The following is a 57,671-nucleotide window of genomic DNA, read 5'->3' on the forward strand; positions in this document are numbered from 1 at the left end:
GATTGACGCAGGAGGCAGCGGTGAAGGCTGGCAGAAATACGAGAGCTCTTTTGCCGTAACGGAGAGTGATATTGCAGGGCTGTTTACTATAAAACTGACCTCGGAAAACGGCAGTTTTGTCGTAGGCGATCTTCTGCTCAACGAAGGAAGCCAGACCACCTGGTCGGCTTATCCGGGAGAAGTGGATTCCACAACCCTGACCATGTCTCAGTTCGGCATCACCATCAGACAGGAGAATGCCCAGACCAAGACAGTCATCGATTCTGCTGGAACCAGAGTGATCAACATTGAAAATGAGGATACCGATCAGACAGAGGATGTGGCTGCAGAGTATACCAAGGACGGGGTAGAGGCCAAGTCCCTGATCGCCAGAGAACAGATTGCGGCGGGGAGAGTGAGAATGATTTCATTAAGTGACAAGCAGATGGCTGCTTGGATTATCAATAGCGATTCGGAGGTGGATTTATAATGGCAAGTGGAACAATTACACTGGATACGCCCAAATCAACGGTGGCAGGTTACATCAAATGGTCCAGTGAAGCCAGTTCGGCGACAAACAACTATTCCCTGGTCAGCGCATACGTTTATCTGAAAAAAACTGATGGATATACGTCCTGGGGGGATTTTTCGGGAAAGCTGACCATAAACGGAACCAGCTACAGTTTCAGTAAAAATGCGACCTTAGGTTCCTCTTATGTGCTGATGACTTCGAAGACGGGGATCAAAGTGAATCACGACAGTGATGGAACGAAAAAAATCACCATCAGCACATCTTTTAAAAACACAGGAACTACCATTGCTGGTACGTATTCGGCCAGCAAGACGGTGACTCTGGACACCATAAAAAGGCTGTCTTACATATCCGGTTCTGTGGACATCACGGCGGGTCTTCCTTTTACAGTAAATATCAATAGGTATTCTACGGGGTATGTCCACGATATCGCCATCAAAGTGGGAGGTAATGTAATCAGAGAGGCGAAAGGCTATGGAGAGAAGGTGACCTTCTCTTCGGAGAGCTATCAGAGCAGTATCTTTACTGCTCTGGACGGCAGTCTGTCTAAGGCCTGCACCATCGTTCTGACTACCAGGTCGGGGGATACGGTAATCGGGAGTAATTCTTATTCCGGTACCATTACGGCGGCATCTCCCGGGCAGCTGATGCTGTCCCAGTCGTCAGTTTTCATCGGCGGGAGCCAGGGCGTTGCTGTAGAAAAGCCGTCAGACCTCTATACTTATTCGGCAGCGTACCAATTTGCCGAACTGACAGGTTCTGTTTCATTGATTTCGTCTGCGGGCGTGCTGCCTGTAGGGGAAAACTTTGCCGCGAACATGCCTGGTCATGTCAATGAAGCGTCCTGCCTGGTGACTATGACGGCAAGCTACGCGGGCATTGCAGTGGGACAGCCTATGGTGATGGAATTTACGGTCAGACTGCCGGACAGCTACAGAGTGGTCTCTTTTGATGGAAATAATGTCGTATGCTCTTTCCTGGACACAGCGCTTACGGGAAGCCGCGCAAAGTTCATCAATGGGGCGGGTACGCTGCGTCTTACTATTCCAGCGGCGTCAAAGGCTGCGGCCCTGTATCAGGCGTCCATCGTAAAATATCAGGTGACCATGGGGGAACAATCTAATGAGTTGACTGAAATCCCCGTTTCTGGCGATTTGGTACTAGAATTGACCGGCGGTACGGGAAAGACTATCGAGCTGCTGATTATGGACAGCCGCGGAAATACGAAACTGTGTACCTATACCATCAGCGATGAGAACTATATCGACTACACATCTTTAAAGGTGGCGGAGTGTCGCATTTACCGTGAAAATGGTTTTGACACTGCAGTGAAGCTGCATGTGAAGGGCTCAGCCTGGAATGGGAATTTTGGCGTGCAGTCCAACTCACTGAAAATTACTTACACAGTAAAAAAATCCGGCTCCAGTACCGTATACGGTCCTTTTACTTTGAGCAATATTCCCATCGCTTCTGATGGAACCTTTGAACGAGCTGCAGATTTGGACTCGGGTACTGCAGGTGGTTTTGACACCGATGCGGCTTATGAAATCCACGCCCAGGTCAGTGACTGTGTGAAATCTTATATGACGGACGTAGTGGTCAACTCTGGCATGATTGGCATGTACCTGAAACGAAATCATGATAACTATCACGTGGGCATCAATTGCAAACCCGACGCGTCGGAGCTTGATATCGCCAGCGAGAAAGCGGGCCTGTCGGTGAAAGGAGGGCTGGAGCTGATCAGCGCAGGGGATCAAGTTTCTGGAATCTACACCGACACTTCCGGCAGACTTTGCGTGGAGCCGGCTCTGAGCAGTCTGATTTTGTCGGGAAGTCTGCAGATGCCTGACGGCAGCCCCATCACTGTAGGCGCAGGCAGGGTGCCGGTAGTAACGCAGCAGGGCAGCAACTTTGTGGAGATGAGCCTGGGAACCTATATACTGCGGATGAACTGGGGAACCATCACCATCAAAGTGACAGAAACTGGTACGCCTGTGGCTACAGCCCTGTCTTACAAATCCAATTTCTTTACGGAAGCGCCATTCGTCACGGTAACGCCGAGAACCGGCGTCATCGGTTCTGTCGTAAAAGGGGTTTCTTTCAACAACAATACAGCGGACGGCTGTGACATTTTTGTCAACCGTACCAACACAACGGCTTTCTCCGTCATATGGAAAGCCATCAGTATCACAACAAATTAAGACTTATGGAGGTATGAAGATGTATTATAAATTAGACGATAACAACTACCTCTGTGCATTTTCCTTTGATACAGTGCTCCCTGGAGGAGTGCTGTATCGGGGTCGAGTGCCAGAGGATTTTAATGAGGAGAATTTTGACTGCTGGAAAATCGAAGAGGACACATTGACCTTTGATGGGGGCAGACAGCGCGCGCTGAGCGAAGAGGCTGCTGACAGGGAAGAGCTGGCAGGATTGTTGACATGGTTCAGCTGGTATGACAGGCAGGTCATGGAATACCAGCGCTGCAGCCGTTTAGGCCAGGCTTACGACAGAGAAATCAACAAGCTGGATCAAGAGGCGATAGAAAAGCAGCTGCGTATCAGAGCCCTGAGAGAAAGGAGTGGAATCGATGCTGACCAATAAACAGATGCAGAAAAATTTAAAATATTATAAAAGCTATTACACAGGAGAAATTGACGGCATCGTAGGACCTCTGACGAAGACAGCGGTAAGGAAGTTTCAGAAGGAGTACGGACTGACGCAGGACGGCATTTACGGCACAAAGACCGATGGGAAGCTGGTATCTGTAGTAAAGCAGTGTCAGAAAGCGGCGGGTACGACAGCGGACGGCATCATCGGCCCCAATACCATCAGTGCAGTCAAGCGTTTTCAAAAGAAAAAGGGGCTGACGGCGGACGGCATCATCGGTACGCAGACTCTGCAGAAGATGAACTTATCCGCAGTGCCGCAGCCTGACGCTGAAGTGAACTGGAATAAAGTGCAATATTTCAAGAAGGCGGAGTTCAAATGCGACTGCAACGGCAAATATTGCGATGGCTATCCAGCCCGAATAGATGCGGACCTGGTTGCGCTTTTAGAGAAAACCAGGGCGCATTATGGAAAAGCGATGCAGATTACCTCGGGTCTCCGCTGTAAAAAACGAAACGCCGAGCTTGCAGGCTCTTCACCTGTTTCGAAGCATCTGGAAGGGAAGGCCGCTGATGTGTGGATTGTGGGCACGTCAGCAAATAACAATGAGCTGGTCCATTGGTTCCAGACGCAATCGGAAGTCAATTACTCCTATACGGGTTTTGGCGCAGTTCACGTGGATGTAAAATAAGCATGGGTGAGACAAAGCTGATTGTGGATTGAAGCAGGCGTCCAGCGATTTCAGGGAGAGAGTCCGCAACCGACCAGGTTCGCAATAAATGTCCCGTACATTTTTTCTGCCGTGCCCAGTTGCGGACTGTTTGACAGCTGAACCCGCCTTAGGCAGTCCGCAATCGACCAGGTTCGCAATAAATGTCCCGTACATTTTTTCTAAAATGTCGATCTGCGGACTGTCTGACAGCTGACCCCGCCTTAGGGAGTCCGCAACCGACCAGGTTCGCAATAAATGTCCCGTACATTTTTTCTAGAGTGTCGATTTGCGGACTGTCTGACAGCTGACCCCGCCTTAGAGAGTCCGCAACCGACCAGGTTCACAATAAATGTCCCGAACATTTTTTCTAAAGTGTCGATTTGCGGACTGCCTGACAGCTGATCCCGCCTTAGGGAGTCCGCAACCGACCAGGTTCACAATAAATGTCCCGTACATTTTTTCGAAAGTGTCAATCTGCGGACTGTCTGACAGCTGACCCCGCCTTAGGCAGTCCGCAACCGACCAGGTTCGCAATAAATGTCGCGTACATTTTTTCTAGAGTGTCGATCTGCGGACTGCCTGACAGCTGCCCCCGCCTTAGGGAGTCCGCAACCGATCAGGTTCGCAATAAATGTCCCGTACATTTTTTCTAAAGTGTCGATCTGCGGACTGCCTGACAGCTGCCCCCGCCTTAGGGAGTCCGCAACCGACCAGGTTCGCAATAAATGTCGCGTACATTTTTTCTAAAGTGTCGATCTGCGGACTACAATACCCCTCGAGCGGGGAAACAGTCCGCGCATGGATGCGTCGCAAAAAGTCTGGGATAAAAGCATACATCTTTTCAGCATGAAATATTCAATAAATAACTTGAAACCGACTGCATTTTATCGCATAATAGTAATATTAGGCCACGTATCGAACGAATCCTAAAATCCAAAGGAATAGGAGATTTTACATATGCCAATTAAAGTACCAAATAATTTGCCGGCAGTGAAAACGCTGACAGAAGAGAACGTATTCGTGATGACGGATACCCGGGCCATGACCCAGGATATCAGACCCCTTCAGATTTTGATTTTGAACCTGATGCCCACCAAAATTGACACAGAAACCCAGCTGACCAGACTGTTGGGAAATACACCCCTGCAGGTGGAGCTGGAGTTGCTGCAAGTCAGCAGCCACAAATCGAAAAACACTTCAGAAGAGCATATGATTGCTTTTTATAAGACCTTCGATCAAATTAAACACAAATTCTATGACGGCTTGATCATCACCGGTGCACCAGTAGAGCTGATGGAGTTTGAAGAGGTGGAATACTGGGATGAACTATGTGAAATTATGGAATGGTCCAAGCGTCACGTTCACAGCACCTTTCATATCTGCTGGGGCGCTCAGGCAGGACTGTACTATCATTACGGCATTCAGAAAAGAACACTAGCGAAGAAGCTTTCCGGTGTATATAAGCATACTTTGGATTACAAGAAGGGCATGCTGTTTCGCGGTTTTGATGATGAATTCTATGTGCCTCATTCGAGAAATACCACAGTCGACCGCGAAGACGTAGAAGCGGTGACAGAACTGAAGATTATCGCCAGTTCAGAAGCCGCGGGCATCTACGCCATCAAAAGTGAGAACGACCGACAGATTTTTATCATGGGACATTCCGAATACGATGCAGATACACTGCAGAAAGAGTATCTGCGCGACAAGAATGCAGGGTTAAATCCTGAAATTCCCTGCAACTATTTCCCTGATGATGACGACAGCCAGGAACCTGTAGTCAAGTGGAGATCATCGGCTAATTTGCTGTACTGCAATTGGCTCAACTACTTTGTATACCAGACGACGACTTACGACATCAACCAGATTGCGGAGGAAAGTCATGCAGATATATTCCAAGACGATATCAACATCAAAGTAGCCAAATTCGGCGGCACTTCTCTGGCAGATGCGGAACAATTTAAGAAATGTGCCGACATCATCAAAGCGGAACCGGAACGGAAGTACATCGTTGTCTCTGCGCCTGGAAAAAGGACCAAGGATGATGACAAGGTGACCGACCTTCTGATTGCTTGTGCCGAGAGGGTCGAAGCGGAAGCAGAGGAACTGCTGCTGAAGATTCAAGCCAGGTACAAGGCTATGGTGCGCCGTCTCAATGTAGCAGTAGATATTGACGCGGAGTTTGCGCAGATCATGGATGCCTTGACTGATTCATCAAAAAAAGACTATGTCATCAGCCGCGGTGAGTATCTCAATGCCAAAATTTTGGCTGCCTACGTGGGATTTGACTTTATAGATGCTTTTGGATCCATCTACTTGGATAAAGAAGGCAAGTTTGACGAGGCTACGACCAGGGAAGTCCTAGGCGGGTTGATGGCTGAGCACCCGTATGCCGTCATTCCGGGTTTTTATGGGACGACGCCAGAGGGCAGTATCAAAACCTTTTCCAGAGGGGGCTCTGATATTACCGGCGCCATCGTTGCAGCTGTTGCAGGCGCGGATATCTACGAAAATTGGACAGACGTATCGGGACTGCTCATGGCCGATCCGAGAATTGTAGATCATCCTCTCAGCGTACCGGTCATCACATACAAGGAACTCAGAGAACTAGCCTACATGGGCGCGGCAGTTCTGCATGAGGATACGATTTTCCCTGTCATCAAGCTGGAAATTCCAATCAACATCAGAAATACTAACGAGCCTGAGAATAACGGGACTCTGATTGTAAAAAATGCAGACTACTATCAATCGAATCTCTCGATTTCCGGCATTTCTGGAAAGACAGGCTATACCACTATCGTTGTAGAAAAAGATAAGCTGAATGAGAACCCACAGATCAGGGCTGACCTTCTGGATATTTTTGCAACGAGGGGCATTACCATCAAAAACATCCTTTCCGGCATCGATTCCCTGAACATTATCGTGCACGAGTCTGATGTGAAAAAATGTGAAAAAGAATTAACGGCAGAAATAGAATTAAAGATAAAACCGAATCGGTTAGCTGTTACCCATGACATCGCTATGATTGCTATCGTGGGAAGAGAACTGGGCACTTCACCAGCCATCGCCGTAAAGGTATTGGGCGCACTGGCCAATAGGAAAATCAATATTAACCTGATCGACCACGGTTCAGAAAAAATCAACATGCTCATCGGCGTTGACGGTGCCGACTATATCCCGGCGATCCAAGCCATCTATACTGAGTTTACAAGCATGTAAGTGCGAAATCTGCCCGAAATGTCTGTTTTTTGGTTACTTTTGGGCATTTTTATCAAAATAGGAAAGTTTTTTTTCTGTTTTTGATTACAAAAAGGAACATTTCATAAAAAGGAAAACTATATAATAAGTTGCTATTGCATAAAAAGACGGTTTTTTAGCGCAAATTTGAGTGCTTGCCTCAGCAGATTTCCCCGAAAAAGACCTTTTAGAAGCAAAATCTGCCCGAAACGCCTGATTTTTGGTCACTTTCGGGCACTTTTTATGATTTGAAGAATAAGGAGAAAAAATGATTATCAAAAAAGCAATTTTACATATTTTAGATTTTAACTCCGACGTCTGTGTTTTCTCACAAAAGGAACTTGACATCGCAGATTATGGAACGGGGGAATTTATAGAAAAGCATCTGACAAAGATTGTAGAGGATTCAGCTAAGAAAGAGGGAGAATTTCTGGAATACAGCGTCTTTAGACAGAGCTTGGAAAGGTACGCCAGCGGCGGTATTGACTTTACCGAGTTTTCTACTGCGGCAGCTACTTTGCTCTACGACCAGATTTCGCAGTCTGACGAACCGGAGTCCATGGATTTCCTGGTCTGTCAGTTCACCGATGAGAATGACGAATACATCGGTCTGCTGCTGCTTCCTAATAAGACCGCCTACACCCATCAGGTGGAAAGCGGGGACGAGGGCGTAGCCAACAAGATTATCAGATACTTTACGCTTCTGCCAAACACCAGCCAGAAGATTTCCTGTTATGCAATCGTCAGTATGAAAGACTACAAGGTCTCTCTCTGTGACAAGAAGAGAGAAATCAACGGCGAAGCCATACAGGTCCTGCCTGATAAGGTGCTGCAGTGTACTTTCCAGCCCTCTGCCAGGGAGACTGTACAGATGATCAAGAAAATTACCAGCGAGGTGGCAGATGAATACGGCGCCAACTCCGCCATCGCGGTATCTCGCGCAAAGAACTGCATCATCGAGAATTCGGAGCAAAGCGTACCCTTTACGCCCTCCGATCTCTGTGAAGAGGTTTTCTATGATAACGAGGTCATGAAAAAAACATTTAAACAGAAGGCCATGGAGGTGGACATCCCCGCCAAAATCAGTGTGGAAAACCCCAAGGTGGTCAAAAGCATCCGAAGCCACAAGATTAAAACCGACACAGGCATCGAGATCAAAATCCCCACTGACTATCTGGAAAACAGCAAGTATGTGGAGTTTATCAACAACCCCGATGGAACCATCTCCATCCAACTGAAAAATATAGGAAAGATTGTGAACAGATAAATGATTTTGAACACAGGAAACAGAACAGACATACCAGCTTACTACAGTAAGTGGTTTTACAACAGAATCAGAGAAGGCTTTGTCTTTGCGCGCAACCCTTATAACCAGCAGCAGGTGACCAGATATCTGCTGGATCCGGAGGTGATCGACTGCATCAGTTTTTGTACGAAAAATCCAGCGCCTATGCTGCCGGGACTGGCGCATCTTTCTGCTTTCAGGCAGTTTTGGGCAGTGACCATCACCCCTTATGGACGGGATATCGAACCTCACGTACCGGCCAAGGAAGTGGTGATGGAAAGCTTTTGCCGTTTGTCAGAGAAGGTGGGACCGAGCCGAATCAGTTGGCGTTATGATCCGATTTTTATTACGGAAAAATACTCCCTGGAGTTTCATCTGAAGACCTTTGCGGAGATGACGGCAGCACTGGCAGGCTATACGGACCACTGCGTCATCAGCTTTCTCGATCTCTATGATAAGACAAAGCGGAATTTCCCAGAAGGACGCAGTGTCAATCGTCAGGAGCGCCTTGCCATCGGACAAGGTTTTGCTGAAATTGCGGCAGCCCACGGGATGAGGGTTAAAACCTGTGCAGAGGGCAGGGAGCTGGAGGTCTTCGGCGTAGATGCTGGCGGCTGCCAGTCCCAGGAGGTGTTGGAGCGTGCCATCGGCCTGCCTTTGATCGTGCCGGGCGCTGCCATGACCCGCGGCGAGTGCAGCTGCGTGCTGGGCAGCGACATCGGAGCGTACAATACCTGTGGCCACGGCTGCTTGTATTGCTATGCTAATTATGATCAGGATACAGTGGAATCTAACATGAACAAGCATGATCCCTTTTCGCCGTTTTTGATTGGAGACTTTATGGACGGCGACATCATCAAAGCTGCAGAACAGGAAAGCTGGATACAGAGACAGGTGACTTTTGATTTTCTATAGAGCCCTGAGGATATATCACCAAATATTCTAAAAATTTCAAAAAAATACTTGATTTTTGTGGAGAATATGCTATACTCTACTTAAAGAAAGCGATAAAGCAAACGTAGCAAAGAGAAAGCGACGAAGCAGGTTCGCTGGATTAGAAGTTATTGCAAATCGTAATGGAAGGGGTGAGACCACCAGAAGTGTTTGAACAGCAGAATAGATAGTACCAATTGCGTATTGTAGGGCTTATGGTTATCCGAATGGAAAGCAAGAGCCAGGGAAATAATAATAAGCAATTGGTACTATCTTTTTTTGTGTCCGTAATACCTTGACAAATTCTTAAGATTTTCTTAGGTTTTCGTCATATAGTTGCAAAGAGCGCTCTCCTGCTATATAATGTTTAAAGAAATTAGCGATATTTGGGTAGGGGCATTATGCAGATTAGGACTGATAAATTTAGCGAGTGGTATCGAGCGCATATGGAGAAGTTTATTCCAAGCTATGCGTTCTTTTCTTTGATTGCATGCTTTGCAGTCAATTGTCTGGTTTACTGGGCAACGCAGCTTTTGGCATCAGGAATGTATCATTATGATTTGACGACGACTTTTGACCAAATGGTTCCATTTGTACCGCAGTGGGTTTCCATCTATATTCTCAGTTACCCCTTTTGGGTCTTCAGTTACGCCTTGACGTCAAAACATAATTCAAAAGAATTTTGGTACCGCTTTGTTTTTGCCGATATCTTGGCAAGAGTTGTCTGCGGCGTGATCTTTGTAGCGTTTCCGACTACCAATCTCAGACCGGAAACTGCAGGAGATGGGCTTTTGGACCTGGCGATGGACTTCATTTATTTTATGGATGAACCCTACAACCTGTTTCCTTCGATTCACTGTCTTGCCAGCCTGATGTGTTATCTCGGAATCAGAAAATGTGATGATATCCCCAGGTGGTATAAAGCGGCGACGCTGTTATTTGCAATCTTGATCTTTGCTTCTACGCAATTCACGAAACAGCATTATATCGTAGATGTTGTCGGTGGTGTCGCAATTGCACTGATTTGTTTTGCAATCAGTCTGCACACCAATGGGTATCTGAGATTGATGGCTTGCTTTGAGCGGCTGAATCAAAAGGTGTTTGGAGAAGTAGTAGATGAAGAATAAGAAAAAAACATTGATAAATATCGTATTCTTGATTATTTGTTTTAGTGCGACCATGTATTATGTGTTTCACGATCAGGATTTTTCTGATATTATGATATATATGAAAGAGGCTGATTCCAGGTATTGGATCGGCGGTATCGCTTTGGTTATCCTGTTCATACTCAGTGAATCTGTCATTATCTATTATCTGATGCGTTCACTGAGCCAGAAACCGAAATTGAATCACTGCTTCCTTTATTCATTTGTAGGCTTCTTCTTCAGCTTGGTGACACCGTCGGCCAGTGGGGGACAACCGGCGCAGATTCTCTTCATGAAAAAGGATAAGCTGCCCATTCACCTGTCTACCATGGTGCTTTTGATTGTGACGATTACTTACAAATTGGTGCTGGTACTTTTTGGACTTATAATCATGATCCTGCGTCCCCCTGTGGAGATGCAGTTTCTGAAGCCTGCAATGCCATGGGTTTACCTGGGAGTTGCTCTCAACGTACTCTGCGTAGGCGGCATGCTGGCCTTAGTATTCTGCCCGCAGATGACAAAACGTCTGGTCATGGCGATTTTCCGCTGGATTAAAAAAATCTGCAAGTCATCGAGAATTGATGCGCTGGAAGGAAGACTGGAGCACGCTATGGATGGATACCATGAGGCGTCCCTATATTTTCAGAATCACAAGAGGGTGATGGTAAATGTCCTCCTGATCACCATCGTACAGAGATGCTGTTTGTTTTATATCACGTATTTGGTTCTGCGGTCCTTCGGCATCAATCACGTCGGTATGGTGGAAATCGTAGTACTGCAGGCAATGATTTCTGTGGCTGTAGATATGCTCCCGCTGCCAGGTGGTATGGGTATCAGCGAGCATTTGTTCCAAATTATCTTTTTACCGGTCTGCGGCGTTCTGCTCACCACGCCGGCAATGATCGTGAGCCGCGGCATCAGCTATTATACACAGTTAATTATAAGCGCAGTCTTTACTGCAATTGCATATTTAATGATATTTAGAGGAAAAGAAGAATGATAGGATTTTATAATTACACGGTGATACTCACCTATATGAGCTTGATTTCTGCCATATTGGGCATGACCTTCGCCACGAACGGACATTTTAAGCTTGCTATTTTCTGCCTGGCACTTTCGGGATTCTTTGATATGTTCGATGGCAAAGTGGCCAGACGGAAAAAGGACCGCACGGATAATGAGAAACTGTTCGGCATTCAGTTGGATTCCCTATGTGATGTGGTCGCTTTTGGGGCGTTTCCTTCCTTGCTCTGCTACTGTATGGGTGTAAAGGGGAGTTTGGGCATGCTGGCAATCGGCTTTTACTGCATTTGCGGTGTTATCAGGCTGGCTTATTTTAACGTAGTGGAGACAAACAATTTCTTTTCAGAAGAAGAACACGAAAAAGTGTATCACGGATTGCCAATCACTTCTATTGCGGTCATTCTGCCAGTGTTGTATCTGCTGCATTTCGTCCTGCCTTACACCTTCCCGGTGCTTTTAATGGTAATGCTCTTTGCAGTCGGGACACTGTTTATCGCAGACTTTAAGATGAAAAAACCGAGCAATAAGGTGCTGGCGCTGATTGTAGCAGTCGTGGCAATTGCAATCATCATAACTTTCGTGTATTCGAGATACAGGCTGATGAACGGTTTTGTACTATAACCCAGGAGGTCTTCATGAGATGTAAAGATAGAGAAGGCAATTTTATAGGTGAAGACGACGGCCAGGACAAGCTTTTAGAGAAACTGTACGGCAGTAAGGCCGGGCGCCAGCTGGTGAAAGTTTTGATTCGACCTTCTGTGTCGAAAGTCGGAGGCTGGATTCTTGATCGAAAAATTTCCACTGCCGCAATCAGACCTTTTGTCAAAGCCAATGGAATCGTTATGGAGGACTACGAAAAGAACCGATTTGATTCTTATAACGATTTCTTTACACGCAGGGTAAGACCGGAACGACGGCCAGTAGATATGAATCCGTATCATCTGATTGCACCTTGCGACAGTAAGCTGACAGCTTATCAAATTACAGAGAACGCAGAATTTACCATCAAAAACACTGTGTACTCGATGGAAAGTCTTACTCGCAGCAAAAAGCTGGCGGGGAAGTATAGAGGCGGGTATCTGCTGCTTTTCCGTCTGACTGTAGATGATTATCACAGATATTGTTATGTGGATCAGGGAAAAAAGAGCAGCAATCACATCATCAATGGCGTTTTTCATACGGTGAATCCCATTGCAAATGATCATTACCCTATTTATAAAGAAAATACCAGATGTATTTCTTTCCTGAAAAGTGAAAACTTTGGCACTCTGATGATGATAGAGGTTGGCGCTTTGATGGTGGGCAAAATCGTAAACTACCACGAAGAAAAAATGGTGGAGCGCGGAGAAGAGAAGGGGCGTTTTGAGTTCGGCGGTTCCACAATTATTCTTTGCCTCAAGAAAGACAGGGCTGAGATTGACACCGATATATTGGAAAATAGCCGCCAAGGTATTGAAACAAAAGTCAGATACGGCGAAAAAATCGGAAGGAAAACTGAATAGACTGATAGAAAAAGCTGTGACGTTGGGGGAATACCCATGTCACAGCTTTTGTGATTATTGGTCCTTATTCTTTTGGGAGTGACGTGAGCTTTTTGTAGATTTCCTGGATGTCGTAGTCCGGCGCACTGTCCTTTGCAGCGGTACAGATCTTCTGGATATGGATTGGATCCTCATCGAGTTCCGAAGCAATCTGCAACGCCTGCTTGTTTTTAGCCAGTTTACGGCAGACGAGTTTGATCAGCCCCAGTTCAAGTCCCTCTTTCCTTGCCAGGGAGAGCTCGGTATTGCGATCCAGCTCGAACTTAAGCTTTCGTTCGTTTCTCTCATAGGCAATCTCATCTTCTGTCAGGGCTCTGAATAATTGTTCTGTCATTTTGATTGCGTCACCTCCTGATTGAATCAGATTTTGGATATAGTCTTCCTTCGTCTCGTCGCCTGCAAACTTGAGGTAGGCTGCCAGTTTTTCTACCGGATCGAGGTGCTCGACAGGCGCGTTCGGTAAGATTTTGCCCAGTTCCAGGAAGTGCAACTCCAGCCGATCCGAGAGCTGGATGCCGTCCTCAATCTCCCGCAGCCGAAAGACGGTATGAAGCTTGCTGGTTTCGGGAAACATGGTGCCGTTGACGATGGATATGACGATGCTTTTCTTCATTCTATCATATTTTTCGCCTTTTTCCAATGCGGAATTCACCAGTCTGCCGCCGTAATAGACAGAGCGGTCGCAGTAGAAGCTGAGATTTTTGTTCTGTACCTCAATGTCGATAATTTCGTTAGAGTCAGTCAGCGCTTTGATGTCTAGAACCGAGTCCTTGTCTTCATCTCGTTCCTCATAGAAGCTTGGGTCCTTGATCTGGATGTCGATGATGGGATCTGATTCTCGCTGCAGGATGACGTTGAGTACAGCGATGAGCGCCTGCTTGCTTTCTTCGGTGTCGCGGCTGAAGAGGTAGTGGAAGACCCAATCGTCATAGATGTTGAAATAGCGTCGCCGTTCGTTGGCAAATAAAGATTTCATGTTTGTGGCCCTTTCTATTATGTGTAAAAAAATAACTGTATATATTTTACAATAATGCTATTATATGGGGAAGTCAAGATTGAATTTGCATTGGTAAAAGTCTATCCAAGTGAATAGAGGCGAGGTACTACATTAGAATGCAAATAATTGCATTTTCTTAATCTTTAAATAAGATATATTCATTTTCTGGGAGAGATGGTATAATGTGACTATAATCTTGTGATGCTGTCACAAGAAACATACATTGCATCATGAACTGCGATTTTTTTTAAAAAGAACGCAAATGACACAATGTTTATAGAAGTTAGTTTTTTAGTAAGAAAGAATGAAGAAAGGAATGGAGATTATGAAAAAGACATTAGCAATACTCCTGTCCGTTTTGACGGTAGTCTGCATGATGCCAAGCATATCGTTTGCTGGAGACGATAATGCAATGGTCGGAGATTTAGCAGATGCAACAATTAATGTAAGAAATAATAATCAGACTTTCACAGGCAGTGTGATTGACCCTGAAATTGAAGTCAGACTGGGAGAAAAATTGGTCAGTCCCGATGCCTATGCTATAAAATACATGAAGGAAGACGATGTAAGCAATGCAGAAATTGAGCCTAAGGACTTAAAAAATGCTGGAAATTATAGAGTGAAAATTACTGCAGTAGAAAATGAAAGAAGTGGAATCTTTGGCAATCAAACAACAATTGAATATCTGGTGACTATCAAAGCCAAAACTTTGACTTCGGCAATGGTTACACTTAACCAACATGAAACAACGTTCTACTATAATAAACGTGTACAAACTCCATATGTAGAGGTTAGAGATGGAGATCAGTTTATTGAGGCTGCAAATTATGAAACTGTTTTACCTGAGTCAAAAGAAGCCGGTGAATATACAGCAACAGTGAGAGGAAAAAACAACTATACTGGCGTTATACAAAAAAATTATAGAATCGAACCTAATTTTATTGTAGATACGACGAATATCAAATGTCAGTACACTGGATCTGTACAACAACCATATCCGAACGTATACAAATTTGATGAAGATGTAAAAACGGCGACACCTTTAGACAGTCGTATGTTTAAGTTTACTTGGAAAAATAATGTTAACGCTGGAAATTCTGCTTCTGCGGCTAAACCAACAGTCGAGGTGACATATGTTGGAGCGAGTGATCAATACAATGGAACCATTGAGACATATTTTACGATTGAACCACTCCCTTTATCGTATAATGATCTTGATATAACAATTCCAAACCAGACTACGTCACACACAGTAATAAATGAAGAAATAAAATATAAAGGGAATTTGTTAAAGCGATACACAGACTATACGATGAGTGTGATTGATAATATTGTGTACATTACTTTGATAGGAAATTATAAGAATTATAATAATCAACCAATAACAAAGTCATTTACAAACGGAAAAAATGAATTAAATAGTGAAAACACAATAGTTAACTTTCAGACGTACGAATATAATTATACTGGAGCAGCTGTGACACCAGTTCCAACAAAGGTTACTTGGAAAGATATCTACGGAAAATCGATAACCTTAATTAAGGGGGTGGATTATGAAGTGAAATATGAAGATAATGTGAACTCTGGTACAGGAATGGTGATTATTAACGGGAAAGGTGCATATTCTGGTACGTTGACACAAGATTTTACCATTTTGGGTAAAGACAATAAAGTAACAACAAAATATACAAGGTATACGAAATATCTAAGCAGCAAATCCTTTAATCTTGGAGCAAAATCTCCGGGTGATGGTGACGGATTCAAATATACTTCAGATACTCCATCTGTAGCAATTGTGTCTGAAGAGGGATCGGTAACAATTTTAGGTACTGGTGTGGCAAAAATAAAAGTTGAAACCGTTGGAACTTCGTCATTTAATCCTGCACATAAATATGTTTATGTCACAGTAAAACCTCAAACGCCAAAGGTAACGACGACAGCCTTATCAAAGGGGAAAATTAGGGTAAAGATGAAAAAGGTCAATGGCGCAACAAAGTATCAGGTTAAATACGGATATGGCGGCAAGTATAAAAATAAATATCTGAAGCATGTGAACAACGGTTACTTAACGACTGCGACCACAATAACAGGTTTGAAAAAAGGTAAAACCTATTACGTCAAAGTTCGTGCATATAAGATTACTTCTGACGGAGTAAAAGTATATGGTAACTGGACTACAAAAAAGATTAAAATAAAATAGCAAAACTTTTATGGTACTGGTGCTGTAATACAAAGTAGAGTGGATTATTTGCTTTGCATTACAGCACTTATTTCTTTTGCAGCTAATTCTTAAATTTTCTTAATATTTGATATTATATATATTCATTTGTATGAAGAGATGGTATAATATGGCTATGGAAAACTAGTTTTAATGAAGAGAAAGATTAAGAAAGGAATAGAGATTATGAAAAAGACATTAGCAATACTCCTATCGGTTCTGATGATCGTCTGCATGATGCCGGGGATGGCGTTTGCGAAGGTGGCAACGGGAACCCTTGACAATGCAACAATTATATTGTCTGAGTCTACTGCTGAGTATACAGGAAGTGACATTGTACTCCCAACAGTAACTGCTGTAGAAATTAACGGAGAGACTGTTGATTCGTCAAAGTATGATACTGCTTGGACATATAACGACGGTACTGTGACTTCAGCAAAGGAGGCAGGTATATATACCCTGACAGTTACAGGCAAAGATGGAGTTACTGGTTCAAAGACTGCAACATTTACTGTTAGCAAGAAGTCTATTGCCAATAATGCAGTTGTTAAGTTATCAACCAAAAGTTTTGTATACAATAAGAACGAACAGAAACCAACAGTGACAGTAACTAAAACAGGGGGAAATAGCTTAGCTGAAAATACCGATTACGAGTTAATTTGGCCGACTACTTCAAAGGCAGCTGGAAAATATGAAGTTACAGTGAAAGGAAAAGGCCTATATGACGGAGAGATAAAGCAGGAATACACTATCACTCCAAATTTCACTGCACAATTTAAAGCTACGTATAATACCTTTCATGTTTATCAAGAAGGTAATGAAATAAAACCAAGCCTTGGAGAATTTATTATCAAAGATGAGACTGATAAGGAAATTGCAAGTAATGAGTACGCTTACTTTACCATTACACAATATAAGGATAATAAGAATGCAGGAACTTCTACTCCAAAAGCAGTAATTACTGCTAACAGTAACTATGAAAAGTATAGTGGTAGTGTAGAAACATCATTTATTATTAATCCCCGCAACTTATATAATGAAAGATATAACGTCACGGTTGATATACCAAACCAAAGGACGACAAGCGGTTTTGAAGGTGTAACCCTGTATTATAATAAAAAACCCCTTAGCAAATACACAGATTATACTATTTCGGATGCTAATCCCGGAAATACAACTTCTACTTATCGAACTGCAAACATTACTTTTCAAGGTAATTATACAGGAACGATAACGCAGTCCTACACATATAGTCCAAATGCTATTGATTTATCAATTGCAAATACGTATGTGTATATGTACCCAGGTTATGCATATTATAATGGTGCCAAAGTTGAAATGTCCAACTTTACCGTCACATGTAATAATCGGACTTTAACCAAAGGTTATGATTATGACGTTAAGTACGAAAATAATGATAGGGTAGGAACGGCTACAGCAATTATTTATGGTAAGGGTGCTTATGTTGGTACTGTTAGACAAACTTTCCAAATCTATGCTGGCAAAATGTCTGACTGTACAATCAATTTCATCGGTTCAAGTTCGTATCCGTATACGGGAACTGCAATCAGACCACCAGTAACTGTAAAGTGCGGATCTGTAACACTTCCGACTTCAGATTACACTGTAACTTATTTGAACAATACAGCTACAGGAACTGCTACAGTCAGAGTAAGCGGAAACGGAAACTTCACTGGTTACAAGGAAGCAACTTTTACAATATATGGAACTGATATTAATACCTGCACGGCAACATTATCACAAGATATTTACAATTACACTGGACGGGCAAATACGCCGACAGTCACTGTGAAGAAAGGCATCACTACATTAACTCTGAATAGAGATTATACAGTGAAGTATGAAGATAATACGAAAGCCGGAACAGGGAAAGTGATTATCACTGGCAAAGGTGCGTATTCGGGCACGTTGACCAAAGAATTCACGATTATTGGAAAAGACAATGCTGTTAAAACAAATTATACTCGTTACACGAAATACATCGGAAGTGATTCTTTTAACCTCGGTGCGAAGCAGAGTGGCGAAGGATATATAAAATATACCTCTGATGATACGTCTGTAGCAACGGTTTCACCCACTGGTGTAGTAAGTATTGTTGGTACAGGTAAAGCTGCAATTAAAGTTGAAACTGTAGGAACGGTAACATATAATCCAGCATACAAATATGTTTATGTCACAGTCAAACCAAATAAGCCTGTCATCAAAGTCACTTCACCTTCCAAGGGCAAAGTGAAAGTGCTCATTACCAAGGTAAAGGGAGCAACCAAATATCAGGTTAAATATGGAAGAAATGACAAGTATTATAACAAGTACATCACACACAAAGAAAATGAGTATACCAAAACCTCTACGACTATTAAAAATCGCAAGAGTGGTGTGTACTACTACGTACAAGTTCGCGCTTACAAGACACTGGATAACGGTGACAAGGTTTGGGGCAACTGGACGACATTGAGAAAAGTTAGAGCAAAATAAAGTAAATTATTAGAAATGCAGATGCCGCACAGAGACGATTTCTCTGTGCGGCAGTTTTTATGGTGATTTTACTAAAAATCATCAAGAGCATAAAATATCGCAAATAGGTTTGAGGTACCACTAGGATTCTCCATGCATGTGAAAAAAAGAACTGATTCCGACGAACCAGTTCTTTTAAGTAATGCTTATATTTAATTTTTTAAGGGACAATAATAATTAATCTATATTAATGTTTATACTAATCCTTTTCTGTTCAACTATAAGCAACGACTGATATCTGGCTGGTACAACTTCTACTTCAGATCGGTCAATCTTGTCTCTGCCAGTTTATGTAGGTGGGTCTATCCCCTCATACCTTTCAGTAATTACTCTTAGAATTTCTGGCTATCGTGATAATCTTTCTGAAGCAGAAGGTCCTGCCACTGATGAGTCTCCTGGTCCTAAAAAACGTTTCAACATTTCCCTCGCTCCTTTCTATAGATTTCATAAGTTCCATACACTATAACTTTTTATCTGTGAATAATGTATTTTCTTTCTGTTGAGATTATAATAATACAATTTTGCACAGATGTCAACACTTTTTTGAAAATTAAGACACTTTTATTTTCTGGCACTTTTTGTTATAATGTTTCTAATGCCGTCTACGGCGTTGTTCTGTCCCAAGTTTGCTTGGCTGGGCAGGACGGACAGCGGAGCGATATGTTGCCGCAAGGTAAGAAACATTGCAGCACAACGAATCATATATTTTTGAAATGAAAGCTGTGTCAAAGACAGAATCTGGCAAATTGTACTGCTGTCAACGGGATAATACACGAAACAAAAGGAGCTGATATTTCATGCAACTAACGGATAAAGTAAAGAACTGCAACGGCTGTGAAGCCTGTGTTTTAGGCTGTAAACATGCCTGTATAAAGATCGTAAAGGATGAAGCGGGCCACAAGAAGCCAGTTAAGAATGAGGACGGATGTCAGAAGTGCAATAACTGTATTCTGTACTGCCCGATTTACAACCCTGTTGAACTGCCGACCTTCGAAGACTTCTACGAATACAATGACGAATACTACCATAGGGACATGGCAAAAGTATATCGTGAGACCATGAGAAAAGTCAAATCGGGGACTGTCACGGAATTCGTGGGAACGCTGTGTCAGATTGCCGCCTTGAAATCATTGATGGGAGATAAGCTGAGTCACGACCTGCGGATTCTTCCGCTTCACTGTGATCCGGAAAATCCTCAGAGACCGGAATGCAGAGGCTGTCAGTTCTATAAATGATGGATAAGACTGAAATAAAGAAAAATTTAAGAAGAGAAATCAAGTCGCGGATCGAATATCTGGAAGACAGCTACTGTCAAAAGGCCAGTGAGATCATTTGCGATAGAGTGATAGCTGAACCAGCCTATCAGACAGCGGAAACCGTGTTTTGTTTTGTGGGAACCAGAGGAGAGCCAGATACCGTCAAAATCCTGCAGGATGCCCTGGAAAGTAGAAAGCGAGTCGGCGTGCCCCTCTGTATTTCTGACGGCGTCATGGAGGTGCGCCAGATCGAAGATCTGACCAAAGACCTAAAACCCGGCGTGTTCGGCATTTTGGAACCTTCACCGGGGCTGCCGGTTATCAAAGCAGATGAAATCGACTTTGCCGTGCTGCCCTGTGTGACCTGCGACCATCAGGGGAACCGACTGGGACACGGCAAAGGCTATTATGACAGATTTCTGCAAGAAACGAAATTTCCCACGTGTATGATTTGTTTTGAAAAGCTGATATCGGGTAACATTCCTATGGACGACCATGACCAAAAGGCTGACAGTGTGATTACAGATGCTGAATAATTTTGTCATTTCACTGGAGGCGGTACTGCCTATGTTCTTACTGATGGCGGTGGGCATGCTGGTCAAAAGATACCGATTATTGGGAGCTGAAGAAGTCAAACACCTGAACCACATGGTATTCGTCGTTTTCTTTCCAGTCATGATGTTTCGTAACCTCTATGGTTCTGAAATCAAAGAGGTTCTGGACGGAAAGCTGATTGCCTTCGGAGCAATCGCGGTTTTGGTTGAGTACCTGATAACTCTGCTGGTCGTCCTGCGCATTGAAAAAGAGCCGAAGAGCAGAGGCGCTATGATTCAGGCTATCTATCGCAGCAATTTTGTCATCATGGGAATTCCCATTGCAGTGAACATGTTTGGGCATGGAAATCTGGCAGTGACTGCGATGATGGTGTCCATCATCGTTCCCATATATAATATTTTGGCTGTTACCACGCTGGAAGTGTTCAGAGGCGGCAGGCCCGACCCAGTCAACATACTGAAAAAACTGGTAACAAACCCCTTGATTTTAGGTGCGGCTGCGGGTATCATTGCAGTGTTGGCGGAAATAAGGCTGCCGTCGGTTTTAGAAACCGTGGTCAGCGATATGTCAGCAGTTGCAACCCCCATGGCTTTGGTGATTTTAGGCGCATCCTTCAATTTCAGCAGTATCGAAAGATGCAGGAAAAACTTGATCATCTGCATTGCTGCCAGACTGATCATAGTGCCGGCAGCAGGACTTAGCGCGGCGGCATTGCTCGGATTTCGAGGCATCGCTTTTGTAACCTTGATTGCGATTTTCGCATCACCAACGGCGGTATCGTCCTTTACCATGGCGGAAACTATGGAAAGCGACAGCGAACTGGCGGGGAATTGCGTCGTTTTTTCTTCGGCATTTGCATGTTTTACCATGTTTTTTTGGATATTCCTTTATAAAAGTCTGGGAATGTTTTAAAATATAATTATCTAAAGAGAAGAGGAGATTAACATTATGAGTGATTGTAACCATGATTGCGGATCATGCGGCGTTAGCTGCGACGAAAGACAGGAAAACCCTGGTATTCAAAAGGCACCGATGAACGACCTGTCAGATGTAAGAAAAGTAATCGGTATTGTCAGCGGCAAAGGTGGAGTCGGAAAATCTTCCGTGACCTCCATGCTGGCTGTAGCTGCCAGAAAACAGGGCAAGAATGTAGCTATTTTGGACGCGGATATCACAGGACCTTCCATTCCAAAGGCCTTTGGTATTACAGAGAGAGCACAGGGCAATGAGGAGATGATTCTGCCGTCTGTAACAAAGACAGGCATCAAAGCCATGTCCATCAATTTACTCTTGGAGAATGACACCGATCCTGTCGTTTGGAGAGGACCGATCCTGGGCGGCGTCGTAGAACAGTTTTGGAGCGATGTGACCTGGGGAGATGTCGACGTGATGTTCGTGGATATGCCTCCTGGAACTGGAGATGTGGCCTTGACGGTTTATCAGTCCCTTCCAGTAGATGGCATTATCATCGTGACTTCACCGCAGGAACTGGTATCCATGATCGTAGAAAAAGCTGTAAAGATGGCGGACATGATGGAAATTCCTGTACTGGGCATCGTGGAGAATATGTCCTACTACAAGTGTCCAGACTGCGGTAAAGAACACAAAATTTTTGGCGATAGTCATATAGAAGATATTGCAGCAACTCATGGCGTAAAGCACGTGGTAAAATTGCCGCTGGATAGTGAAGTTGCAAAAGCTTGCGATATGGGTCAGATTGAATCCTTTGCATGTGAAGAGATGGAGAAACTGGCAGAGCAGCTCTAACAAATCCTCTTGGTTTAGAAGGGAGAACACGATGAAGAAAGAAACGTTAAAAAAAGCCATAGTGCTCGCACTTGCGATCTGTACGATCTTGGCAATCTACGCCTGCGGAGGCGATAAAGAAGTAACCATGAAGCTGGGGGAGAAGACGGCCATCGGAGAAGACCTTGAATTTACTCCGGTCAACGTTTTGGTTGCTGATAAAGTGTTTCCGCCTGTAAGCGGCAGTTATCCGATGGGTTTTACTGCGAAGAGCGGCAAAACCTATGCCACAGTTGTTGCAAAAGTGAAAAACCTGGGTGAGAAAGACATCAAAGCCAGCGATTTATGCGCCTTTAGACTCAGCGTGGGTGAAGACACTTTCAGTGCTAACATGATCAATGTGCTCACTGACAATGAAACAAAGCTGTCGAGCAGCGTAACACTCAAAGCCGGAGCTACAGAGACCTTCTATTTCATTACCGAAATGGACGCTTCTGCTGTAAATAAAGAAACCCTCGCCGAGTTTGCATTCACCAAGGATGACGATGAGCCAGTCTACAATCATAAGCTGACCATCGATACGACAAAGCCTTTTGCCGTGACAGAAAAGCTGGAACTGAACAAGAAGATTACTGTGGATGGGCTTTGCGAACTGACGCCGGCCAGCGTGAAATTCCTAAACAAAATTGTCCCTTCTAATCCGGGATATTATTACAATTATTACAAAGCACAAGGATCTGATAATAAGCTGCTGGTAGTGAACATGAAAGTAAAGAATCTCTCTAAGAAAGAGAAAAATGCTTATGATTTCTATGGCATTACAGCGATTTATGATGGCAGTTCCAATGCTGGTACCGTGGTAGCTGACGATGAGAATAAAGCCAATATCACCCAGTACGAAAAGCTTTCGGCAGGGGCGAGCCGGACGACTTATGGCGTACTGAACATGTCCAAGAAAGCGGAGAATGGAAAATGTGATATTTACATTTACGCTGGCGGAACGTATTATCAGTACACTTACGAAAAATAAACGTATAGACGAAGTTTTAAAACTGTACCCAATGTATAAAGGGTACAGTTTTTATTTTGTAATTAAAAACTCCATATTGTATATAAGAAAAAATATATAATTGCATATTTTAAAGTGTTCAATTTTGTAGTATCCTTATTTTGCTAGCGAAATATGAAACTTAGGAGAACAAAACGATGACAACAATGCAGAACACACAGAGAAGTAAAACTTATGAACTAGTCGTTGACGCATTATTTATTGCTCTTACCCTGACAGCAACCTGGCTGATCAATATCAGACTGCCCCTGGTAGGAAGCGGCGGACTGATTCACCTGGGCAATGTCCCTCTATTTGTCGGCGCCATGCTCTATGGCAGAAAAACTGGAGCCATTGCAGGTGCTTTTGGTATGGGACTTTTTGACTTGATGAGCGGATGGACCGCATGGGCACCGTTTACTTTCTTAATTGTAGGGCTGATGGGCTACACCATCGGACTCATTGCTGAGAAGAAACCTTTTAAGAGCATGATGCTGAATAATATTTTATCCGTTATCCTGGCGATTGTAATTAAGATTGCAGGGTATTACATTGCAGAAGTCATTTTGTATGGAAACTGGATAACGCCGCTGGGTTCCATTCCAGGAAACATCATCCAGGTAGGCTTTGCAGGCTTCCTGGTCCTCTTATTCATACAGCAGATTCGCAAATTCGTAAAATAAAGCAGAAGAGGTGAGATTATGTACAGAATTATGACGGCAGGACCTACACAGGTCAGAGAAAATGTGAGAATAGCCAGGAGCCAGGAGTGCTCCAATCCCGATTTGGATCAGGAGTTTTTCGACTTCTATCGGGAAACCTGCAGTCTTCTATCAAAGGCGATGCACACAGAGAACAAGGCTTTGATTTTGGGCGGAGAAGGCATTCTGGGACTGGAGGCGGCTTGCGCATCCCTGACTGAACCAGGCGATAGAGTTTTGATCATCGACAACGGCATCTTCGGCAAAGGTTTTGCTGACTTCGTCACAATTTATGGCGGAAATCCCGTGCTCTTCACTATGGATTATCATAAACCTGTAGAAATCGAAACCTTGCAGTCGTATTTGGAACAGGATCACGATTTCAAGTATGCAACAGTGGTTCACTGCGATACGCCTAGCGGCGTGCTCAACGATGTCGAAGGTATCAGCAAAATTTTGGACAGCTATGGCATCATGACAGTGACAGATTCTGTAGCGGGCATGTTCGGCGAACCGCTGGACCTTTCGGACAGCAAAATCGACATCCTCTGCGGAGGCTCTCAAAAGGCGTTGTCAGCCCCTCCAGGCCTGACCATGCTTTGGGTCAGCGAGAGAGCTTTTCGTGCCATGGAAGATAGAAAAACGCCCATTGCCAGCTTCTATGCCAACATCCTCTTGTTCAGGGACTATTATGAGCAAAAGGCGTTTCCTTACACCATGCCGATCAGCGATATCAAAGGCCTGCGTACCGCCCTGGATAATTTCTTAGAAGACGAGGAAGTCTATCAAAGGCATGCTGGCATTGCTGCCGCCACGAGAAAGGCTTTGACTGCCGGTGGCATCGAGCTGTATCTGGAATCAGGATGGTCCAACACGGTGACTGTTCTGAAGGTGCCGGAGGGCATCACTGACCAACAGCTTCTTCATGGAATGGAAAAGGACTACAACATCATGATTTCTGGTTGTTTTGATGTGCTGGCAGGAAAAGTAGTCCGTATCGGTCACATGGGGGAGAACGCTTATCCGCAGAAGGTAGCGGAAACCCTGGCTGCGCTGCAGGGTACCTTAGAAAAATTAGGTGTGACGGTACTCTGCGATATGACTGCCGTGTTTAGTCGAGAAATATAGTCTAAATCTTAAGAAAAATTAAGACGCAAGTGGAATGAATCTCTTGCGTTTTTTTCGTGGAATTGATAATATATTAGTATGTAAAAGACTGGAATTTTTCTGCTGAGCAGAGAAAGGAGGGCGTTATGACTGCTGTTTTCATAGGAATCGTACTGATTGCAATCAACTTGGATGTCGGATTATCGAGTTACTTTTTGCCCGCTTTCGGTCTCATGCTCATCTATACACGGCTGAGAAACTACAGACAACTTGACAAAAGTTTTGCTATGGCAGGCAGATACGTTTTTGCCATGCTGATCTGTGAGGCGGTCATTCTCTTTGTGATTGCAACGCCTCTCAATCTTTCTGATTTTGTGAACAGTTGTATTATGATTGTGACGACGGCTTTGCAGGCCTGTTTTTTCTTCTATCTGATGAAGGGCATTCAGGAAGAGTATCTTCACAGAGGGGATGTGGAATTTAAGGGAACACCGGTAATCGGTCTTGTAGCAGGCAAAATTTTGCTCATTTTATTTATCATAACAGGTTTTAAACTTGGAGCCGCCATCTGTGGATTGGCTATGATTGTATTTTTGGCCGGCGTCTGTAGACGTTTGCGGCAAGCGGAACGGGATTTGAATCTGGCAGCTTTGACACCAGCATCTGTCGGCTTCAGCAACAGAGCGCTGTGGGGCAGTTATGCACTTCTGGTTGCCGTCGCTGTCTTTGGCGGGATGTTCTTCGGCGGTATATCGTCCGGCAGAACAGCGGTGCAGGAGAATACGATCACAGCTTCTGTGGAAAAGCTGACGGAAAAGGGCATGCCCGCAGTGGTCGCCCAGGATCTGTCAGCTGAGGATGCAGATGCCTTGTCAGATATTGATGCTTTTACAGAAATCAAGGGAGACGGCAGCAAGAATATTAAAATCAGACTGATTGCCGGCTTGACAACAGATGATGACTATAAGCTGGTGCTGTGGTATGGAGATTTGAGCGGATCAGCCGATTCCCGTTATCTGAGTCGTGAAATCATAGAAATAAGCCGTATCGAACTGATCACATCCTGCTCCGGCAGGGTTTGTTATACAAAGAACGGCAAGGAATTTTCTGAAATCATCACTGCCTCTAAAGTATCTTTGAACGAGGGGAAGATTCTCATCAGAGAAATAAAAGACATCGATGCGGCGGAGACCTTTTATGCGGAGATTTCTCTGCGAAATGGAGCGGATCGAGTGAGGGGATATCTGATACTAGATGGCAGTTTTGACGGAAAAGGGATCGGCAGTTCTGTATACACGGAATTATTTGATGCCAAAATTGTCCAGTTTCCTTACAAAAATGAGAAGCAGACGGCTGTTCTCGCAGCGAAGAAAGATTTGCAGAGAAGCTGCACCTTTGTGCTGCCATATGGACTTCAGTAAACGCGGCTTGATGGAGAGGAGGGAGATTTGATGAACGGAATTTTTTGGGGGATTTTTTTCTTATCCTATCGCTTTCACTTTTTCTATCTCGACTATATTCTGCCTGCTGCAGGAGTCATGGTCCTCTATTTTTGGCTGCGCAGATTTAGGCAGATAAATGAATCGTTTCAAAAAGCTTTCCGAAGTTCTGCCGTCTTGCTGTGCTACGAAGTCGTTTCTTTCGGCATTAGCGCCACAAGATTGGTCGGAGAAGAGGCTGTGGTGTTGACGCTGTCTGTCGTGGAAACAGTGATACAGGCAGCAGCCTTGCTGTATCTTTACGGGGCTTTGACGGACGAATACAAAAAGGCTGGAATTGAGGAAAGACGCAGCCATTGGCTGATTTGGCTGGTAGTATGGAAGACGGCAATCTATGTCATACCATATCTGACCTTTAACAATGTGGCGATTGTAATCGCTTTGCTTGCGTTTATCGCCTTTATCATAATTATGATTGGATTTTATCGCTGCCTTCGGGATGCGGGAAAAGATCTGTTTTCCGACATGTCAACTCGGGAAACTACGACCAGAGGACGGCGGCCGCTGGTTCTCTGCGCGGCGTATGTCTGTGCCATCCTTTTGGCAATCATCGGCGGAACCCTTTTTGGACAGCCGGATGCTCCGGAATTGTCGCCTCTGGAAAACGTCTACAGTGAGGAGCTAATCGCCAGAGGGATGCCGGAGGAAGTTGCAGTGTGCCTGTCTGAGGAGGATATCGACATTCTGAAGGAGGCTGCATCTTTTCAGCAGCTGCAGCCTGATGAGAATTTTGGCAGCGCGGATACGAAGATGATTGCGGTAGCTGGATTTACGGACTACGACCAATATATCACGTTGGTGTGGTTCAGCCGGGACAACAAAAAACAGTTTTCGAGAGATGTTCTGACCATCGAAGGAGATGCGTCTGGCATCTATAAAGGACGGTTCATCTATACCCAAAGTGATGGCAAGGAGGTTTGCCGGGATATTGATATGTCAGAAATAGAAAGTCTGCCAATTCCAGAATATGCCGATGAATTTTATGAGGAATACTTCCCCGGAGCCTATTTGGAGATACCTGCCCCGCGCTCTGCAAAAAAGATCAGCGGTTATTTGCTCTTTGATGCGGGACGAGACATGGAAAATGACGAGGGAGATTTGTCAGAGGAAGTGGGCGGCCAGATAAACGCAGCCTGGTATGGTCTGAAGCGTTTCCAGTTTCCGTATCTGTCAGTACCACAGGCGCTGGATCGACAGGCCTACAGCAGCTTTGTAGAATATTTCTACGTGCTGAACGAGAACCTTTATGATATAGAAAACTGGGATGAGGATGAAGCTGATTTTGATTAGAGCGCATTACAAACGGAGGGATTCATTTCACTCCGTTTTTTGCTGCAATTCATGTGATGCATTTTTGAAAATAGCGATAATCTATTATGAAGTGAATCGCCTGTCAGCATGTAGGGGTATGAGGAATGCACGATCTACAATAAAGTTGTGCTTTCAGATCGTCGTCCAGTTATGCGAAAATGCTCGGAAACACCCAAAAAGCATAAATCGATTGTAACGTAATAGTGTCTTGAAACATATTTTTCTGCATTTGCCGCCTTTTTGCAGAAAACTATTGACTTTTTTGCTAAATTAGCTTATTGTATTAAATAGATAATACAATAATACAGAGGAGGAAAGGAGGTTATTATGGATAAACTGTTAAACGAAAACCTACCGATTTATATGCAGATTATGGATAAGATCAGAGCCGCTATCGTATCAGGGGAATTGGCTGCTGGAGCAAAGGTCGCGTCGGTGAGAGAGCTGGCGGAGGATTTTGGCGTAAACCCTAACACCATGCAGCGGGCTTTGGCGGAATTGGAAAGAGAAGGACTTTTAATTTCAGAGCGTACCACAGGACGTTTTGTCACAACGGACACTGAAATTATTGATCAGGTCAGAAAAGAGGCCGCGGAGAGAATTGTAAAAGAATTCCTGCAGAAGATGAAAGAGTTGGGATTCAGCAAGGAGCAGATCGAAGAATTTTTTCGTGAGATTGATATGAACACTGACGGAATGGTTGAGGCGATGTAAGAGGGATTGGATATGGAAGAGCGTAAATTGAGATTGGTGGAAAATCCGCCGATTGTAAGAGTAGAAAATCTAAATAAAACTTTCGGCGGTGTGCAGGCTCTGAAAGATGTCAATCTGGAAATTCCTGAAGGCAGGATTATCGGACTTTTGGGACCTAATGGCAGCGGAAAGACCACATTGCTGAAGATTTTAGCGGGGCTTTATACGACCTATAGTGGAACGGTGCTGATTGACGGACAGAGACCGGGAGCGCAGAGCAAAGCACATGTCGCATACCTTCCCGACCGGCCGGCATTTTCTTTGAACAGGACAGCGGAAGACATTGTGGAAATCTATGTAGACTTCTTTGAGGACTTTAACCGGGATCGATTTATGGAGCTTCTGGACAAATTCGAAATCAGCGCGAAGAAGGAATTTAAAGAGATGTCCAAAGGTATGATTGATAAGGTGCAGATCAGTTTTGCCATGGCGCGAGACGCCAGGCTCTATCTGCTTGACGAACCTCTGGGCGGGGTGGATGTGGCAGCCAGGGATAACGTACTGGATACCATTTTAGAAAACTTTGATTCAAAAGGGACAATTTTAGTAGCAACACATCTGATTTCGGAGATTGAGAGATTGTTTGATTCGGTCATCGTATTAAAAGAGGGGCAGGTGACCATGAACGCGCCATGCGACGATATTCGCCAGGCGTACAGCTCCACATTGGAAGAGGCCATGAAAGCCATATTTTGAGGTGATCAAAATGACAGCAAAACGCTTTATCTGTATGATTGCAATTTCATCTTTCCTGTGCGTGGGTCTGGGCATCTATGGGTTTATGATAGCAGGCACACACCCTGATGACTACAAATCAGCAGAAAAAATCCAGTGGGTGCTGCCGCCTAGCACATCCTATCATATCGAACGCTGGGGCGAAGTCTTTTTTGTAAACAAAGGCGAGACTGTCTGTGTGATGACGGTAAAAGACGGCAAGCCCCAGTGGAGAGCCAGTGGCGTGCTGGAATATGGCGGAGCGAACAAGATCATCTATTGCGAAGACGGTAAATACGGTTACATGGATTTGGACGGCAAGATATTGATTAAAGCACGTTTCGATTATGCAGAGGCATTTTGCGGCGACTACGCCCTGGTCAAAAATGCAGATCGTGAGAGCATCGTCATCAATCAACGGGGAAATGAACTCTTCGCTTTTGGTGAAGAAAAGAATGTCCTGTGGGCAGAAGAAGGTTTGCTGTCCATTTCTAACCAAGGGGATAGAGCACCGGCCAGGATCTTCGACTGCAAGAACGGAGCCTATACAGACAACTATCAAAACAAGCGGCCGCTCGGGAAAAATCTGTATTCTGTGACTGTGGATTCAACGAAGGATGAAGATTCCATTTCAGTCATTCGTGACGAAGATGGATACCTGCTGTTGGGAGGAGAGAGATTTCTCTCCATCGACGAGTTTGACCATGGCATCTCTTTTGTGAAAATGGAGAGCGGGGAAAGCGGTTATATGAATACAAATGGTGAGATGGTACTGACCCTCGCTGACGGTTGGGAGGCGGGAAGCTTTCGAGAAGGAAAGGGCATCGTTGATACGGGAAAGGAAATTCTCATTGTCAATGAAAATGGAAGAATTATAGCAGAACGGCCTAAAAGGAATATCATAGGAGTCAGGTTTTGTTTCTTTTCGGAGGGATTTTCGCAGGTCTGCGTAAAAAACGAAGGAGAGACGCCGCCTGAAAGCTGGGGTTATATGGATGAAAACGGTGAATTTGTCGTTCCGCCGATATTTTCACATGTCGAACCCGTCAGTCAGGGTTGTGCAGTCGTGTATTACGGCTCCAGCATGGGTATTGTCAAAGTAAAGTGAGGTGGCGCGTTATGTTCATCAAATCTTTAAATTTGAATCTGAAGCTCTGCTCGGAAAAACTGGCAGTCTCGCTTCTGCTGCTGTTTTTCGGATTGATTCTTTTCTTATACCTGAAAGGTTCTGTCGCAGAATTGGTAGTGAGAGGCGCCTTTACTGCTGTCTTATTCATCATAGCACTGCACCAGATGATGAAGGGTTTTGGTCAGCTTTACATCGGCAGCCTTTCTGGGGATGAGGCGCACACGATTATGGCACTGCCCCTGCCTGCAAAGAAGATGGCAGCCGGCAAAATCATAGCTGGAGGCCTTTGGATGGCAGCATTTAGCGGAGGTATCGCCTTACTGTTAGTGCTGCTGCAAAATGGCATCAGCTTCTGGGGCTTCTACACTACACTGAACAATTTTGTCGATTACTTGACTATCAGGGGAAACAGCCCTCTCGATGTCGGCGTCATCTTCTTTTTGACCCCCGTCTGCGGGCTTTTATCTGCGCTGGCTGTCAGCGCCATGTTCTTGGCAATATCCTTGGCGGCAGGAGACAAAAGCGGCGTTCGATATGGATTATACCTGCTTCTTTTGGGAGCGGTTCTCGGTAGCCCCTTCGTCTTGATCTGGCTGTTTTGGCAGTTTGGCTGGAAATACAGTATGCTGCTGGTACTCGTCAGTTATATTATAATCGTCTTGTGCGTGGGAGGGCTGCTGTATCGGTATGCCTGCCGTTATCTGGAACGGCACTACGATTTAAGGGGAGAGAAAAGGAGTCTGGATTTGAGATGAAAAAGAAAAATACCTGGCTGTTTCTTCTGTGCGGCGCACTGCTCTGCTGCAGTCTCTATTTGGGCGTCAGAGGCATGGCGACGGCATTTGAGAGAGAGACAGAGATGAAAGAAGTGAATCAGATGGCATGGACGCTGCATCCCTGTGACATCGGCAATGACTTTACATACATCAAATATGACGACCGATATCGGGTGTTTCTGGCAGACGGCGTGGTAGACTATGCGGGAGGCAGTGAGGACGGACGACCGATAGCGGAAACAGGGGAAGCCATGACTGACCCAGAGAAGTATGATCAGCTGTACGATCTTTATCTGATTGCATCCCAGAGAGGAGAAGATGGGCAGAAACGCTTCGGCTGTTTCAGATATGACGGTTCCGTTGCGATTCCTTTTGAGTATGACGGACTGGAAGGCTTTGTGGGTGATTACTGTATCGCCTGGAAGGCACCGAAACTGATGATTATAAACAAAAACAATGAAACCGTCTACACGGCACCTGACAGCAGCGGCTTAAAATGGCTTGCGGAGGATATTTTCTCGACAGAAAAACAGGGGAGAACGGAAGTCTTCCGAATCATAGAAGACGAGGCAGTGCCGGCAAAGGCGGACTCGTCAGCAGGCAGTGGAAAAGCAGCGGCGGTGGATCGTGAATCTGTAAGTTCCTGGAATGGAATACAAATATTTGTGGAAGATGAAAAGTACGGACTGAAAAACGAGGATGGAAAGATTCTTGTTGGAGCAGTGTTTGACAGCCTTCAATTTGCGGGGAATCGTTATTTGATCGCCGTGTATCGTGGGAGATATGGCATTGCAGATTGGAAGCCGCTAGCTGTGTCGTGAGGTGAAGCCATGTTGATGAAGATGATGAGACTTGATTATGTGAATGTAAGAAGAGAATTACCCGCATCTGTGGTCATGATGGCTGCTGCGGTGGGACTTTCTTTTGGTAGTGGAATGAAGCTTGCACAAGGTATACTGCTAATTTTAGCTTTTATTTTGGTATTGATGGGATTAAACCGACTGGTGGGCAGTGCCATGTTTGGAACAGAAGGAGCCTTTCGCCTTTTGCTGCCGGTGGATTCTAAGACCAGGACACTTTCCAAAGGACTCATCGGAGGACTGTGGCTGGGTTTGCTGCTGACTGTGATTCTGCTATCAGCTGCGGCAGGGTATGCTGATTATGATGGTTTTCACGTGGTGAGAATGCGCTTTATGGAACGGACGGTCTTATACCTTCTTTCCATTGGCTTCTCACCTCTGACTGCAGGGATTTCCATGATGCTGATACCGATGGCGCTAGTTCTGACGGCCAGCAGCTTTTGTATGGGAATCATGATTCTGCAGATAGAAATCAATTCTATGGTGCTCAAGCGGTTCAAGGGGCTGGGTCTTTTGATCATTACTCTTTTCGGTGCAGCCATCTTCGGCGGAATGTTCGCTGGGCTTGGCTTGCTGCTGCAGAAACTGGCATTCATGCATCTGGCAGGTCTTTGGCTGGTGATTGTAATGCTGGGTCTTTTATGTATCATGGCATATCTGTTATACCGGAGCTGCGCTCGCATGATGGATAGAAAGATGAATCTGTCTTAGAGGAGGTAGGCGAATGGAGAGAAAGGGAAAAATTGTGGCAGGCCTGCTGACTGTTGTCTTGGTTCTGATCGGCATCATCGCGTTTATTGGTTTTTATCAGGCAGCAAAATGGCAGGAAGCAGTCCGTGAGGAAATCCAGCGCCTGGATTGGGCCGTGCCTCTGGGGCATTATGAAAGTTTAGGCGGCACGGTTGCATTCAAAGATGGCGAGCCTTACTTCCCGCTTAAAGCTGATATGACGGTCCGCGATGAGGACGAATGGATCGATAAGAACGGGCAGATTTATGACTATGATGCGGTGACCTTTGATGCGGATGAAGAGAAGGAAGTCGACTATGAAACGCAGAGGAAAGAAGAGGGCTATCTTTTCCCTGCGGATGCTTACTGGTCTGATGATTGGGATCACGATGACATGATCTGCGGCGCGAAGCTTTTTCAGTCTGAGGATATCCTCTTTGAAACGGATCAATTCTGTAGTATTGATGAAATCGGCGCAGGCTTTTATCAGGCTTCCCTCGTGGAGCGGCAGTATTCTGACGACGTAAAGGTGATTTTGAAAAACGACGTCACTCCGGCCTTTGGCAGAAGCGTCTATCTACAAATCGGTGGTTACAGCGAAGGCTTGTGCTACTGTGAAAAGGTTGCCAACGGCGATATGGACAACGTGCCCCTTCATATGAAAATTGAGAAGGGTTATTATGATCAAAATGGCCGGCTGGTCATCCCTACAGGAGGCAGTGTGTACGGAACACCGTTTTATGAAGGCTGTGCCGTCGTATACGAAGAAGAAACAGTTTATGTAATTGACAAAGAGGGGAATAAACTGCTGGAGAAACCGCTGAGAAAGACAATCGTAGAAAATCAGACATGGGATGAGGCTTATGACAGCACGCCCCATTGGAAAGACCGATTTGTCATATTTGACGGCAAGTATTACGGGGTCATGGACGGCAGGGGCAACTGGCTGATCAAACCGATGTTTTATAATTTGATTGCAGATCATAAGGACTTTTTTACGGTTTATTTTGGCGATAAAAAGGGGATTGTAGATTTGAGGAAGGGGTGAAGGCTATGATGCAGACCATAGGCTGCGACTTGACGCGAGAAGGAGGCAGAATGATCGGGACGACGTTTTTGGCGTTCCTCGCGGGACTGATCACCAGCTTAGCTGACGGTGATGCCTTCACCCTGTCTCTTGGAACGGGGCTGCTGGTGCTCACGGTAATATTGATTGCTGTGCGAATCCCCTGTTTGTATCAGCGGAGTCTCTTTACTGAAGAAGCGCATTTTCTGATGACGCTGCCTACACCGGCAAAGGACTTGCTGCGGGGCAGGCTCGCCGTAGGCGTCATGTGGATGTCCATGGCAGAAATTGCCTATTGCGGCCCGCTGCTCTTTATCCTTCTGTGCAAAGAAACCAAACCGTTTGAAGAGGATATGATGCAGAGTATCCTCTATTGGATGATGGAAAGAGGGAGCAGCCCAGGGGATATCAGTGTGTTGTCAGCACTGCTGGTGCCGCTGATTCTCATTGCTGATGGGCTGTTTTGCTCGCTGGTATTATATCTGTGCTTTTTGAAGAATAACGGGAAAAAGAAAGGGGCATTGCTGCTGTCCGCGGGCACAGCTGCAGGGGTCGCACTGCTAGGGGTTGTCTTTGCGACGCTGCTTGGGAAAGGCAGTTTTCCTTTTGGGCTGCTTTATGCCGCGGCGGCAGGTGGAGTCATTTTGACTGCGCTTCTGTTCAGACGCTGCAGGGCATTGCTGGAAACAGGACATGATGTGGCGTAAATGGGCTTGGAGTTTCGCAGTCTGTCTGCCTGCATAGGGGAAGGGGGTATACGCGAGACTTTTTGACGATAGAGTTAGGTTTTTTGACAGGGATTGAGAGATTTCGCGTAACCGCGAGGCGATTTTGATAACAAAAGAGAGCAGTATTTGCTTAGAAAAAAGACAAATACGACTCTCTGTTATTTTTTGGGGTGAATTTGTAACCGGATAAGTGGTTTTGCGAGATGAAAGATAACCAGATCTGCATGATACCCCTGGAAAAAATAGGGGGTAGTTGAGAAAGTTACGCGGGAACAGCTGGTTTCTCACAAAAAACCTAACCTTATTGTCGAGGTAAGACGGCATTTTGCCCAACTCTGACTCCGACTATTTTTTGATGCTTGCGAGATATGATTTGATGGCACTGAAACTCTTGTCACTGAGACAATGCTCTATCTTGCAGGAATCTTCAAACGCGGTGTCGCGATCGACCCCCAGCGCTATGAGCGCTTCTGCGATGACATTATGCTTATCATAGGTCTTTTCGGCGATGATTCTTCCATCTTCGGTCAATTCAATTTGACCTGCATTGTCGACGGTGATAAAACCGTTTTCTCTGAATTTCTTCATTGCGACACTCACTGTCGGTTTGGAAAATCCTAACTCCGTGGCGATGTCGATGGCTCTGACCGATCCGTTTCTCTTTTTTAGTATATATATGGTCTCAAAATAATCTTCTGCTGACTGTTGTATTTTCATAAGAATTCTCCTCTCCTGTCGATAAATTATTTTAACATATAAAAAAGGTATTGACAAGGAGGTTAGTCTGTGCTAACTTATATACAGAAGTTAGTTACCACTAACTGGAAAGGAGCCATGGGATGAGCGTAGTAATTATTGGCGGTAATGAACGCATGAAACGACAGTACGAAGAGATATGCGAAGACTACGGATGCACTGCGAAAGTATATACGAAGGAGAAGGGTGCAATTAAGAAAAAAATCGGTACGCCAGATTTATTAATCTGTTTTACAACGACAGTATCGCATAAGATGGTCAATGTTGCCAAGCAGGAATCAAAGCGGGGTGGATTTCCCATTGAACATTGTCACAGCAGCAGCGGGTCAGCGCTGGCAGAAGTTTTGAAAGCGAGAACCCGTTTTATTTAATACATGGGTTAGTTACAACTAACAGGAGGGATGGAAATGATGCCTTTATCGATGGCCAAGATGGGTGAAACCGTAACAATCAGAAAAATAGGCGGAAAAGACGAGGTACGTCAACACATGGCGGAATTGGGATTTGTAGTGGACGAAACAGTCACCGTCGTAAATGAAATGGGAGGCAGCTTAATCTTACAGGTAAAAGACAGCCGAATTGCACTAGGAAAAGCTTTGGCTGCTAAAATAATGTTTTGATAAAATACACTAGGAGGTAATCAAGTGAGCACATTAAAGAATGTCAACGTTGGCGAGACCGTATCTGTAACGCGAATTAACGGCGGCGGACCGACAAAGAGAAGAATTATGGACATGGGTCTGACGAAAGGTGTGGATGTCTACGTGCGCAAGGTGGCGCCTTTGGGTGATCCCATTGAGCTTACAGTCAGAGGCTATGAACTTTCTATCAGAAAAGCAGATGCCGAAATGATTGAAGTACAGTAACTGCAAACAGAATGATACGATGAAATCCAACCTGTGGAGCGGCGCAAACAGCACCTGTCTCTCGGAGATTTACAGCATAAGGTCTCCCCGAAAATTTACTATGCAAATTGGGGCGACAACCATCAGAAAGGAGAATCAGAATGGAGTACAAAATTGCCCTTGCGGGCAACCCGAACAGTGGTAAAACTACTTTGTTCAACAATTTAACGGGAAGTGCACAGTACGTCGGCAACTGGCCTGGCGTAACAGTAGAAAAAAAGGACGGAAAATTAAAAGGCAATAAAGAGGTTATCATACAGGATCTGCCTGGTATTTATTCGCTGTCACCTTATACTTTGGAAGAGGTTGTTTCCAGACAATATCTGGTTACTGAAAAACCAGACGCTATTTTAAATATTATTGACGGTACGAATATTGAAAGAAATCTCTATCTGACTACGCAGTTAATCGAACTGGGCATCCCTGTTCTAGTCTGTGTAAACATGATCGACCTGGTAAGAAAAAACGGCGACAGAGTCGACCTGAAAAAATTAGGACAGGAGCTTGGATGTGAAGTCATGGCGATCAGTGCGCTGAAAGGCGAAGGCTGCATAGAAGCTGCGAATAAGGCCATTGCCATTGCAAAAGCGCATAAGGCTGTCGACATGCCTCATGTATTTACAGGAAGCGTGGAGCACGCCATCGCTCATATTGAAGAATCCATTGCAGACAAGGTGGAGACGGGATTTCTCAGATGGTACGCTATCAAAATCTTTGAAAGAGATGAAAAAGTTTTAGATCAGCTGCATTTTGACGATAAGCTTTTAGCACATCTGGAAGAGCATATCTCTGACTGCGAAAAGGAGCTGGATGACGAGGCGGAAAGCATCATCACCAATCAGAGATATTCTTACATCAGTAAGATTGTAGGCGGAGCGGTGGAAAAGAAACAGAGAAGAGAAAATATGACCCTTTCCGATAAAATAGACAGAGTCGTTACCAACAGAATTCTAGCTCTGCCTATTTTTGCGGGAATCATGTGGCTTGTCTATTACATATCTATGGCCACGATTGGCGCCATGGCTACAGACTGGACCAACGACGTTCTCTTCGGCGATGTTGTACCGCCGGCAATCACTTCCTTCCTCGAAGGCATCGGCTGTGCAGGCTGGCTGGTCAGCTTGATTGTCGATGGTATCGTAGCAGGTGTGGGCGCCGTGCTCGGATTTGTGCCGCAGATGCTGGTATTGTTCTTACTACTGGCCTTCTTGGAAAGCTGTGGTTATATGGCGAGAATCGCATTCATCATGGATAGGATTTTCCGCAGATTCGGTCTGTCCGGCAAGTCTTTTATCCCGATGCTGGTAGGCGTAGGCTGCGGCGTGCCGGGAGTTATGGCTTCAAGAACCATTGAAAATGATCGCGACAGGAAAATGACGATTATGACGACGACCTTTATCCCCTGCGGTGCAAAAATGCCGATTGTCGCTCTGATTGCAGGTGCTCTGTTCGACGGCAGCGCGTGGGTCGCAACGAGTGCTTATTTCATCGGTGTGGCTGCAATCATCATGTCTGGTATTATTTTAAAGAAGACCAGGATGTTCGCCGGAGAACCGGCTCCGTTCGTAATGGAATTACCGGCATATCATATGCCGACCATCGGAACCGTCCTCAGGAGTATGTGGGAAAGAGGCTGGTCTTTCATTAAGAAAGCTGGCACCATTATCCTGCTGTCAACCATATTGATCTGGTTCCTATCCAACTTCAGCGTACAGGGTGGATTCCATATGATCGACGATGTTCTGGAACAGGATACCACATTGCTGGCCGGATTAGGTTCCTTGCTGGCGTGGATTTTCGCTCCACTGGGATTCGGAACATGGAAAGCTGCTGTTGCAGCAATCACAGGCCTTGTCGCGAAAGAAAACGTCGTTGGGACATTCGGTATCCTCTATGGTTTTGCAGAAGTTGCGGAAGACGGTGCGGAATATTGGGGCACGCTGGCGGCAGATTTTACCGCAGCAGCAGCTTTCTCATTCTTAGTATTCAACCTGCTGTGCGCACCTTGCTTTGCAGCTATGGGCGCTATCAAACGTGAAATGAACAACAAAAAGTGGTTTTGGTTTGCCATCGGATATCAGACAGTCTTCGCTTATCTCATATCCCTCTGCGTTTACCAGTTCTGGACGCTCTTTACTGGCGGCGGATTTGGAATCGGTACAGCAGCAGCCTTCATCGTGCTTGCAGGCATATTGTATCTGTTATTCAGACCTGCGCCAAAAGAAGAGACTTTAAATCAATCAATGCCATTGACGAAGCGCAAAGTCGCATAAGAAGGTGAATTCAATGAATGCTTCAACAATTATCGTATTACTGGTGCTGGCCGTCATCGTGGGTTTCAGTATCAGATCACTGGTCAAGAGTAAGAAATCTGGCAAGGGCTGTGCTGGCTGCAGCGGCGGATGCGGCTGCAGTTGTGGGGACTGCCAGACAACAAACGAGAACCATCACTGATTAAGAGGGGCTGCACTGCAGTCCCTTATATTTTTTGGGAAAAATACAATATCCTGTGTCATTCCACCCTTCTAAAATGTAAAATAAGTGAAATGCATTTCAGAAGGACAAGATGAAGAAAAGAGGAACAGGAATCAGAAAAATCGATGATAAAACGACAGCCGCCTGATGCCCAAAACAAATCTCATTGACATAACTAGAGACATGATATTAAAATCTATTTAATCAGATGCATCTTATAGGTATTATGACGAGGGTGAGAAAATGGACAGAATAGATTTTACAGAAATGGGAAAACGGATTAATAGTGCTTTCAGCGGATTTGCAATTATTGATGAAGATGGAATCATCAGAAACATAAACAGTTCTTTTGAGAGAAACTTTGCACTGCCAGCTTCTGCAATCATCGGGCAGCCGCTGGATATCATTCTTCCAGAGCTGAAGAAGTTAAAGCAAGTGACCGATGGCGTTTTTGAGACAGAGATAGAGGGACAATGCTACTATCTGATTCCGACGGAGCTTTGCAGCGGGGAGAACTGTCATTGGATGGGGCTCTCTTTCATCAACGTCGCTCTCAGCGGGGAATTGGCAGCAAAACTGAAGGATGAAAGAAACATCAATTCAGAATTAGAAGAAATATTAGAAGGCTCATTTGACGGAATTCTGGTGACAGATCGAGACGGCAAAATTCTGTTTGTAAACAGTTCCTATGAGCGGGTGGCAGAGATTAAAAAGAGCGATATGGAAGGAAAGTCCATGCGGGATTTGATGAATCCTGTCTGGATGCCAAATTCCGTCGCCTATGTGGTAGCAGAGCAGAAAACAGCCGTATCGAAGCGGCAGATCGTAAAGTCGGGCCGCCATATCATGGTGACTGGCAAACCGATTTTCGACAGAACGGGCGAAATTAAAAAAATTGTCATCAATGCCAGGGACATTACCGAAATTTACGACCTGTCAGAAGAACTGCAAAAATCAAAGGAGACAGAGAAACTCTATATGGAGCGGCTTTCGGATTTTTCCCAGATGAACAAGAAGGCTTCTCCGATTCTGGCTGTGAGTAAGGAAATGAAAAGCGCGCTTTCTCTCGCTGAAAAAGTAGCAAATTTCCAGGCGACCGTATTGATTCTGGGAGAATCAGGGGTAGGTAAGGAAGAAGTTGCGAAGTTTATACATAAAAACAGTATGCGGAAGGACAAACCTTTCATCGCCATCAACTGTGGGGCAATACCGGATAATCTCTTAGAATCGGAACTCTTCGGCTATGAGAAAGGTGCTTTTACGGGAGCTATGAATACAGGCAAGGTAGGTCTGTTGGAAGCGGCGGAAGGAGGCACGGTATTCCTGGACGAAATCGGTGAAACACCTTTGGATTTTCAGGTAAAACTGCTGCGCTTTCTGGAGAGCAAAGAGGTTCGCCGCGTGGGCGCCAACCATTCCAAGAGTGTAGATGTACGTGTTGTGGCTGCAACCAATCGCGACTTGGAAGAGATGATAGAAGAAGGAAGCTTTCGCCGAGACTTATTTTACAGAGTCAATGTGGTGCAGATCGAGGTGCCGCCCCTGCGCAAGAGAAAAGAGGATATCGTGCCGCTGGCATCTTTCTTTTTGCAGAAATTCAACCAAAAATACGGACAGGAAAAACTGCTGACTCTTGAAGTTGTAAATGAACTGGAGAAGCATCAGTGGGTGGGCAATGTCAGAGAGCTGAAGAATGTCATTGAGAATATGGTCATCGTCAGCAATAATGAATATCTGCAGACCGAAGACCTGCCTTGGACGGTTAAAGGAAAGCCGGCGCAGAAACGAAGGCTGATTGATGAAATTTCTGAACAGGATTTGACTTTAGCAGAGGCTACGGCAGAGTTGGAAAAGCAAATTTTGCTGCGGGCAAAAGAGACCTGTGGCTCTACCAGGGAAATGGCCATCAAACTCAATGTAAACCAATCTACCATCGTCAGAAAGATGCAGAAATACAACATAGGATAATGGCCGCAAATATGCATAAATGTAGCGTTTGATGCGTTGACGCATCGAACATGAGAACGTAAAAGAAAAGACGGATGATTTCCGTCTTTTCTTTTTTTGTTGGAATAGCTGTATTTGCAACGGTGTGATTCCAACACTTCTGCAAAAAAATGGAGGTGGAAAGAACTTGGCACGATTCTTGTTATTAATAGAAATAAGGAATTTTAAGATCAGAACAGGAGGAGAAAGATGGAATTCACTTATTCGAGAGAACAGGAAATGGTTAAAAAAATGCTGAAAGAATTCGCAGAAAATGAAATTGCGCCTATTTCAGCAGCAATTGACGAAAAAGCGGAGTATCCATACGAGACGATTGCCAAGTTGGGAGAACTGGGAGTGATGGGCATGCCGTTTCCCGAAAGTTATGGCGGCGCCGGTACGGATTACCTCACATACATCATGGCCATTGAAGAGATATCAAAGGTAGATGCCGCTCATGGCGTGATTATTCAAACGCACAACGCCCTTTGCTGCTGGCCGATTTTTACCTATGGTACAGAGGAACAGAAACAGAAATTTCTGCCAGACCTTCTTTCCGGCGAAAAACTGGGTGCCTTTGGCTTGACAGAACCAAATGCGGGAACAGATGCAGCGGGAACCCAGACAAAGGCTGTACTCGACGGAGACGAATGGATTCTCAACGGGAGCAAGATTTTTATTTCGGGCGGCGGCATCGCAGACGTCTACATCATCATGGCCATGACTGACAAGGCAAAGGGAACCAAAGGGATCAGCGCTTTTATCGTAGAGAAAGGAACGCCTGGATTTACAGCGCCAAAATATGAGAACAAGATGGGCATTCGCGGTTCCATTGCGGCAGAACTAGTTTTTGAGGACTGCCGCATCCCGAAAGAAAATCTGCTTGGACAGCTGGGCAAGGGCTTTAAGGTCGCCATGTCCTCTTTGGATGTGGGCAGACTTGGCATCGCAGCCCAGGCTCTTGGCATCGCCCAGGGCGCCTTTGATCAGACCGTGATCTATATGAAACAGAGAAAGCAGTTTGGCAAGACCCTTGACAAATTCCAGGCTCTCGCTTTTGAAATGGCAGCCATGAAGACCAGAATCGACGGTGCAAGGTATCTTCTCTACGATGCATGCAACAGAAGGGACCGGGGGCTGCCTGCCACCGTACCTGCGGCAGAGGCAAAGCTGGCCTGCTCAGAGGCGGCGATGTACGTAGCTACAAAAGCTGTTCAATTCCATGGAGGTTATGGATATATCAAGGATTATCCGGTCGAGAGAATGATGCGGGACGCAAAGATCACCGAAATCTATGAAGGGACATCGGAAGTCATGAAGATGATCATGGCAGGAGATATCTTTCAATAACTATACGACTTGTTCCAGCCAATCGAGCATAGCTCTCTTGGGGAACAAAAGCATAAGGAGTTCCTGGCAATTTGTTTTGCAAATTGGGCGGGCTCCATTAGGAGGAAAATTGAAGATGAAAATAATCGTATGTGTAAAGCAGGTACCAGATACCAATGAAATAAAAATCAATCCTGAAACAGGAACACTGATCAGAGACGGAGTTCCTTCGATTCTGAATCCAGACGATGCCAACGCTTTGGAGCAGGCGCTGCAGGTGAAAGATGCCAATCCGGGAACGGAGGTTACCGTCATCACCATGGGACCTCCTCAGGCAAAGGAAATGCTGCAGGAGTGTGTGGCCATGGGGGCTGATGATGCCATTCTGCTGTCTGATCGCGCGCTGGGCGGCTCTGACACCTGGGCCACATCCAATGCTATCGCGGCAGGCATCCGTAAGATAGGAGATTTTGACATTCTATTTGCAGGCAGACAGGCAATCGACGGAGATACAGCACAGGTAGGTCCGCAGATTGCGGAAAAGCTAGGTCTTCCCCAGGTAACCTACGTGAAAGAATTTGCAATGAAAGAGGACGGTATCGTTGTGAAGAGAGGTCTTGAGAACGGATATGAGATGTTGAAGGTGAAAAGACCTTGTGTACTGACTGCGATCAAGGAACTGAATCAGCCCAGATATATGACTGTCAGAGGAATATTAAAAGCGGCAAAACAGGAAATCAAGGTCTGGAATGCTGAGGATATCGGTGTGGATAAGACCACAGTAGGCTTGAAGGCTTCCCCGACCAACGTATTCAAGTCCTTTACACCAAAACCGAAGGGCGCTGGCATTGCTGTAGAAGGCGATACCCCAAAGGAGAAGGCGGCAAATCTGATGACAGCTCTGAAAGAGAAACACATAATTTAGGAGGCAAAAATGAAAAATTTTCAAGATTATAAAAATGTCTGGGTCTTTGCAGAGCAGAGACACGGTAAGCTCATGAATGTGGCCCTGGAGCTGGTGGGAGAAGGATATAAGCTTTCACGAGAAATCGGCCGTGACACAAAAGTCTGCGCGATACTGATTGGCAACAATGTGGAGCACCTCCTTGATGAACTTTACGCTTATGGTGCTGACAGCGTTTATGTCTTGGAGGATGCGCTTCTGGAAAACTACACTACGGACGGCTACGCGAAAGTTATGACAGATGCGATCAATACATATAAGCCGGAAATCGTCATCTTTGGGGCGACACATATTGGACGCGATCTTGCACCGAGACTTGCAGCAAGGCTTGACACAGGACTGACGGCAGACTGCACCAGACTGGACGTAAACGTAGCGAACTATAGAGATTACTTGGAGAAAAACACGACCGCCAGTCTGACTGGTCTTGACACAGAGGCGGACAGCAAGGGGCTGAAACAGACCAGGCCTGCCTTTGGCGGAAACCTGATGGCCACTATCGTGACACCGAACACCAGGCCACAGATGGCGACAGTCAGACCAGGTGTCATGGCTAAGAGAGAAAAGGTGGAAGGTGCCGGAGGCGAACGAGTCGATGTAAAGGTTCGCTTATCAAAAGAAGATATACACGTAGAGGTTCTGGAGGTCGTCAAGGCAGCGAAGGAACTGGTATCACTGACCGATGCAGACATCATCTGCTCTGGCGGAAGAGGTCTTGGCGATGCATCAGGATTTGACTTGATCAGGCAGTTTGCTGAAAAGGTAGGCGGCGTTGTGGGCGCATCCCGTGCGGCAGTAGATGCCGGCTGGATTGATCCGAGCCATCAGGTGGGGCAGACCGGAACCACAGTAAAACCCCATATCTATTTTGCCTGCGGAATTTCGGGGGCAATCCAGCACCTGGCAGGTATGCAGACATCGGACATAATCGTCGCAATCAACAAAGACCCGGAGTGCCCGATGATGAAATTGGCGGATTTTGCAGTAGAAGGCGATTTAAAAAAGGTGATTCCCGAAATTATGGCACTCTGGGCGAAGGAGGAATAAGAGATGAGAGAAGTAGTCATTGTCGACGGTGCCCGTACTGCCTTTGGAAGAATGGGCGGAGCATTGAGAGTCTATACGCCGGTAGAACTTGCCGGGATGACCATGAAGGGTCTCTGCGAAAAGACGGAGATATTGCAAAAAGGCAAGGTGGATGCTGTATTTGTCGGGAGCGCATCAGGAGATTTGAACACGCACAACTTTGCAAGATATGCCGGCCTCTTGGCAGGGCTGCCTTACGAGACGTCAGCCACCTTTATCGAAATGCAGTGCGGTTCATCCATCGCTTGTATCAACAACGCAGCGCTGCAGATTAAGGAGGGGTATATCGACGTAGCAATCTGCGGAGGCGCGGAGGCTCACAGCCAGACTTACTATAAATACTCCACCGCGGTGGAGCCTTACAGAGGAATCGCGCCGATGCCGGCTCCCTTGAAACTGGCTCCGACAAAGGAGGACGATATATCCATGATTGAGATATCCGATCTGATGGCGAAGAGATGGGGCATCACCAGAGAAGCGTGCGATCTGTTCGCGCTGCGAAGTCAACACAGGGCGGCAGAAGCGATAGGGAAGGGATACTTCAAAGACGAAATTCTGCCCTTGCAGGTGAGATACAGCCGTAAAAGCGAACCGGTAACCGTGGATCAAGATGAACATCCGCGGCCACAGACTGATTTGGCAGGCCTCTCCAAACTGAAGCCGGTCAATGAAGGCGGCGTAACGACCGCCGGAAATGCGTCGGGAAGAAACGATGGCGCTGCCTTTGTACTGATGATGAGCGCAGAAAAAGCGAAAGAACTGGGGTATGAACCGATGGCAAAGTGGATCTGCGGCATGGACGCAGGCGTCGATCCGAAGTATATGGGAATCGGACCGGCTTACACAAATCTGAAAGTGATGAAGAGAGTTGGATTGAAGACGAAGGATATTGACGTTTTCGAGTGCAACGAAGCGTTTGCTGCCCAGAATCTCTCCGTCATCAAACAGATGGAAGCGATGACCGGCGAAAAGATCGACATGGAAAAGTGGAATCCAAATGGAGGAGCCATCGCCTTTGGTCATCCAAACGGAGCCAGCGGCGGACGTATCTGTCTTGCGGCGATGAAAGAACTCATCAGAAGCGGCGGCAGATATGGTATCTTCTCCTCCTGTATCGGAGGAGGTTTGGGCGTATCCACATTAATTGAAAATTTAAGAAGGTGAAGAGTATGATTAAAAAAGTAGGTGTCGTAGGTGCAGGCATGATGGGAGCGGAAATCGCCCTCTGCTTTGCGAGAGAAGGTTTTGAGACGGTCCTAAACGATATCAGCCAGGAAATTGCAGACAGAGGAAAAGAAAAACAGGCGCAAATTCTTGACAAACGCATCAAAAAAGGCAAGATGAGTCCACAAGACAAGGAGGCGATTCTGAGCAGGGTGACGGCTACTGGCAATCTGGAGGATCTGGCGGAATGTGACCTGATTATCGAGGCAGTGCTGGAAGTCTTTGAAGTAAAAAAGAGCGTCTATGAAAAGCTGGATGCCATCTGCAAAGAATCTACCATTATCGCCAGCAACACGTCTTCTATTTCCATTACGAAGCTGGCTTCTACCGTGAGCGCAGAGAGAAAAGGCAAATTCATCGGTACGCATTTTAATTCGCCAGCCAGTGTCATGAAGCTAGTGGAGGTTATTCCAGCTCTGCTGACGGATGAGGAAACGGTCTGCACAGTGACGGACGTTTTGAAAGAGATTAAGAAAGAACCAGTTCGCGTAAAAGACGTGGTGGGCTTTGGACTAAACAGAATCTTCCATGCCATGTACTTAGAAGCCTGCCGCCTGGTGGAAGAAGGGGTGTGCAGCGCAGAGGATGTAGACAAGATCTGCAAATACGGTCTGGGCCACCCGATGGGAATTTTCGCATTGCTGGACATTACCAGCCACGATCTCAATCTCAATGTAGATCAGATTTTGTTTGAGGCATATGGAGACAGGTTCAGGCCGAGTCCGCAGATTATCAGACTGGTGGATTCCGGAAGGTTAGGAAAGAAGAGCGGAGCCGGATTCTATGATTACGGGGAGGAATAAGATGAGTCAGGTTACCCTTAGAATAGAAGACGGGATTGCGGTCATCAGCATAGTGAGGCCGGAGGCGCTCAATGCTTTGAACCGAGAAATCGTCGATGAGATTGACGGCCTGCTGGATCAGGTGGAAAAGGACGATTCTGTCAGATGTCTGATTTTCTGCAGTGAAAAGAACTTTGCCGCAGGAGCTGACATCAAAGCCATGGCGCAATGTGATGAGGAGGGGGCAAAAGCTTTCGCCTTTTCTCCCGTCTATAACCGAATTGCAGATCTGCCTCTGCCGACCATTGCAGCCATTGAGGGCTATGCTCTCGGCGGCGGTATGGAACTGGCCATGGCCTGTGACATCAGGATTGCAGGAAAGAGTGCCAAGATGGGCTTTCCTGAAGTCACCTTGGGCATCTTTCCAGGGGCAGGCGGGACGATTCGGGTCCCCAGGGTTGTCGGTGAAGCCTTTGCGAAAGAGCTGATCTTTACAGGGGATGCCGTCAGTGCTGAAAGAGCGCTGCAGATGGGACTGATTAACAGGGTCACAGGAGATGCAGACGTATACGCAGAAGCAGAAAAACTGGCAAAGAGGATTGCCAAACGCGGGCCTGTCGCTATCCGCATGGTCAAAGAGGTAATCCGCAGAGGATTAGAAGAAACGGACCAGAACAGAGCCATCGGAATCGAAGCAGAACAGTGGGCGAAATTATTTACAACCTATGACCAGAAGGAAGGTATGAAGGCCTTTATTGAAAAACGAAAGCCTTGCTTTGAGAATCGATAGAAACTATACGACTAGCGTCTGACCGCTCACTTTGTTTGCGGGACGCTAAAGCATAAGGAGTTCCCAGCAATTCACTTCGTGAATTGGGGCAACTCCATTAGGAGGAAAGAGAAGTGTCAGAAGAGAAGATAACATCAAAAGAATTGCTGAATCAGTTGACTGCTAAGCATTACGATGATGCCCTTGCAGCAAAGGCAGAGGGGAAACCAATAGTCTGGGCTACCTCCATCTGCCCTAACGAATTGCTGGACGCCATGGATTTGGCCACGGTATATCCGGAGAATCATGCGGCAGCGATCGGTGCCAGAAAAGAGGCGATGAAGTTCATCGAACACGCAGAAGGCATCGGCTACAGTGCAGACATCTGCTCCTATGCCAGAGTCAATATGGGTTATGTGGATTTACAGCATGCGGAGGCCCAGGATATCCCTCTGCCGGACCTGATTTTCAGCTCGACGAATATCTGTAACACAGTGCTCAAATGGTATGAGAATCTGGCAAAGAAGCTGGACATTCCGCTAATCTTGTTCGACATGCCCTTCAACCATACATACGAGGTGCCAGATCATGCGACAAACTATATCCGCGGTCAGATTGAACATGCCATCTGCCAGTTGGAGGACTTCACGGGCAGAAAGATGGACTACGATAAGCTGGGTGAGAAGATGGCTATGAACAACGCCACCTGTGAATGGTGGAAAAAAGCCACAGACTGGGGAAAAACAAAACCTTCTCCCCTGAACGGTTTTGACATGTTCAACTACATGGCGATGATCGTCTGCATGAGAAGTTCGGAGGACGGACATAAACTCTTTAAGCTGTGGTACGAAGAACTGAAACAGAAGGCAGAAGAAGGCAAAGGCCCTTGGAACAGTGCAGAAGAACAGTATCGAATCATCTGGGACGGCATCGCCTGCTGGCCTCACCTTTCTACCACGTTCAAACTGCTCAAGAAATATGGAATCAACATGGTCACCTCTACCTATCCGAGCAGCTGGTACAAGGTATATGAGACCAACGATCTGGACGGCATGGCGCGCAGCTATACAGGTAATTATGCCAACAGAAATTTGGATTACGGTGCCAATCAGATGGAGAATCTGATTAAAGAGTTCAGTGTAGACGGCGTGGTCTTCCATTCCAACAGAAGCTGCAAACTGATGGATTTCAGAACCTATGAAGTGCAGAGAAGAATTACGGAGAGAACAGGGTGTCCATCGGTCATCTTCGATGGAGATCAGACGGACCCGCGGGTTTTCTCGCAGGCCCAGTACGAGACGAGGATTCAGGCCTTGCTGGAGATGATGGAAGAGAAAAAAGAAGCGAAAAGAAAGGGGGACATAGAATGAGTTATTTAAATACGATAGAGCAGCTGTGCGATGCCGCGCTGCATCCTGGAAAAACCATTTTGGCTACCAGAGAGGAGACTGGCAAAGATCTGGTAGGCTGTTTTCCTATTCACACACCAGAAGAAATCGTCTATGCCGCTGGCTGCGTGCCTGTCGGCATGTGGGGCGGCAGAACGGAAATCCAGCTTGCTGACAAATACCTGCAGAGCTTTTGCTGTTCCATCATGAGAACCAACGTGGAGCTTGCCATGAGGGGAACCTACGATATGCTGAAAGCCGTCATCATTCCCACTTTTTGCGATACCATGAAGTGCATCGTGGATAACATGAAGCTGGCTATGCCCAAGGTGCCGACCATCGCTATGGCCTACCCGCAGCATAGAACTTTGTCGGCCGGCGTGGAATACACGGTCAGCGAGATAAAGAGGGTCAGACACCAATTGGAACTGATTCTCGGCAAGATTATCACAGAACGCCAGATTGAAGAGGCTTTTGCAGTTTATGAAGAATACCGACAGGCCATGAGGCGATTTACCGAAATCAGCGCGGAGCATCCGGACATCATCACTGCCAGAAAACGCCATCTTCTGATTAAAGCCGGACAGTTCATGGACAAAGCCATTTACACAAGGATGATCAAGGAAATCAGCCGAGGTTTGGAAGACGAGCTGCCATCTGGATTCCAGGGAACGAGAGTTGTGGTAACGGGGCTGCTATCGGAGCCGATAGAGATGCTGGACATCTTTGATGAGAACCATGTGGCCATAGGGGCGGACGACTTATCCTTAGGTTCTCGGCTGTGGAGGACATCAACGCGCAGAGACGTGAATGATGTCTTTCAGAAGATGGCGTGCAGGATTGCCGATCAGGAGGGGGATACCTTTCTCTACGAGCCAGAGAAAAAGAAGGGGCAGATGCTCGTCGATATGGCAGAAGAATGCAGGGCAGACGGTATCATCGTTTTGATGATGAAGTTCTGTGACCCAGAGGAATATGACTATCCGATTTATAAAGAGGAAGTGGAAGCTGCTTCTGTGCCGATGCTCTATCTGGAAATCGATCAGCAGCTCACATCCTTTGAACAGATCAGAACGAGGGTGCAGAGCTTTACAGAAATGCTGCTGTAAGTGAGGTAAGGAGAATGTTTTTAGGAATTGATATAGGTTCATCCTCCTCAAAGGCTGCCGTTCTCAATGAGCAGAAGCAGTTAACGGCAGTAGCAGTCATCAACTTGGGGACGGGGACAAACGCATATGAGAAAGCTATAGCGGCCGCTCTGACAGAGGCAGAGCTTACGGCGGCGGACATCAAATATACTGTGGCCACAGGGTACGGAAGAGTCAATTACAAAGATGCTGATAAACAGATTACGGAAATCACCTGCCATGCCAAGGGCGTTGACTTTTTGACCGACGATGCCCAAACCATTGTCGATATCGGCGGACAGGATGCCAAAGTCATCAAGCTCAATGGAGGCGGGCAGGTTGCAAACTTCGTCATGAACGAAAAATGCGCTGCTGGCACAGGGCGGTTTCTGGAAGTCATGGCCAGGGTTTTGGGCTGCTCGTTGTCCGACTTGTCGAACTTGGCCGATCGGTCAACAGTGGAAATCTCTATCAGCAATGTTTGCACGGTGTTTGCTGAAAGTGAAGTCATATCCAGACTGGCGGCGGGAGAAAAAATTGAGGATGTTGCCAGAGGCGCCCATGTGGCCATCGCGAAGAGAATCATGGGGATGTGCAGCCGGATAGGATATAAATCAAAAGTGGTGATGACTGGCGGCGTGGCACTGAACAGCAATATGGTGGATGCCCTCTCAAAGGAGTTAGAATGTCTCATAGAGGTAGTTCCTCACTGCCAGGCGGCAGGCGCAGTCGGTGCGGCAGTTTTTGCCCATGAGATTTACAACAAGGAGAAAGATATATGAATGACATAAAAATGAACCTAGATCAGATTAAAGCAGTCATTCCCCACAGAGAGCCAATGCTCCTGGTGGATGAGGTGGTGAACATGGTACCAGAGATGAGCATTACCGCCGGATTTTACGTGGATCCGGGCAGAGATATTTTTAGGGGGCATTTTCCTGATGAGCCGGTGCTTCCCGGCGTTTATACGGTGGAGATTATGGCGCAGACTTCGGACATCTTGATTTTGTCCTGTGAGCGATATGCGGGGAAAAAGCCCCTTTTTATCGGCATCGACAAAGTGAAATTTCGTGCCAAAATCAAACCGGGAGATACCTTGGAGATTCACGCAAAAATCTCTTATGAGAATCTGGAGAAATCCATTGTCACTTGCAGTGCTGAGGTTTATGACGGCGGTGTGTTAGCCTGCGAAGGAGATGTGACACTGGCGATGAGATGAAGCGATGAAGAAAGGAAAGATTATGAATTGGAAAGAAATCTATAAGAGCAGATGTGTTTCCGCTGAGGAAGCACTGAGTCAGATCAGAAATGGCGAGATGGTGGTGCCTTCTCATGCGGCGGCAGAACCGAAATATCTGTTCAACAAATTGGTTGAGATGAAGAATCAGTTCGAAAACGTAGGCATTTTGCAAGGGCTGAATATCGGTGAGGCACCTTATGCTGCAGAGGACTGCCAGGGACATTTTGTCATTCACTCGTTTTTCCTCGGAAAAAACAACAGAAAGTGCTGCCAAGAGGGAAGAGGAGAAATCATCCCGATTCACTTCTATGCGCAGCCGGTCGCAATGAGGGAAGGGTACCTGCCCGTAGACGTAGGCCTGATACAGGTTACGCCTCCTGATGAAGAAGGTTATGTGTGGATGGGTACCTCTTGCGACCAAACCAAAGTCATTGTAAACCGAGGGAGAATCACTATCGCCCAGGTAAATCGAAATATGCCCCACGTGTGCGGAGATACGAGAATTCCTGTTTCGGACATCGACTATTTTGTGGAGCACGATGAAGACATCTACGAACTTCCACTGATTTCAAGTGAAGATCCAGTGGCAGAAAAAATAGGATATCATATTTCCACTTTGATAGATGACGGTGCCTGTCTGCAGATGGGACAGGGGACTGTGCCTAACGCCATTCTCAAGTTCCTGGAACACAAGAGGGATATCGGAATCCATACGGAGGTATTCAGCGATAATCTGATTCCTTTGATTGAAAAGGGCGTGGTCAACGGCGCTAAGAAAAACATCGATACGGGAAAAATCGTGGCGACCTTTGTACAGGGAACAAAGGAATTGTACAAGTACGTAGATCACAATCCGATGATAAAGCTGATGCCAGTGGATTACACCAACGATGTAGGTGTTATCGCGCAAAACGATAAGGTGGTGGCCATCAATTCTGCTCTGGAGGTGGATTTGCAGGGGCAGGTGGTGGCAGATTCCATCGGCAGCAAAATGTTCTCCGGTGTAGGCGGACAACTGGACTTCCTCAGAGGGGCAGAACAGTCGAAACACGGCAGACCGATTATCGCACTGCCGTCTACGGCAAAGGGCGGCACCCTGTCGAGAATCGTGGGCGTCCTAAAGCCTGGCACACCGGTCACAACTACGAGACAGGACGTTCATTACGTGGTTACCGAATACGGCATCGCTGATTTGTTCGGAAAGTCTATTACGCAGAGAAGCAAAGCGCTGATTGAAATCGCCCATCCTGCTTTCAGAGAGCAGATTGAAAAAGACTTTTATGAATATAGAAAAGCTGCCGGCCAGATTTATTTCAGATAGATACGACAAAATAAGGTCTCCCATCAATTTGTATCACAAATTGTGGCGAGAACCGTGAGGGAGGAAAATTATGACGATGAAGACAGGGGCTCAGTACATAGAGAGCCTGAGAAAATTGAATACGAGAGTCTATATGTTTGGAGAGAAGGTAGAAAACTGGGTTGACCATCCCATGATTCGGCCTTCCATCAATTGTGTGGCTGTAACCTATGATTTAGCATGCAATCCGGAATACGAGGATCTGATGACGGCGGTTTCGCATCTGACGGGGAAAAAAATTAATCGCTTTGCCCATATCCACCAGAGTGCAGAGGATCTGAAAAAAAAGGTCAAGATGCAGCGATTGCTGGGGCAGAAGACAGGCTCCTGCTTTCAACGGTGTGTGGGAATGGATGCCTTCAATGCGGTCTATTCTACGACTTATGAGATTGATGAAAAATACGGCACCCATTATCATCAGAACTTCAAGCAGTTTTTGACCTTTGTGCAGGATCACGACCTGATCGTGGATGGAGCGATGACTGATCCGAAAGGAGACAGGAGTAAAGCGCCCCATCAACAGGCGGATGCCGATCTCTTTGTTAGAATTAAGGAAGTGAGAGAAGACGGCATTGTCGTCAGAGGCGCCAAGTGTCACCAAACTGGTTCTGTCAATTCTCACTGGCACATCGTTATGCCGACCATCGCCATGGGACCCGACGACAAAGATTATGCTGTATCCTTTGCCTGCCCAAGCGATGCAGACGGCATCTATATGATTTACGGCAGACAGTCCTGCGATACGAGAAAGCTGGAGGAAAAGGCCGACATCGACCTCGGAAATAAGCAGTATGGCGGACAGGAAGCTTTGGTGGTCTTTGACGATGTCTTTGTACCCAATGAATACGTGTTTATGGCAGGAGAATACGATTTTGCCGGCATGCTGGTAGAACGATTTGCCGGCTTTCACAGGCAGTCCTACGGCGGATGTAAAGTAGGAGTGGGCGACGTGGTCATCGGTGCGGCTGCCCTGGCAGCGGAGTATAACGGCGTGGAAAAAGCTTCTGCGGTAAAAGAGAAGCTGATTGAAATGACCCATCTCAACGAAACGTTATATAGCTGCGGCATCGCATGTTCCTGCGAAGGCTGTCAGACGGCATCGGGCGGTTACATCATCGATCTGCTGCTGGCCAATGTCTGTAAGCAGAACGTGACCAGATTCCCCTATGAAATCGTCAGGCTGGCGGAGGATATCGCAGGGGGTCTTATGGTGACCATGCCTTCGGAGAAAGACTTTCAGTCAGATACGCCTGTGGGCAGAGAGGGAGAAACCATCGGTCAAATCTGCCGCAAGTTCTTCGCGGGCAACGGAACCTGTTCTACAGAAGATCGCATGAGAGTGCTGCGATTCTTAGAAAATATCTGTCTGGGATCTGCGGCAGTGGGTTACCGAACGGAGTCCATGCACGGTGCAGGCTCACCGCAGGCACAGCGCATCATGATTGCAAGGCAGGGTAACATACAAGGAAAGAAGAAACTGGCGAAAAATCTTGCGGGGATTCAGAAATAGAAATCTCGTTTAAGTAGGGGAACTATGCAGAAATGCATAGTCAAAGGCAGACTGGCGCACAGGCACACAAGTGAAAAGCCTTGAAGTTAGATGCTAGACACCCTTTCAAAGAACTTGGCATAAAAATTGCTTTTTATTGTGTCATAGTTTTTAGAAAGGGGACGGATTGAATGAGCAGAATCAAAGACATGGCCTATCTGCTGAGCGAACTGGAGGAAATACTAGAAGCGTCCTTTGATGGAATCATGGTCACTGACGGCAATGGCAACTGCCTGATGGCAAATTCATCCTATACGCGCAATACTGGAATCAGACGTGATGAAATCGTAGGACACAATATGAGAGAACTGATTAATCCGGTTTGGATGAAGCGGTCAATTGCCTTAGACGTCATTGAAAGCGGCTGCGCCATGTCTATGGAACACGATACCCAGAACGGAAATCATATCAGCGTTACAGGTACGCCTATTTTCGGTGAGAAGAACGAAGTGAAAAGGGTGGTTGTAAACACACGGGATATATCCGAAATCAATCATCTCAAACTGAAACTGGGAGAAGCGCAGGCCATGGAAAAGCTCTATCTCAAGAGCATGGGCATCCACAAAGAGCTGATCGACATTGACAATGATACGGTTGTAATCAACAATCGCATGCGGGATATCTATGAAGTGGCAAAGCGAGTGAGCACCTATAACACTACGGTTTTGATAACAGGAGAGTCCGGTACCGGTAAAGAACTGGTTGCCAGGTATATACACAAAGAGGACAAGAGCCGCTGTGATAAACCGATGGTGGTCATTAACTGTGGTGCGATTCCCGCCAATCTGCTGGAATCAGAGTTGTTTGGTTATGTGGAAGGCGCTTTTACCGGTGCCATCAGAGGGGGAAAGAAAGGCCTCTTTGAAGAGGCGGACAGCGGCGTCATTTTCTTAGATGAAATCGGAGAGCTGGAACTTCCTCTGCAGGTAAAACTTCTGCGGGTGTTAGAATCAAGAAAAATCATGAGAATCGGTCAGCGGGAAGAAATCCCTATCGACGTGAGAATTATAGCGGCCACCAACCGGGATCTGGAAAGAGAAGTCCGCGAAGGTCGTTTTCGTGACGATCTCTATTATAGACTCAATGTCGTTTCTCTGAAGGTGCCTCCTCTCAGAGAACGAATTGACGAAGTCGTACCGCTGGCAACGAAATTCGTAAACCAGTTCAACACGCTCTACGGTCAGAAGAAAAAGCTGACCTACAGCTTGATTAAAGAACTGGAGCGTTACGAATGGCCGGGAAATATACGTGAACTGAAGAATATCATTGAAAATCTGGTCGTTGTCAGCGAAGACGATTACTTATACGGGGATACGCTGCCGTGGAGGAAAAAGCAAAAGGCACTTTCATATGGAGAACAGACTTTGAAAGAAGCCGTGGAGACCTTCGAAAAAGACTTTCTAATCAAAGCCAGGGAAAAATGGAAGACCACAGAGAGGATGGCAGAAGCCCTGGACGTAAATCAATCGACAATTTCAAGAAAACTGAACAAATACGGCATTTGACAGATGCAGAGAACTTTGTGTAATTCTAAGCATAAATGCACAAATGCATAATTTTCCCTGGAAATATGCACTTGTGCATAAAATTTACGCCTCTGCCCAGGACATTTATCCGTGAGACGGAAGGAATCCTTGTATTTTCAACGATTTCCTTCCTTTTTTTATTGCGTAAAATTTGGCATACTTGTTGCTAAAACATATTACATCAAAATAATATAAGGAGATTGCATTTATGAGAAACGTAGTCATTACAGCAGGATGCCGGACACCAATCGGCACCATTGGCGGACAATTTAAAAGTCTCACTTCGTTGGACTTGTCTATCCCTGTCATGCAGGACCTGATAAAACGATCAGGGATTCACCCGGAAATAGTAAATGATGTTATATGGGGGTGTAATTATCAGAGAACTTATCAGGAGAACAACCTGGCAAGAGTGGCGGCAATCAAGGCAGGACTTCCCGACACGGTACCGGGAATTACCATCCATAGAAATTGTACATCATCCATGTCTGCTATTCAGTGCGGCTTTTATCAGATCAAAGCAGGCGAAGCAGATTGCATTATGGCTGGCGGAGCTGACAGCATGAGTACAGCTCCTCATATGGTTTTCAATGCCAGGTATGGACAGAAGTACGGACATATGGAATTGCGGGATTCTATGTGGGACTCTCTGACTAATTTAGGGGTAGGTCCCGCCATGGGTATCACCGCGGAGAACGTGGCCGACGAATACCACGTAACCCGGGAAGAGATGGATGCCTTTGCCTTGCGGTCGCAGCAGAAGGCTGTGCGCGCTGTTGACAGCGGCAGGTTTAAAGAGGAAATTGTTTCCATCACAGTAAAAGGAAAAAAAGAAGATAAAGTATATGATAAAGATGAATATCCCCGCAGAGATGTCAGTCTGGAATCATTGTCGAAATTAAAGGCGACTTTTAAAGAAGGCGGCAGGGTGACTGCCGGAAATGCTTCTGGCATGAATGATGCGGCAGCTGGCATTCTTCTGATGGAGGAAGAAATGGCGAAAGAGGCAGGGGTTCCGATTCTTGCAAGAGTGAAATCTGTTGCAACCACCGGAGTCGCACCGGAACTCATGGGAATCGGACCGATCAGCGCATCACAGAAAGCGCTTGCAAAGGCGGGATTTACCATCGACGACATTGACTTATTTGAAATAAATGAGGCTTTTGCCGCGCAGTGCATCGCCTGCCAGAAGACTTTGGGAATCCCAGAGGAAAAGCTCAATGTAAATGGCAGCGGTATTTCTCTGGGCCATCCTGTGGGGGCTACGGGCGTAAGACTGGTAGTGACTTTGATGCACGAACTGAGAAAGAGAAATCAAAAATACGGACTGGCGGCACTTTGTGCAGGCGGCGGAATGGGAACAGCCGTCATCATCGAAATGGTCTGACCGTGAAGAGAAAAAGAAAGGAAATGAAAATGGGAGCGATTATTAAAAAACTCACCCCTGTAGAGCAGATACAGGAAAAATACAGGGCAAAACTGGTGTCAGCAGACGACGCAGCGAAGTTGGTAAAATCGGGGGATCAAATTCATCTCGGTCTCTTCTGCGGCGTGGTAGTTGATATAGAAAGGGCTTTGGCTAAGAGAAGCGAAGAACTGACGGATGTAACCGTATGTACGACGATGTGGAGCTATGGTGAGCCGCCGGAAATTCTGAAAGCAGACCCGCGGGCTGAACATTTTCGCTATTGCAGCACCCACTTAACTGGTACAGAGAGAAAACAGAACAAAGAGGGAAACTGCTGGTTTCTGCCGGTGCAATTCAGAGAAAATCCTAAATTCTATGAGGAATGCAGGGAAGTCTTTGATGTAGCCATGCTGCAGACAGCACCGATGGACGAGTCAGGCAATTTTAATCTAGGTCCGCAGATTGCAGAATATTGGGGAGTCCTGAGAAACTGTAAGAAAATTGTTGTCGAGGTCAACAAAAATATGCCAATCAGTCACGGCATAGAGAACTATCTGAATATCAATCAGGTGGATTACATCGTGGAGGGGAACAATACGCCGCTTCCGACCATCCACGCCAAGGATGCCAGTGATGCGGAAAAAAAGATGGCAGAACATATCGTAAAGCTGATCGAAAGTGGCAGCACACTGCAGCTGGGAACTGGCGGATTTCCAAACTATGTGGGCAAGCTCATTGCAGAATCAGATCTTGACGACTTGGGCTGCCATACAGAGATGTTCGTAGATGCATATCTACATCTCTTTGAGGCAGGAAAACTGACTAACAACAAGACAATCAACAGGGGGAAGATGACATATACCTTTGCTATGGGTTCCCAGGAACTCTATGACTGGATTGACAATAACCAAATGATGCAGGCGGCGCCAGTTGACTATGTCAATGACGTGGAAGTGATCAGTCAGAATGAGAAGATGATTTCTGTCAACAGCTGTCTGCAGGTAGACTTGTTCGGGCAAGTGAACTCTGAGTCCTCAGGATTGCAGCACATCGGCGGTACAGGCGGTCAGTT

At 46.0% G+C, this 57,671-nt stretch carries 52 protein-coding genes and 2 pseudogenes (2 of these 54 cut by a window edge); 52 read left to right on the top strand and 2 right to left on the bottom strand.

The window, feature by feature from the left end; genetic code table 11:
- From ACMQ5W_RS05105 to ACMQ5W_RS05160, 12 genes and pseudogenes are all read left to right on the top strand, one after another.
- Positions 1 to 469: the 3' end of a hypothetical protein gene (locus ACMQ5W_RS05105; RefSeq protein WP_419023930.1), read on the top strand. 2,327 nt of this gene lie to the left of the window's left edge; only the last 469 of its 2,796 coding nucleotides appear in the window; the start codon falls outside the window, past its left edge; its stop codon occupies positions 467 to 469.
- Entirely contained in the window at positions 469 to 2,712 is a 2,244-nt protein-coding gene (locus ACMQ5W_RS05110) for a DUF859 family phage minor structural protein (RefSeq protein ID WP_419023932.1), read from the top strand. Before ACMQ5W_RS05105 ends, ACMQ5W_RS05110 begins: the two co-directional genes overlap by 1 nt.
- Positions 2,713 to 2,731: 19 nt before the next feature.
- Positions 2,732 to 3,115 carry a hypothetical protein gene (locus ACMQ5W_RS05115; RefSeq protein ID WP_419023934.1) on the top strand — a complete coding sequence of 128 codons (384 nt, stop codon included), beginning with the start codon at positions 2,732 to 2,734 and terminating at the stop codon, positions 3,113 to 3,115.
- The gene (locus ACMQ5W_RS05120; RefSeq protein WP_419023936.1) at positions 3,102 to 3,812 is read left to right on the top strand and encodes a peptidoglycan-binding protein; all 711 of its coding nucleotides are present in this window, start codon (positions 3,102 to 3,104) and stop codon (positions 3,810 to 3,812) included. The genes ACMQ5W_RS05115 and ACMQ5W_RS05120 overlap by 14 nt, the downstream gene beginning before the upstream one ends.
- 978 nt (positions 3,813 to 4,790) lie before the next feature.
- Positions 4,791 to 5,702: pseudogene (metA, locus tag ACMQ5W_RS05125) on the top strand (homoserine O-acetyltransferase MetA); the annotation flags it as partial.
- A 54-nt stretch (positions 5,703 to 5,756) separates the two neighbouring features.
- Positions 5,757 to 7,052 (top strand): annotated as a pseudogene (locus ACMQ5W_RS05130) (aspartate kinase); the annotation flags it as partial.
- Between the two features lie 286 nt (positions 7,053 to 7,338).
- A complete protein-coding gene (locus tag ACMQ5W_RS05135; protein ID WP_419023938.1) occupies positions 7,339 to 8,337 on the top strand; it encodes a nucleoid-associated protein in 999 nt (332 codons plus the stop codon).
- A complete protein-coding gene (locus ACMQ5W_RS05140) occupies positions 8,338 to 9,270 on the top strand; it encodes a DUF1848 domain-containing protein (RefSeq protein ID WP_419023940.1) in 933 nt (310 codons plus the stop codon).
- A gap of 419 nt (positions 9,271 to 9,689) precedes the next feature.
- On the top strand, positions 9,690 to 10,415 hold the full coding sequence (locus tag ACMQ5W_RS05145) for a phosphatase PAP2 family protein (protein WP_419023941.1): 726 nt from the start codon (positions 9,690 to 9,692) through the stop codon (positions 10,413 to 10,415).
- Positions 10,405 to 11,433: a lysylphosphatidylglycerol synthase transmembrane domain-containing protein gene (locus ACMQ5W_RS05150; RefSeq protein ID WP_419023943.1), complete on the top strand. Its 1,029-nt coding sequence runs from the start codon at positions 10,405 to 10,407 to the stop codon at positions 11,431 to 11,433. The genes ACMQ5W_RS05145 and ACMQ5W_RS05150 overlap by 11 nt, the downstream gene beginning before the upstream one ends.
- The gene (locus ACMQ5W_RS05155; RefSeq protein ID WP_148493035.1) at positions 11,430 to 12,077 is read left to right on the top strand and encodes a CDP-alcohol phosphatidyltransferase family protein; all 648 of its coding nucleotides are present in this window, start codon (positions 11,430 to 11,432) and stop codon (positions 12,075 to 12,077) included. The genes ACMQ5W_RS05150 and ACMQ5W_RS05155 overlap by 4 nt, the downstream gene beginning before the upstream one ends.
- A gap of 14 nt (positions 12,078 to 12,091) precedes the next feature.
- Positions 12,092 to 12,958 carry a phosphatidylserine decarboxylase gene (locus tag ACMQ5W_RS05160; protein WP_419023944.1) on the top strand — a complete coding sequence of 289 codons (867 nt, stop codon included), beginning with the start codon at positions 12,092 to 12,094 and terminating at the stop codon, positions 12,956 to 12,958.
- Between the two features lie 64 nt (positions 12,959 to 13,022).
- Here ACMQ5W_RS05160 and ACMQ5W_RS05165 read toward each other — a convergent pair whose 3' ends face one another.
- The gene (locus ACMQ5W_RS05165; protein WP_419023946.1) at positions 13,023 to 13,973 is read right to left on the bottom strand and encodes an Rpn family recombination-promoting nuclease/putative transposase; all 951 of its coding nucleotides are present in this window, start codon (positions 13,971 to 13,973) and stop codon (positions 13,023 to 13,025) included.
- 346 nt (positions 13,974 to 14,319) lie between these two features.
- Between ACMQ5W_RS05165 and ACMQ5W_RS05170 the strand changes: the two genes are divergently transcribed.
- From ACMQ5W_RS05170 to ACMQ5W_RS05260, 19 genes are all read left to right on the top strand, one after another.
- Positions 14,320 to 16,194, top strand: coding sequence for a fibronectin type III domain-containing protein (locus ACMQ5W_RS05170; RefSeq protein WP_419023948.1), 1,875 nt, complete (start codon positions 14,320 to 14,322; stop codon positions 16,192 to 16,194).
- 204 nt (positions 16,195 to 16,398) lie between these two features.
- Positions 16,399 to 18,708 carry a hypothetical protein gene (locus tag ACMQ5W_RS05175; protein ID WP_419023950.1) on the top strand — a complete coding sequence of 770 codons (2,310 nt, stop codon included), beginning with the start codon at positions 16,399 to 16,401 and terminating at the stop codon, positions 18,706 to 18,708.
- A gap of 836 nt (positions 18,709 to 19,544) precedes the next feature.
- Positions 19,545 to 19,982, top strand: a complete 438-nt coding sequence (locus tag ACMQ5W_RS05180) for a 4Fe-4S dicluster domain-containing protein (protein WP_419023952.1) — start codon at positions 19,545 to 19,547, stop codon at positions 19,980 to 19,982.
- On the top strand, positions 19,979 to 20,539 hold the full coding sequence (locus tag ACMQ5W_RS05185; RefSeq protein ID WP_419023954.1) for a 5-formyltetrahydrofolate cyclo-ligase: 561 nt from the start codon (positions 19,979 to 19,981) through the stop codon (positions 20,537 to 20,539). Before ACMQ5W_RS05180 ends, ACMQ5W_RS05185 begins: the two co-directional genes overlap by 4 nt.
- A complete protein-coding gene (locus ACMQ5W_RS05190; RefSeq protein ID WP_419023956.1) occupies positions 20,529 to 21,470 on the top strand; it encodes an AEC family transporter in 942 nt (313 codons plus the stop codon). Before ACMQ5W_RS05185 ends, ACMQ5W_RS05190 begins: the two co-directional genes overlap by 11 nt.
- Before the next feature lie 36 nt (positions 21,471 to 21,506).
- Entirely contained in the window at positions 21,507 to 22,325 is an 819-nt protein-coding gene (locus tag ACMQ5W_RS05195; RefSeq protein WP_148493028.1) for an Mrp/NBP35 family ATP-binding protein, read from the top strand.
- 31 nt (positions 22,326 to 22,356) lie between these two features.
- Positions 22,357 to 23,334 (top strand): hypothetical protein, encoded by a 978-nt coding sequence (locus ACMQ5W_RS05200; RefSeq protein ID WP_419023958.1) that lies wholly within the window; start codon positions 22,357 to 22,359, stop codon positions 23,332 to 23,334.
- A gap of 176 nt (positions 23,335 to 23,510) precedes the next feature.
- Complete coding sequence (locus ACMQ5W_RS05205; RefSeq protein WP_419023960.1) at positions 23,511 to 24,035, top strand: ECF transporter S component; 525 nt, start codon at positions 23,511 to 23,513, stop codon at positions 24,033 to 24,035.
- An 18-nt stretch (positions 24,036 to 24,053) separates the two neighbouring features.
- The gene (locus tag ACMQ5W_RS05210; RefSeq protein WP_419023962.1) at positions 24,054 to 25,181 is read left to right on the top strand and encodes a pyridoxal-phosphate-dependent aminotransferase family protein; all 1,128 of its coding nucleotides are present in this window, start codon (positions 24,054 to 24,056) and stop codon (positions 25,179 to 25,181) included.
- Positions 25,182 to 25,306: 125 nt separating this feature from the next.
- The gene (locus ACMQ5W_RS05215) at positions 25,307 to 26,581 is read left to right on the top strand and encodes a hypothetical protein (protein WP_419023963.1); all 1,275 of its coding nucleotides are present in this window, start codon (positions 25,307 to 25,309) and stop codon (positions 26,579 to 26,581) included.
- A 30-nt stretch (positions 26,582 to 26,611) separates the two neighbouring features.
- Positions 26,612 to 27,949, top strand: a complete 1,338-nt coding sequence (locus ACMQ5W_RS05220) for a hypothetical protein (RefSeq protein WP_419023964.1) — start codon at positions 26,612 to 26,614, stop codon at positions 27,947 to 27,949.
- A gap of 348 nt (positions 27,950 to 28,297) precedes the next feature.
- Positions 28,298 to 28,684, top strand: coding sequence for a GntR family transcriptional regulator (locus ACMQ5W_RS05225; protein ID WP_148493023.1), 387 nt, complete (start codon positions 28,298 to 28,300; stop codon positions 28,682 to 28,684).
- Positions 28,685 to 28,696: 12 nt separating this feature from the next.
- Positions 28,697 to 29,419 (top strand): ABC transporter ATP-binding protein, encoded by a 723-nt coding sequence (locus ACMQ5W_RS05230; RefSeq protein ID WP_148493022.1) that lies wholly within the window; start codon positions 28,697 to 28,699, stop codon positions 29,417 to 29,419.
- Between the two features lie 10 nt (positions 29,420 to 29,429).
- Positions 29,430 to 30,545 (top strand): WG repeat-containing protein, encoded by a 1,116-nt coding sequence (locus tag ACMQ5W_RS05235; RefSeq protein WP_419023966.1) that lies wholly within the window; start codon positions 29,430 to 29,432, stop codon positions 30,543 to 30,545.
- A gap of 11 nt (positions 30,546 to 30,556) precedes the next feature.
- Complete coding sequence (locus tag ACMQ5W_RS05240; protein ID WP_419023968.1) at positions 30,557 to 31,321, top strand: hypothetical protein; 765 nt, start codon at positions 30,557 to 30,559, stop codon at positions 31,319 to 31,321.
- Entirely contained in the window at positions 31,318 to 32,163 is an 846-nt protein-coding gene (locus tag ACMQ5W_RS05245; RefSeq protein ID WP_419023970.1) for a hypothetical protein, read from the top strand. The genes ACMQ5W_RS05240 and ACMQ5W_RS05245 overlap by 4 nt, the downstream gene beginning before the upstream one ends.
- Positions 32,164 to 32,178: 15 nt before the next feature.
- The gene (locus ACMQ5W_RS05250) at positions 32,179 to 32,913 is read left to right on the top strand and encodes a hypothetical protein (protein ID WP_419023972.1); all 735 of its coding nucleotides are present in this window, start codon (positions 32,179 to 32,181) and stop codon (positions 32,911 to 32,913) included.
- A 13-nt stretch (positions 32,914 to 32,926) separates the two neighbouring features.
- On the top strand, positions 32,927 to 33,979 hold the full coding sequence (locus ACMQ5W_RS05255) for a hypothetical protein (RefSeq protein ID WP_419023974.1): 1,053 nt from the start codon (positions 32,927 to 32,929) through the stop codon (positions 33,977 to 33,979).
- A 5-nt stretch (positions 33,980 to 33,984) separates the two neighbouring features.
- Positions 33,985 to 34,704 (top strand): hypothetical protein, encoded by a 720-nt coding sequence (locus ACMQ5W_RS05260; RefSeq protein ID WP_419023976.1) that lies wholly within the window; start codon positions 33,985 to 33,987, stop codon positions 34,702 to 34,704.
- A gap of 366 nt (positions 34,705 to 35,070) precedes the next feature.
- Here ACMQ5W_RS05260 and ACMQ5W_RS05265 read toward each other — a convergent pair whose 3' ends face one another.
- Positions 35,071 to 35,442 carry a metal-dependent transcriptional regulator gene (locus ACMQ5W_RS05265; protein ID WP_419023978.1) on the bottom strand — a complete coding sequence of 124 codons (372 nt, stop codon included), beginning with the start codon at positions 35,440 to 35,442 and terminating at the stop codon, positions 35,071 to 35,073.
- Between the two features lie 122 nt (positions 35,443 to 35,564).
- Here ACMQ5W_RS05265 and ACMQ5W_RS05270 point away from each other — a divergent pair, with 122 nt between their 5' ends.
- From ACMQ5W_RS05270 to ACMQ5W_RS05370, 21 genes are all read left to right on the top strand, one after another.
- Positions 35,565 to 35,852: a DUF2325 domain-containing protein gene (locus ACMQ5W_RS05270; protein ID WP_148493016.1), complete on the top strand. Its 288-nt coding sequence runs from the start codon at positions 35,565 to 35,567 to the stop codon at positions 35,850 to 35,852.
- Positions 35,853 to 35,888: 36 nt separating this feature from the next.
- Positions 35,889 to 36,101 carry a FeoA family protein gene (locus ACMQ5W_RS05275; protein ID WP_148493015.1) on the top strand — a complete coding sequence of 71 codons (213 nt, stop codon included), beginning with the start codon at positions 35,889 to 35,891 and terminating at the stop codon, positions 36,099 to 36,101.
- A gap of 24 nt (positions 36,102 to 36,125) precedes the next feature.
- The gene (locus ACMQ5W_RS05280; protein WP_148493014.1) at positions 36,126 to 36,347 is read left to right on the top strand and encodes a FeoA family protein; all 222 of its coding nucleotides are present in this window, start codon (positions 36,126 to 36,128) and stop codon (positions 36,345 to 36,347) included.
- Positions 36,348 to 36,487: 140 nt separating this feature from the next.
- Positions 36,488 to 38,659: a ferrous iron transport protein B gene (gene feoB / locus ACMQ5W_RS05285; protein WP_419023981.1), complete on the top strand. Its 2,172-nt coding sequence runs from the start codon at positions 36,488 to 36,490 to the stop codon at positions 38,657 to 38,659.
- Positions 38,660 to 38,672: 13 nt separating this feature from the next.
- Positions 38,673 to 38,840, top strand: coding sequence for a FeoB-associated Cys-rich membrane protein (locus tag ACMQ5W_RS05290; protein ID WP_419023983.1), 168 nt, complete (start codon positions 38,673 to 38,675; stop codon positions 38,838 to 38,840).
- Between the two features lie 264 nt (positions 38,841 to 39,104).
- Complete coding sequence (locus ACMQ5W_RS05295) at positions 39,105 to 40,829, top strand: sigma 54-interacting transcriptional regulator (protein WP_419023985.1); 1,725 nt, start codon at positions 39,105 to 39,107, stop codon at positions 40,827 to 40,829.
- A gap of 228 nt (positions 40,830 to 41,057) precedes the next feature.
- A complete protein-coding gene (locus ACMQ5W_RS05300; RefSeq protein ID WP_419023987.1) occupies positions 41,058 to 42,197 on the top strand; it encodes an acyl-CoA dehydrogenase in 1,140 nt (379 codons plus the stop codon).
- A 115-nt stretch (positions 42,198 to 42,312) separates the two neighbouring features.
- Complete coding sequence (gene etfB, locus ACMQ5W_RS05305) at positions 42,313 to 43,101, top strand: electron transfer flavoprotein subunit beta (RefSeq protein ID WP_419023989.1); 789 nt, start codon at positions 42,313 to 42,315, stop codon at positions 43,099 to 43,101.
- 9 nt (positions 43,102 to 43,110) lie between these two features.
- Positions 43,111 to 44,187 carry an electron transfer flavoprotein subunit alpha/FixB family protein gene (locus ACMQ5W_RS05310; protein ID WP_419023991.1) on the top strand — a complete coding sequence of 359 codons (1,077 nt, stop codon included), beginning with the start codon at positions 43,111 to 43,113 and terminating at the stop codon, positions 44,185 to 44,187.
- A gap of 3 nt (positions 44,188 to 44,190) precedes the next feature.
- On the top strand, positions 44,191 to 45,390 hold the full coding sequence (locus ACMQ5W_RS05315) for a thiolase family protein (protein ID WP_419023993.1): 1,200 nt from the start codon (positions 44,191 to 44,193) through the stop codon (positions 45,388 to 45,390).
- Between the two features lie 5 nt (positions 45,391 to 45,395).
- Positions 45,396 to 46,253, top strand: coding sequence for a 3-hydroxyacyl-CoA dehydrogenase family protein (locus ACMQ5W_RS05320; RefSeq protein ID WP_419023995.1), 858 nt, complete (start codon positions 45,396 to 45,398; stop codon positions 46,251 to 46,253).
- A gap of 1 nt (position 46,254) precedes the next feature.
- Entirely contained in the window at positions 46,255 to 47,022 is a 768-nt protein-coding gene (locus tag ACMQ5W_RS05325) for an enoyl-CoA hydratase/isomerase family protein (protein WP_419023997.1), read from the top strand.
- Positions 47,023 to 47,135: 113 nt separating this feature from the next.
- Positions 47,136 to 48,371, top strand: a complete 1,236-nt coding sequence (locus ACMQ5W_RS05330) for a 2-hydroxyacyl-CoA dehydratase subunit D (protein WP_419023999.1) — start codon at positions 47,136 to 47,138, stop codon at positions 48,369 to 48,371.
- A complete protein-coding gene (locus ACMQ5W_RS05335) occupies positions 48,368 to 49,498 on the top strand; it encodes a 2-hydroxyacyl-CoA dehydratase subunit D (protein ID WP_419024001.1) in 1,131 nt (376 codons plus the stop codon). Before ACMQ5W_RS05330 ends, ACMQ5W_RS05335 begins: the two co-directional genes overlap by 4 nt.
- 14 nt (positions 49,499 to 49,512) lie before the next feature.
- Positions 49,513 to 50,298, top strand: a complete 786-nt coding sequence (locus ACMQ5W_RS05340) for an acyl-CoA dehydratase activase (protein WP_419024003.1) — start codon at positions 49,513 to 49,515, stop codon at positions 50,296 to 50,298.
- Positions 50,295 to 50,735, top strand: a complete 441-nt coding sequence (gene fabZ, locus ACMQ5W_RS05345; RefSeq protein ID WP_419024005.1) for a 3-hydroxyacyl-ACP dehydratase FabZ — start codon at positions 50,295 to 50,297, stop codon at positions 50,733 to 50,735. The genes ACMQ5W_RS05340 and fabZ overlap by 4 nt, the downstream gene beginning before the upstream one ends.
- A 4-nt stretch (positions 50,736 to 50,739) precedes the next feature.
- Complete coding sequence (locus tag ACMQ5W_RS05350) at positions 50,740 to 52,077, top strand: acetyl-CoA hydrolase/transferase family protein (protein WP_419024007.1); 1,338 nt, start codon at positions 50,740 to 50,742, stop codon at positions 52,075 to 52,077.
- 70 nt (positions 52,078 to 52,147) lie between these two features.
- Positions 52,148 to 53,626, top strand: a complete 1,479-nt coding sequence (locus ACMQ5W_RS05355) for a 4-hydroxyphenylacetate 3-hydroxylase family protein (protein ID WP_419024009.1) — start codon at positions 52,148 to 52,150, stop codon at positions 53,624 to 53,626.
- 170 nt (positions 53,627 to 53,796) lie between these two features.
- On the top strand, positions 53,797 to 55,170 hold the full coding sequence (locus ACMQ5W_RS05360; RefSeq protein ID WP_419024011.1) for a sigma-54 interaction domain-containing protein: 1,374 nt from the start codon (positions 53,797 to 53,799) through the stop codon (positions 55,168 to 55,170).
- Positions 55,171 to 55,399: 229 nt separating this feature from the next.
- The gene (locus ACMQ5W_RS05365) at positions 55,400 to 56,578 is read left to right on the top strand and encodes a thiolase family protein (protein WP_419024013.1); all 1,179 of its coding nucleotides are present in this window, start codon (positions 55,400 to 55,402) and stop codon (positions 56,576 to 56,578) included.
- A 29-nt stretch (positions 56,579 to 56,607) separates the two neighbouring features.
- Positions 56,608 to 57,671, top strand: the 5' portion of a protein-coding gene (locus ACMQ5W_RS05370) for an acetyl-CoA hydrolase/transferase family protein (protein ID WP_419024015.1). The gene runs 340 nt beyond the window's last position; only the first 1,064 of its 1,404 coding nucleotides appear in the window; its start codon is at positions 56,608 to 56,610; its stop codon lies off the right edge, out of view.

Source organism: Emergencia sp. (genome assembly GCF_048465375.1).
Lineage (GTDB): Bacteria > Bacillota > Clostridia > Peptostreptococcales > Anaerovoracaceae > Senimuribacter.

Bases quoted from the DNA above. Each gene is read 5' to 3' on its own strand.
- ACMQ5W_RS05110 (WP_419023932.1), top strand. From the start codon at position 469: ATGGCAAGTGGAACAATTACACTGGATACGCCCAAATCAACGGTGGCA.
- ACMQ5W_RS05115 (WP_419023934.1), top strand. From the start codon at position 2,732: ATGTATTATAAATTAGACGATAACAACTACCTCTGTGCATTTTCCTTT.
- ACMQ5W_RS05120 (WP_419023936.1), top strand. From the start codon at position 3,102: ATGCTGACCAATAAACAGATGCAGAAAAATTTAAAATATTATAAAAGC.
- ACMQ5W_RS05135 (WP_419023938.1), top strand. From the start codon at position 7,339: ATGATTATCAAAAAAGCAATTTTACATATTTTAGATTTTAACTCCGAC.
- ACMQ5W_RS05140 (WP_419023940.1), top strand. From the start codon at position 8,338: ATGATTTTGAACACAGGAAACAGAACAGACATACCAGCTTACTACAGT.
- ACMQ5W_RS05145 (WP_419023941.1), top strand. From the start codon at position 9,690: ATGCAGATTAGGACTGATAAATTTAGCGAGTGGTATCGAGCGCATATG.
- ACMQ5W_RS05150 (WP_419023943.1), top strand. From the start codon at position 10,405: ATGAAGAATAAGAAAAAAACATTGATAAATATCGTATTCTTGATTATT.
- ACMQ5W_RS05155 (WP_148493035.1), top strand. From the start codon at position 11,430: ATGATAGGATTTTATAATTACACGGTGATACTCACCTATATGAGCTTG.
- ACMQ5W_RS05160 (WP_419023944.1), top strand. From the start codon at position 12,092: ATGAGATGTAAAGATAGAGAAGGCAATTTTATAGGTGAAGACGACGGC.
- ACMQ5W_RS05165 (WP_419023946.1), bottom strand. From the start codon at position 13,973: ATGAAATCTTTATTTGCCAACGAACGGCGACGCTATTTCAACATCTAT.
- ACMQ5W_RS05170 (WP_419023948.1), top strand. From the start codon at position 14,320: ATGAAAAAGACATTAGCAATACTCCTGTCCGTTTTGACGGTAGTCTGC.
- ACMQ5W_RS05175 (WP_419023950.1), top strand. From the start codon at position 16,399: ATGAAAAAGACATTAGCAATACTCCTATCGGTTCTGATGATCGTCTGC.
- ACMQ5W_RS05180 (WP_419023952.1), top strand. From the start codon at position 19,545: ATGCAACTAACGGATAAAGTAAAGAACTGCAACGGCTGTGAAGCCTGT.
- ACMQ5W_RS05185 (WP_419023954.1), top strand. From the start codon at position 19,979: ATGATGGATAAGACTGAAATAAAGAAAAATTTAAGAAGAGAAATCAAG.
- ACMQ5W_RS05190 (WP_419023956.1), top strand. From the start codon at position 20,529: ATGCTGAATAATTTTGTCATTTCACTGGAGGCGGTACTGCCTATGTTC.
- ACMQ5W_RS05195 (WP_148493028.1), top strand. From the start codon at position 21,507: ATGAGTGATTGTAACCATGATTGCGGATCATGCGGCGTTAGCTGCGAC.
- ACMQ5W_RS05200 (WP_419023958.1), top strand. From the start codon at position 22,357: ATGAAGAAAGAAACGTTAAAAAAAGCCATAGTGCTCGCACTTGCGATC.
- ACMQ5W_RS05205 (WP_419023960.1), top strand. From the start codon at position 23,511: ATGACAACAATGCAGAACACACAGAGAAGTAAAACTTATGAACTAGTC.
- ACMQ5W_RS05210 (WP_419023962.1), top strand. From the start codon at position 24,054: ATGTACAGAATTATGACGGCAGGACCTACACAGGTCAGAGAAAATGTG.
- ACMQ5W_RS05215 (WP_419023963.1), top strand. From the start codon at position 25,307: ATGACTGCTGTTTTCATAGGAATCGTACTGATTGCAATCAACTTGGAT.
- ACMQ5W_RS05220 (WP_419023964.1), top strand. From the start codon at position 26,612: ATGAACGGAATTTTTTGGGGGATTTTTTTCTTATCCTATCGCTTTCAC.
- ACMQ5W_RS05225 (WP_148493023.1), top strand. From the start codon at position 28,298: ATGGATAAACTGTTAAACGAAAACCTACCGATTTATATGCAGATTATG.
- ACMQ5W_RS05230 (WP_148493022.1), top strand. From the start codon at position 28,697: ATGGAAGAGCGTAAATTGAGATTGGTGGAAAATCCGCCGATTGTAAGA.
- ACMQ5W_RS05235 (WP_419023966.1), top strand. From the start codon at position 29,430: ATGACAGCAAAACGCTTTATCTGTATGATTGCAATTTCATCTTTCCTG.
- ACMQ5W_RS05240 (WP_419023968.1), top strand. From the start codon at position 30,557: ATGTTCATCAAATCTTTAAATTTGAATCTGAAGCTCTGCTCGGAAAAA.
- ACMQ5W_RS05245 (WP_419023970.1), top strand. From the start codon at position 31,318: ATGAAAAAGAAAAATACCTGGCTGTTTCTTCTGTGCGGCGCACTGCTC.
- ACMQ5W_RS05250 (WP_419023972.1), top strand. From the start codon at position 32,179: ATGAAGATGATGAGACTTGATTATGTGAATGTAAGAAGAGAATTACCC.
- ACMQ5W_RS05255 (WP_419023974.1), top strand. From the start codon at position 32,927: ATGGAGAGAAAGGGAAAAATTGTGGCAGGCCTGCTGACTGTTGTCTTG.
- ACMQ5W_RS05260 (WP_419023976.1), top strand. From the start codon at position 33,985: ATGATGCAGACCATAGGCTGCGACTTGACGCGAGAAGGAGGCAGAATG.
- ACMQ5W_RS05265 (WP_419023978.1), bottom strand. From the start codon at position 35,442: ATGAAAATACAACAGTCAGCAGAAGATTATTTTGAGACCATATATATA.
- ACMQ5W_RS05270 (WP_148493016.1), top strand. From the start codon at position 35,565: ATGAGCGTAGTAATTATTGGCGGTAATGAACGCATGAAACGACAGTAC.
- ACMQ5W_RS05275 (WP_148493015.1), top strand. From the start codon at position 35,889: ATGATGCCTTTATCGATGGCCAAGATGGGTGAAACCGTAACAATCAGA.
- feoB (WP_419023981.1), top strand. From the start codon at position 36,488: ATGGAGTACAAAATTGCCCTTGCGGGCAACCCGAACAGTGGTAAAACT.
- ACMQ5W_RS05290 (WP_419023983.1), top strand. From the start codon at position 38,673: ATGAATGCTTCAACAATTATCGTATTACTGGTGCTGGCCGTCATCGTG.
- ACMQ5W_RS05295 (WP_419023985.1), top strand. From the start codon at position 39,105: ATGGACAGAATAGATTTTACAGAAATGGGAAAACGGATTAATAGTGCT.
- ACMQ5W_RS05300 (WP_419023987.1), top strand. From the start codon at position 41,058: ATGGAATTCACTTATTCGAGAGAACAGGAAATGGTTAAAAAAATGCTG.
- etfB (WP_419023989.1), top strand. From the start codon at position 42,313: ATGAAAATAATCGTATGTGTAAAGCAGGTACCAGATACCAATGAAATA.
- ACMQ5W_RS05310 (WP_419023991.1), top strand. From the start codon at position 43,111: ATGAAAAATTTTCAAGATTATAAAAATGTCTGGGTCTTTGCAGAGCAG.
- ACMQ5W_RS05315 (WP_419023993.1), top strand. From the start codon at position 44,191: ATGAGAGAAGTAGTCATTGTCGACGGTGCCCGTACTGCCTTTGGAAGA.
- ACMQ5W_RS05320 (WP_419023995.1), top strand. From the start codon at position 45,396: ATGATTAAAAAAGTAGGTGTCGTAGGTGCAGGCATGATGGGAGCGGAA.
- ACMQ5W_RS05325 (WP_419023997.1), top strand. From the start codon at position 46,255: ATGAGTCAGGTTACCCTTAGAATAGAAGACGGGATTGCGGTCATCAGC.
- ACMQ5W_RS05335 (WP_419024001.1), top strand. From the start codon at position 48,368: ATGAGTTATTTAAATACGATAGAGCAGCTGTGCGATGCCGCGCTGCAT.
- ACMQ5W_RS05340 (WP_419024003.1), top strand. From the start codon at position 49,513: ATGTTTTTAGGAATTGATATAGGTTCATCCTCCTCAAAGGCTGCCGTT.
- fabZ (WP_419024005.1), top strand. From the start codon at position 50,295: ATGAATGACATAAAAATGAACCTAGATCAGATTAAAGCAGTCATTCCC.
- ACMQ5W_RS05350 (WP_419024007.1), top strand. From the start codon at position 50,740: ATGAAGAAAGGAAAGATTATGAATTGGAAAGAAATCTATAAGAGCAGA.
- ACMQ5W_RS05355 (WP_419024009.1), top strand. From the start codon at position 52,148: ATGACGATGAAGACAGGGGCTCAGTACATAGAGAGCCTGAGAAAATTG.
- ACMQ5W_RS05360 (WP_419024011.1), top strand. From the start codon at position 53,797: ATGAGCAGAATCAAAGACATGGCCTATCTGCTGAGCGAACTGGAGGAA.
- ACMQ5W_RS05365 (WP_419024013.1), top strand. From the start codon at position 55,400: ATGAGAAACGTAGTCATTACAGCAGGATGCCGGACACCAATCGGCACC.